Origin of the sequence: Streptomyces sp. NBC_00490 (genome assembly GCF_036013645.1) — a bacterium.
Lineage (GTDB): Bacteria > Actinomycetota > Actinomycetes > Streptomycetales > Streptomycetaceae > Streptomyces > Streptomyces canus_F.
Window position 1 is genome coordinate 2,385,508 of the sequence record NZ_CP107869.1, and the last position, 57,320, is coordinate 2,442,827.

Sequence of the window (57,320 nt, forward strand, 5' to 3'; positions counted from 1 at the left end):
CACCCGGGTGAGGGGCACCCGGGTGGTGTGCGGCCGGCGACCAGCCGACGGCCGGTCCGTGCCCCGGCTGGTGGGGCGGCGGCAGCGGAGAACCCACTGCGTGCTGCATCCGGTGCCACTCCGTCTCGTACAGGCAATTGGCGCTGGCAGCGGGGTACGAACCCCGCTCCTTACCGAACGGTACCGTCCCCGGCCGCCGTTTGGTGAACGGCCGGGGACGGCCCTAAGTGCCCGTGCCCGTAAGGCAAATCGGACGGATGGCGCCTGTGCGGACTACTCGCCCACCTCGCCGTACGCGGCGAGCAGCACGGCCGGATCGGGGCCCTCCAGGACGGTGGGCTTGCCCAGTCCGTCCAGGACGATGAAGCGCAGCAGGTCGCCGCGGGACTTCTTGTCGACCTTCATGTTCTCCAGCAGCTTGGGCCACTGGTCGTAGCGGTAGTGCAGCGGCAGGCCGACCGACTCCAGGACCGTGCGGTGACGGTCCGCCGTGGCGTCGTCCAACCGGCCCGCGACACGGCCGAGTTCGGCCGCGAAGTGCATGCCCACGGCGACGGCGGCGCCGTGCCGCCACTTGTACCGCTCGTTCTTCTCGATGGCGTGGGCCAGCGTGTGGCCGTAGTTGAGGATCTCCCGCAGTCCCGACTCCTTCAGGTCCGCGGAGACGACCTCGGCCTTGACCCGGATGGCCCGCTCGATCAGCTCGGACGTGTGCGGGCCCGCCGGGGTGCGCGCGGCCTCGGGGTCGGACTCGATGAGGTCCAGGATCACCGGATCGGCGATGAACCCGGCCTTGATGATCTCCGCGAGTCCGGAGACGTAGTCGTTGACCGGCAGGGACTCCAGCGCGGCCAGGTCGCACAGCACACCGGCCGGCGGGTGGAAGGCACCGACGAGGTTCTTGCCCTCGGCGGTGTTGATGCCGGTCTTGCCGCCGACGGCCGCGTCCACCATCGCCAGGACTGTGGTGGGGATCGCGATCCAGCGCACGCCGCGCAGCCAGGTCGCGGCCACGAAACCGGCCAGGTCGGTGGTCGAGCCGCCGCCGACGCCCACGACGACGTCGGTGCGGGTGAAGCCGGACTGGCCCAGCGCCTTCCAGCAGTAGGCGGCGACCTCGGCGGTCTTGGCCTCCTCGGCGTTGGGCACCTGGATGGCGACCGTCTCGAAGCCCTGCTCGGCGAGGTCGGCCCGCAGCGCCTCACCGGTCTCGGCGAGCGCCTCGGGGTGGACGACCGCGACCCGCTTGGCCTTGGGACCGATCAACGAGCCGAGCTCGCCCAGGAGTTGACGGCCCACCAGGACCTCGTACGGCTCGCTGCCCGCGGTGCCGCCGACCTGGATCCGCGTCGCTGCCTCGCTCATGCTTCCTTCAACTCCAGTGCGTCCAGGGCGGCTTGGGTGACTTCTTCGGGCGTACGGCCGTCCGTGGCGACGACCGCCGTGGCGATCCCCTCGTACAGGTGCCGCCGGGCCTCCATCAGTTCGCGCCACTGCTTGCGCGGGTTGACCGCGAGCAGCGGGCGGGCGGCGTTGAGTCCGGTGCGCTTGACCGCCTCCTCGACGTCCATCGAGAGGTAGACGACCCGCTGCCCGGCCAGCAGCGCGCGGGTGTCCTCGTCGAGGATCGCGCCGCCGCCGAGGGCGAGGACGCCGTCGTGCTCGGTGAGCGCCCGACGCACGGCGGCCTTCTCGATCGCCCGGAAGACCGGCTCCCCCTCGTCGACGAAGATCTCGGCGATGGTCCGGCCCTGCTCGGCGACGATGTCCTCGTCCGTGTCCCGGTAACCGACACCCAGCCGCGCGGCCAGCAGCTGCCCGACGGTGGACTTGCCCACGCCCATCGGACCGACGAGCACCACCTGCGGACGGCTCATCGGATGGCCAGGTTCTCGAGGTACGACCGGACGTTCCGGCGGGTCTCGGGCACCGAGTCGCCACCGAACTTCTCCGCCACCGCGTCCGCGAGGACCAGGGCCACCATGGCCTCGGCGACGATGCCCGCGGCGGGCACCGCGGAGACGTCGGAGCGCTGGTGGTGGGCCTGGGCGGCCTCGCCGGTGGTGACGTCCACGGTCTGCAGGGCGCGCGGGACGGTCGCGATCGGCTTCATCGCGGCACGCACCCGCAGCAGCTCGCCCGTGCTCAGACCGCCCTCGGTGCCGCCGGAGCGGCCGGAGACGCGGCGGATACCCTCGGGCGTGTTGACGATCTCGTCGTGCGCCTTGGAGCCGGGCACCCGTGCCAGCTCGAAACCGTCACCGAGCTCGACGCCCTTGATGGCCTGGATACCCATCAGCGCACCTGCCAGACGGGCGTCCAGCTTGCGGTCCCAGTGCACATGCGAGCCGAGGCCCACCGGAACGCCGTAGGCCAGGATCTCGACCACACCGCCCAGGGTGTCGCCGTCCTTGTGGGCCTGGTCGACCTCGGCCACCATCGCCTTCGACGTGTCCGCGTCCAGGCAGCGCAGCGGATCGGCGTCCAGCTTCTCGACGTCGGCCGGGGTCGGGTACACACCCTGCGGGGCCTTCACGGAGCACAGCTCGACGACATGGCTGACGATCTCGATGCCGGCCGTCTCCTTGAGGTACGACCGGGCCACCGCGCCCAGCGCCACCCGCGCCGCGGTCTCGCGGGCGGAGGCACGCTCCAGGATCGGGCGGGCCTCGTCGAAGCCGTACTTCTGCATGCCGGCGAGGTCGGCGTGGCCGGGGCGCGGGCGGGTCAGCGGCGCGTTGCGCGCGAGTCCCGCCAGGATCTCCGGGTCGACGGGGTCGGGAGCCATGACCTGCTCCCACTTGGGCCACTCGGTGTTGCCCACCATGATCGCGACCGGGGAGCCGAGGGTGAGGCCGTGCCGGACGCCGCCGAGGAAGGTGACCTGGTCCTGCTCGAACTTCATCCGCGCGCCGCGTCCATAACCGAGGCGACGCCGGGCGAGGTGGTCCGCCACCATCTCCGTGGTGATCGGCACGCCGGCGGGAAGGCCCTCCAGCGTCGCGACGAGTGCGGGGCCGTGGGACTCCCCCGCGGTCAGCCAGCGCAACCTGCTCAACGGTGCTCCTCAGTGCTCGCGCCCTCGTACTGCCCTGCGTACACGCGTCCTCGCGTACGGCAATGGCGCGACCGGGTGCGCGGCCCCGGCCCGCCACCTTCGATCCTCCCATGTCCGGCACGCTCCTCCCGCCGCTGGTCCATCAGGCGGACGGATGCGCACCGCAACGGCTCAGACGGAACCGTTCCCCTGCCGGTTCTGCGGCGCGTAGGCCCCCAGGAAGTCGGCACCGCTCTGCTGGGCGGGCGCCGGCTGCGGCGGCGTCGGCGCCTGCTGGGGCGCGTACGCACCGAGGTAGTGGGCGCCGCTGCGCTGTCCGTACTGCGCCGCCGCGTGCACCGGCTGCCCGTTGCGCACGGCCCGCCGGTAGTCGATCTTGCGCTTGAGCTTGACGACCCAGGACACGACCACCGCGAGCACGACCAGGGCGATCACGGTGATCTGCACCCAGTCGGGCATGAACTTCAGTACGGCTTCGAATATCTCGCTCTTGCCGGATGCCAACTGCATGCCTGCGGACACGTCTGCACTCCCCTCCCGGTTCCGCCCCCTGCGGAACCCGGAGGATCCTAGCGGGCAGCCAGCGCGCGCTCGCCCGCTTTCCGCATGGCCGCCAGCGGGGCCCGGGCGCAGCCCGTCATCTGCTCGACCTGCAGCACCGCCTGGTGCACCAGCAGGTCGAGTCCGCTGACCACGGCCCCGCCGAACATGGACCAGCGGGCCGCGAGCTCGGTGGGCCACGGCTCGTACAGCACGTCGAAGAGGGTGGTGGGCCGCTCGGGTACGGCGGCGACGAGGGCGTCCGTCGTGCCGGCCGGGGTGGTGGCGATCACCAGGGGGCGGTGCAGCGCGTCGGCGGCGTCGGCCCAGTCCTCGGTACGCACCTCGACGTCGAGTCGCTCGCCCCACTGCCGCATCTCGGCGGCCCTGGCCTCGCTGCGGACGTAGACGACGACCTCACCGGCGCAGACCCGGGCCAGCGCGGCCAGCGCGGAGGACGCGGTGGCGCCCGCGCCGAGGATCGCGGCGGAGTCCACCTGCTCGATGCCGTGCTCGCGCAGGGCGGCGACGATCCCGGGGATGTCGGTGTTGTCGCCGACGCGGCGGCCGTCCTCGGTGAACACGAGGGTGTTGACCGCCTCGACCGAGGCGGCGGTCTCGCTGACCTCGTCGAGCAGCGGGATGACGGCCCGCTTGAGCGGCATGGTCAGCGACAGCCCGGCCCACTCCGGGCCCAGGTCCGCGACGAACCCGGGCAGCGCGGCCTCATCGACGTCGAAGCGGTCGTACGACCAGTCCGTGAGCCCCAGTTCCTCGTACGCGGCGCGGTGCAGCACCGGCGAGAGGGAATGGCCGATGGGCGAACCGAGCACGGCGGCCCGGCGGGTGTCAGTGGCCCGAGCTGTCATTGAACCTGTCCTTGAGCCTCGCGAATCCGCCCTGCGGCGTCTGCGGATTCGGTCCGTTTCCCGACGTCGGCCCCCAGTCGAACAATTATCCGAAAATCGCCACCCGGCGTCCGGAAACCCGCTGTCTGGCGACCTGTGCGGATCGTATCGTCCCTCGCGTCTTGATCCTTTGTCAGTGAGGACACCCCCACCACCATGAGACATGTTCTGAGAGCAGTCGTCGCGATCTGCGCCGCCCTGGGCCTCTCCCTGGCGTTCACGGGCTCGGCTCAGGCGGCGAGCAACCCGGTCACCGTCTGCGGTTCGGGCTACTACGTCCAGTCGTCCCACGAGTTGGGCCTGTACCTGGAGACCGGCGGGCCGCAGGCGATCGTGTACCTGCTCTACAACTCCTCGACCGGTTACAACTGCGCGGTCACCGTCGTCACCGGCGAGCAGATCGGCAACCCCGTCAACGTCGGCATCCGCGCCGAGGGCGGCACCTGGCTCAGGGACCCCGGCAACTACAACTCCTACGCCGGTCCCGTGCGCGTGAAGGCCGCGGGCAAGTGCGTGCAGTACATGGGGTCGACCCGCTGGTGGAGCTCTTCGTCTCCGTACACCGACACGTACACGAGCCCGCTGGGCTGGTGCGGCTGACGGATCGGCCGAACGGCTGGGCCCCGGTGCGGACGTCCGTCCCGGGGCCCAGCCGTCGTTCAGTCCTTGTTCCTCGACGCGTTGAACTGGTCGCGCAGCCTCTCGTGCTCCGCGAGCGTCTTGGTGAACTTGCTGGTCTTGCCGTCCAGCGAGATGAAGTAGTACCAGCCCTGCTTCGTCGGGTTGAGCGCTCCCTTGAGCGCCTCCGCACCGGGGTTGTCGATGGGCCCGGGGGGCAGTCCCTTGACGTAGTACGTGTTGTAAGGGTTGTTGTACTGCTTCAGCTCGGCGATCGTCAGGTCGATCTTGCTCTGGTTCTTGATGTAGTTGTACGTGGAGTCGAACTCCAGGGAGCCGTACGTCTGCGGGTTCCCGGGCTTGAGCCGGTTGTAGACGACCTCGGCCATCTTGCGGAAGTCGTCGTGGCTGGTGCCCTCGGCCTGCGCGAGACTCGCCACGGTGAGCAGCTCCCAGGGACCGTCGAGGCCCAGGCCCTCGGCCTTCTTCTCCAGGCCGAGCTCCTCGTACGTGTCGTTCGCCCGGGAGACCATCTCCTTGAGGACGGTCTCCGGCTTCTGCCCCTTGCTGGCCGCGTAGGCGGACGGATAGAGGAACCCTTCGAGCGGGTCCTTCAGTTCGGAGTGGCCCAGCGCCCAGTCGGGCAGCCCGAACTCCTTGTACTTCTGCTTCGCGACCTTCGCCGTGGTGCCCTTGTCGAGGTCGAGGCGCTTGTCGATCGCCTCGTAGACCTTCGCATTGCGCTGGCCTTCGGTGACGATCAGGTTGTTCTTGCTCTTGGGGTCGAGCATCAGCGCTACGGCGCTATCGGCGGACATCTCCTTGTTCAGGAGGTAGGAGCCGGCCTGGATGCTTCCCGAGTTGTCGTTCTGGGTGAACGCGGACACGAAAGCGTCCACGCTCTTCACGACGCCGGCCTTCTCAAGGAGCCGCCCGATGTCCGCGCCGTTGGCACCCTTCGGGACGGTGACGGCCACCGTCGCACTCGTCCCGTCGCCCGCGAAGTCCGGAGCCGAGGAGAAACGATCCTTGTAGAACTGGTAGCCGAAGTATCCGACTCCACCGATCCCGCCGCCGAACACCAGCAGGACCACCAGGCACGCGCAGCCGCTGCGTCGTTTCTTCGGTTTCTTGCCGCCGCGGCCCCTGCGGTCGCCGCGTCCGCCCTGGTCGTCGGTGTCCTCGGCATCGTCCTCGTCGTCACCGCCGCCCGCGAAGAAGGCGTGTTCGCCCTGGTCGGGGCCGGGGTCCCAGTCCGCCCGCTGCGGTTCCGGCTCGGTGCGGCGGCTCGGCGGCTCCGGCGGCGGGTAGGCGTCGGGCGTGCCGTAGTAGTCCGGCTGCTCCCCGGTGCCGTACGCGGCGGCCTGCTGACCGTAGGGGTCCGACGGGTCCGTGTACTGGACGTGCGTGTGCGTCCCGGTGCCCCAGCCGTTGTTGTCGTACTGCTGCTGGTGCTGTTGGGGCTGCTGGGGCGCGTACTGCTGCTGGTCGTAGTTCTGGTTCGGGTCGTACTGCTGCTGGTCGTACTGCTGCGGGTACTGCTGCTGCGCCTGACCGTGATCGCCCTGCTGGCCGGTGCCCCAGTCGCCGTACTCCGACTGCTGCTGCGGCTGCTGCGGATAGTGCTGCGGCTGGCCGCCGTAGGCAGCTTGATGGCCGGCGTGGCCCTGCTGCCCTTCCCATCCGCCGTCCCCGTAGTACGGGTCCTGCGGATGCCACGGTTCGGAGCCTTCCTGGCCCCGGCCATACTCAGTCATCGATCCCCTAGAGCCGCGAGGCGGCGGTCGCGCGGCGTGTAGCCCGGCATCAGTTCCGCCTCTCTCTGTGCGGCCTCTGTTCGAACAGCGCCGCAGTCGCGCGGAACGTTACCGTATCGCGATCAGATGACCACTTCGACGCTCTCTCCGGGTGCTTTACCTGACACCCGTTCGGATTCGAGCGCCTGCTGGAGGATGATCACAGCGGCGGCCTGGTCGATGACGGAGCGGCCCTTCTTGGATTTCACACCCGAGGCGCGCAGTCCCTGGCTGGCCGTCACCGTGGTCATCCGCTCGTCCAGCAGCCTCACCGGTATCGGCGCGATGCCCTTGGCGAGCTCCTGGGCGAAGGCCCTGACCTTCACCGCGGCCGGGCCCTCGCCCCCCTTGAGGGAGCGAGGGAATCCGACGACGACCTCGATCGGCTCGTACTCCTCGACGATCTGCTTCAGCCGTCGATGAGCGGCCGGGACGTCCCGGCCGGGGACCGTCTCCACCGGGGTGGCGAGGATCCCGTCGGGGTCGCACGAGGCGACCCCGATCCGGGCGTCCCCGACGTCGATGGCGAGCCGGCGGCCTCTGCGCATCGTCACTTCGCGGTGTCCGTGACCAGACGCTCGACGGCCTCGACGGCCTCGCCGATCGCGGCCGGGTTCTGGCCGCCGCCCTGGGCGACGTCCGGCTTGCCGCCACCGCCGCCACCGAGGGTCTTGGCGGCCGCGCGGACCAGCTCGCCGGCCTTGAGGCCACGCTCACGGGCGGCCTCGTTGGTGGCGATGACCGTGAGCGGCTTGCCGTTGACCGTGGTGAACAGCGCCACGACCGCGGCCCGGCCGCCCTGGATGCGGCCGCGTACGTCGAGGACCAGCTTGCGCAGGTCGTCGGCGGTGGTGCCGTCCGGGACCTGGCCGGTGACGAGGGCGATGCCGCGGACGTCCTTGGCGGACTCGGCGAGACCGCCCGCGGCCTGCAGGACCTTCTCGGCGCGGAACTTCTCGATCTCCTTCTCGGCGTCCTTCAGCTTGCCGAGCATGGCGGAGACCTTCTCCGGGAGCTCCTCCGGGCGGCCCTTGATCAGCTCCTGGAGCTGGGCGACGACCGTGTGCTCACGGGCGAGGAAGTTGTAGGCGTCGACGCCGACGAGGGCCTCGATACGGCGCACACCCGAGCCGATCGACGACTCGCCGAGCAGCTTGACCAGGCCGAGCTGCGAGGTGTTGTGCACATGGGTGCCGCCGCACAGCTCCTTGGAGAAGTCGCCGATGGTCACGACGCGGACGCGCTCGCCGTACTTCTCGCCGAACTCGGCGATGGCGCCCTGCTTCTTGGCCTCGTCGAGGCTCAGGATCTCGGCGTGTACGTCGAGGTCGCGGGCGAGCACCTCGTTGATCTTCTGCTCGACGTCGGTCATGACGGCCGTGGGAACGGCGGACGGGGAGCCGAAGTCGAAGCGGAAGCGGCCGGGCTGGTTCTCGGAACCGGCCTGGGCGGCCGTCGGGCCGAGCGCGTCACGCAGGGCCTGGTGGGTGAGGTGGGTGGCCGAGTGGGCGCGGGCGATGGCCGTACGGCGGCGGGAGTCGATCGAGGCGTGGGCCTTGGCACCGACGGTGACCTCGCCGAACTGCACGACGCCCTTGTGGACGTAGACGCCCGGGACCGGCTTCTGGCAGTCGCGGATCTCGATGACGGCACCGGAGTCGACCTTGATCCTGCCGGTGTCGCCGATCTGGCCGCCGCCCTCGGCGTAGAACGGGGTGCGGTCCAGGACGATCTCGACCTCGTCGCCCTCGGTGGCGGCCGGGGAGGAGGTGCCGTCGACGAGGATGCCGACGATCGTGGACTCGCCGTCGGTGTCCGCGTAGCCGATGAACTCGGTCTCGCCGACCTTGTCCGCGATCTCGCGGTAGGCACCGGCGCCGGCGTGGCCGGTCTTCTTGGCCTGCGCGTCGGCCTTGGCGCGCTCCCGCTGCTCCTTCATCAGGCGCCGGAAGCCGTCCTCGTCCACGGACAGCCCCTGCTCGGCGGCCATCTCCAGGGTGAGGTCGATCGGGAAGCCCCAGGTGTCGTGGAGCAGGAACGCCTTGTCGCCGGACAGGACCGTGCCACCGGACTGCTTGGTCTCGGTGACGGCGGTGTCGAGGATGTTCGTGCCGCCCTTGAGGGCCTTGAGGAACGCGTTCTCCTCGGCGACGGCGACCTTCTCGATCCGCTCGCGGTCGGTGACGAGCTCGGGGTACTGCTGGCCCATCATGGCGATCACGGTGTCGATCAGGTCGAGCACGACCGGACCGGTGGCGCCGAGCAGGCGCATGTTGCGGATGGCGCGGCGCATGATGCGGCGCAGGACGTAACCGCGGCCCTCGTTGCCGGGGGTCACACCGTCGCCGATGAGCATCACGGACGTCCGCATGTGGTCGGTGACCACGCGCAGGGAGACGTCCGACGCGTGGGCGTCGCCGTACGCGACACCCGTCAGCTCGGTGGCCTTCTTGATGACGGCCATGGAGGTGTCGATCTCGTACATGTTCTGCACGCCCTGCAGAATCATCGCGAGCCGCTCGAGGCCGAGGCCCGTGTCGATGTTCTTGCTGGGGAGCTCGCCGAGGATCTCGAAGTTGTCCTTGCCGATGCCCTCGCCGCGCTCGTACTGCATGAAGACGAGGTTCCAGATCTCCACGTACCGCTCGTCGTTGACGGCGGGGCCGCCCTCGACGCCGAACTCGGGGCCGCGGTCGTAGTTGATCTCGGAACAGGGGCCACAGGGTCCGGGGACGCCCATGGACCAGTAGTTGTCCTTCATGCCGAGGCGCTGGATGCGCTCCTTGGGCACGCCGATGATCTCGTTCCAGATGCGCTCGGCCTCGTCGTCGTCCTTGTAGACGGTGATCCAGAGCTTCTCCGGCTCCAGGCCGTAACCACCCTTGTCCTGGGGGCTGGTGAGCAGCTCCCAGGCGTACTTGATGGCGCCTTCCTTGAAGTAGTCGCCGAAGGAGAAGTTGCCGCACATCTGGAAGAACGTGCCGTGCCGGGTGGTCTTGCCGACTTCTTCGATGTCGGGCGTGCGCACGCACTTCTGCACGCTGGTCGCGCGCGCCCACGGCGGCTTGACCTCACCGAGGAAGTAGGGCTTGAAGGGGACCATGCCGGCGGGGACCAGGAGCAGAGTCGGGTCGTCCGCGATGAGCGACGCCGAAGGGACGACGGTGTGACCGCGCTCCTCGTAGAAGCTCAGCCAGCGGCGGCGGATCTCGGCCGACTCCATCAGTGGTCCTCGTTTCGGTTGTACGGGTACGTCCGGTACGTCGATCCCTCGACGTACTTCGGGTTGTTGCGGTTCTCGATGGCGGTGTACCGCCGGGGTGCGGGGAGTTCGGGGTCGACCGGGGCGTTCAGCCCCAGTGCGTCGCCCAGTTCTTCCTCCCGCTGGGCCATGTTGTCGCGCACGTCGAGCGCGAAGCCCACCGCGCGGTCCTTGATGCGGTGACCGGCTTCGAGCGCCTTGTTGGCCGCGGTCGCGGCGAGGCTCTCGGGGGTCAGCTGCCTCAGCTTGCGGTTGACCTTGGTGGTGGCCCACACACCGGCGGCGACGCCCGTGCTGAACCAGAACGTACGGCGGAACATCGCTAGGTCTCAGTCCTTCTTCCGCTTGCTCCGTCGTGACGCCGGAACGGTGCGGCCCACGATCACGGTACGCCGGGGTGCCTTGGCGGGCACGTCGTCCTTGCGGCCGCTGATCGCTCTGCGCACGCCGTATCCGAAGGCCGCGACCTTGACCAGGGGGCCGCCGAAGGTGGAGGCGACGGTGGTGGACAACGCGGAGGCGTTGGAGGTGACCTCCTGGACGTCCGAGGCGATCGCGTCCACCCGGTCGATCTGGGTCTGCGCGGAGCGCACCGCCGAGGAGGCGTCCGCCAGGAGCGGGACGGCCTGGTCGGTCACGTCCGCCACCAGCTTGGTGGTCGCCCTGAGCGTCTGGGCCAGCCTCGCCAGCGCGACGGCGAGGAAGGACACCAGGATCGCCCAGAAGACGGCCACCAGGATCCCGGCCACCTCGCCACCGGACACCGCGCACCCGCTCCCTGTACGTGCCTGAACATCGAAAAAGTCGTGCAGTGAGCCTATCGCGCCGCGGGCGGGCCTCCGCACCGGATTACCGTGCGCGCGGGGCCGCGTCGCGCGGAGCGATTGTACGGACCGAACACGCTTCAGTACGCTCCGTGTTCCATGCGTGACGATCGGCTCTGCGACGGCAATCTCCCCCTCGAACTGGACGCGTTCGTGGGCCGCTCGGCCGAACTCGCCGCACTCTCGCTGGCTCTGGAGAGCTCGCGCCTGGTGACCCTGACCGGCCCGGGTGGCATCGGCAAGTCCCGGCTGGCGGCACGGGCGGCGCTGCGGGACGGGGCGTGGCGGGTCGATCTGGCGTCGGTGCGCGATCCGGAGTTCGTCGACTTCGCGGTCGTGGAAGCGCTGGGGCTGACCGACCACACCACCCGGCTGCCGCGCGAGATCCTGCTCGCGCACCTGGCGCGGCCGGGGCGTGAACTCCTGCTGGTTCTCGACGGGTTCGAGCACTTGGTGGACGTCTGCGCCGAGCTGGTGACCGATCTGCTGCACCGGGCGCCGGGGCTGAGGGTGCTCGCCGTGGGCCGCCGGCCGCTGTCGGTGGCGGGCGAGCGGGTGTTCGCGCTGGAGCCGCTCACCGAGGCCGAGGCCGTGGAGCTCTTCGTGGACCGGGCGGGCCGGCAGGGCGTGTCCGTCGCCGCCGATCCCGACGTACGGGAACTGTGCCGGCGCCTCGACGGCATCCCGCTCGCCGTGGAACTGGCCGCCGGGCGGCTGCGGGCGCTGTCCCCCGGTCAGCTGCTGGAGCGGCTCGACGACCGGTTCCGGCTGCTGACCGGCGGGGGGCGGGACACGCTGCCCCGGCATCGGACGCTGCGTACGGCGATCGGCTGGAGCCATGAGCTGTGCACGCCTCCGGAGCGGCTGCTGTGGTCCCGCCTGTCGGTGTTCGCGGGGCTGTTCGACCTGGAGGCCGTGGAGTACGTGTGCAGCGGCAACGGGCTGGCAGAGCAGGACGTTCTCGACGTGCTGACGGAGCTGCTCGCGCAGTCCGTGGTCGGTCGCGAGGAGACCGCGACGGGCGTGCGCTACCGGATGCTGGACACGGTCCGGGTGTACGGCGCCGAGTGGCTGGAGGCGACCGGGGACGCGGACCGGCTGCGGCGACGGCACCGCGACTGGTATCTGGGCCTGGCGACCTGGTGCGAGCTGGACTGGTTCTCCCCGCGGCAGGCCGAGGTGGCCGCCCGTGTCGACGCGGAGCTGCCGAATCTGCGCAGCGCCCTGGAGCACTGCCTCGGCGACCCGGAGGAGGCGCATCTGGGCCAGTACCTGGCGGGCTCGCTCTGGTTCTTCTGGGTCGGCTGCGGACGGCTGTCGGAGGGCCGGCACTGGCTGGAGCAGGCCGTGCGGCTGGAGTCCGACAACGAACTGCCTCGGCTCAAGGCCCTGTGGGTGCTCGGCTACGTCGCGATCCTCCAGGGCGACACGGTGCCGGCGCTGGCCGCGCTCCATGAGTGCCGGGAGGAGGCGGAGCGGTCCGCGAACCCGACGGCGGTGGCGTACGCCGAGCACCGCACCGGCTGCCTGGCCCTGGTCAGCGACGACATGGCCCGCGCGGAGACGCTGCTGCGCTCGGCGCTGGAGCGTTACCAGGAGATCGGCGAGCTCAACAGCAACGTCCTGATGGGCCAGGTCGAGCTGGCGATGACGCGCGCGTTCCAGGGCGACCTGCCGGAGGCGGTACGGCTGTGCCAGGACGTCCGCCGGGTCTGCGAGGACCACGGCGAGGGCTGGACCAGGTCGTACGCGCTGTATGTGCTGGCGTACGCGGCCTGGAGCGAGGGCGATCTGGCGGCGGCCCGCACGCTGCTGACCGACTGCCTGGGCGCCGCCCACGCCTTCCACGATCTGCTCGGCTCGGTGCTGACGCTCGAACTGCTGGCGCTGGTCACGGCGGCCCAGGGTGATACAGCGGAGGCCGCGGTGCTGCAGGGCGCCGCCGCCTCGATGTGGCCCTCGGTGGGTCTGCCGCTGTTCGGCTCCGCCTACTACAACGCGCCGCACGAGCTGTGCGAGGCGACGGCCCGCGAGGACCTGGGCGACGAGCCGTACGCGGAGTTCCTGCGGACCGGGGGCCGGCTCGGCCGGGACGCGGCCGTGGCCCGGGCGCTGGGGCGCAGTCCGCGGGCGTTGCCCGTACCGCGCGGACCGGCACGGCACGCTCAGGGCGGCGTCGCCATGCAGGAACCCGCCGCCTCGCCCACCCGCAAGGGTGGGGAGACGACGGGCTGAGGTGATGCGTGTCCTACGTCCGGCTGGTGATCAGCGGGCGTAGTACTCGACGACGAGCTGCTCGTCGCAGATCACCGGGATCTCCTTGCGGTTCGGCTCGCGGTCCAGGCGGAACGCCAGGGCGCCGAGGTTCACCTGGAGGTAGCGCGGGGTCTCACCGTCGGGGGCGAACCCACCGGCGCGGGCGACCTCGAACAGCGTCTTGCTGCGGCTGCGCTCGCGGACCATCACGACGTCGTCGGGACGGACGCGGAACGACGGCTTGTCGACCTTGCCGCCGTTGACCTCGATGTGACCGTGGACGACCATCTGGCGGGCCTGGTAGATCGTGCGGGCGATGCCCGAACGCAGGACCAGCGCGTCGAGACGGCGCTCGAGCTCGATGATCAGGGCCTCGCCGGTCTTGCCCTGCACCTTGGAGGCACGCTCGTAGGCGCGGACGAGCTGACGCTCGGACACGTCGTACTGCGCACGCAGACGCTGCTTCTCGAGCAGACGGACCTTGTAGTCCGAGTTCTGCTTGCGGCCACGGCCGTGCTCACCCGGGGGGTAGGGGCGCGCCTCGAAGTACTTGACGGCCTTCGGGGTCAGCGCGATGCCGAGGGCACGCGACTTCTTGACCTTGGGGCGGGACTGGTTCGCCACAATCTCTCATTTCTCAGTGTTCGGCTCGTCAGGGTTGAGGGAGGTCGCATCCGCAGCCGGGGAAACCCTCCGGGTCCGTTGCCGGGCCTGATGGGCAGCCGCTCCCCTGGTCTGGGCACATACGTGCAGCACGCGAGTGGCCCACCGACCGGTCCCGTCGTACGACGAGTGGTGGTGGGCTGCCCGCGACACCAATCGAACGGTGCGCGACGCTCCTGGAGCCGATCCGGGGACTGGGTCCTCTGACTGGCTCCGGCTGACTGTCCTGTTCTGACTGCACAGGACGCAGCACTCCGAGGGATTCTACAGGGCGCTCAGGACCGCTTGCGACCGAGGTGCGCTCTGGTCCACTCGACCGCGTCCGCGTACCGCGCCTCGGCGCCGTGCCGGGTCGGCGTGTAGTACTCGCGGTCCTTGAGGGCGTCCGGGGCGTACTGCTGCTCGGCGATGCCCTCGGGCAGGTCGTGCGGATACACATACCCCTGCGCGTGGCCGAGCTTGGCGGCGCCCTTGTAGTGCCCGTCACGCAGGTGGGGCGGCACGGATCCGGCCAGTCCCTTGCGTACGTCCTCCATGGCGGCGCCGATCGCCATGGTCGCGGCGTTGGACTTGGGGGCCAGCGCGAGGGCGATGGTGGCGTGGCTGAGGGTCAGCGCGGCCTCGGGGAAGCCGATCATGGCGACGGCTTGGGCGGCGGCGACCGCGATCGGCAGGGCTTGGGGATCGGCCAGGCCGATGTCCTCGCTCGCGGAGATCATCAGGCGGCGGGCGATGAAGCGGGGGTCCTCGCCGGCCTCGATCATGCGGGCCAGATAGTGCAGCGCCGCGTCCACGTCGGAGCCCCTGATGGACTTGATGAGGGCGCTGGCCACGTCGTAGTGCTGGTCGCCGTCGCGGTCGTACTTCACGGCCGCGCGGTCGACCGTCTCCTCGAGCGTGGTGAGGGAGACCTCCGCCTCGCCCTTGTCGAGCGCGGCCCCGGCGGCGGCCTCCAGGGCGGTCAGGGCCCGGCGGGCGTCGCCGCCGGCGATCCGCAGGAGGTGGTCCTCGGTGTCCTCGGGGAGGGCGACGGCGTCCTTGAGGCCGCGGTCGTCGCCGAGCGCCCTGCGCAGAAGCCCGCGCAGATCGTCGTCCGTGAGGGGTTCGAGGGTCAGCAGGAGCGAGCGGGACAGCAGCGGGGAGATCACCGAGAAGTACGGGTTCTCGGTGGTCGCCGCGATCAGGGTGACCCAGCGGTTCTCGACGGCCGGGAGGAGGGAATCCTGCTGTGCCTTGCTGAAACGGTGGATCTCGTCGAGGAAGAGGACGGTCTCCTTGCCGTACCCGCCGGTGGCACGGCGGGCTCCCTCGATGACCGCGCGGACCTCCTTGACGCCCGCGGTGATCGCCGACAGTTCGACGAAGCGCTTGTTGGTGGCCTTGGAGACGACGTAGGCCAGGGTCGTCTTGCCGGTGCCGGGCGGACCCCACAGGATCACCGAGGACGGGCCCGCCGGGCCGCCCGTGGCCTCGCCGACCAGGCGGCGCAGGGGCGAGCCGGGCTTCAGCAGATGCTGCTGGCCCACCACCTCGTCGAGGGTGCGCGGGCGCATCCGCACCGCCAGGGGGCTCCCGGCGGGGTCCTTCTCCTGGCGCTCTTCGGCGGCTGCGGTGAACAGGTCGGGCTCCACGTCAAGAACCCTAATTCACCGCACTGACAATCCGGCCGGCGCCTGTGCGGCGGCCGGTCAGCTGGTCCAGAAGTCCCACCAGCGCGTCAGGATCAGCATGCCGATGATCCCGATGTGCAGGACCGGCAGCACCCAGGTGAACTCGCCGAAGAAGCTCTTCAGCCAGCGCGGGGCGGGCAGGAAGCCGTTGCGCACGTTGAACGAGGTCACGTACCAGAACATGATGATCGTCGCGACCCAGGCCAGGGAGCACCACAGGCACAGCGCGTTGATCCGGTACAGCGACTGGAACATCAGCCAGGCGCAGAAGGAGACGCCGAAGAGGGTGCCGGCGTTGAAGGTCAGCCAGTACCAGCGCGGGAAGCGGGCGCGGGCCAGCAGGCTCATGCCGACGCCGATGACGATGCCGTAGGTGACGAGGCCGAGCACCGGGTTGGGGAACCCGAAGGCGGCGGCCTGCTTCGACTCCATCACGCTGCCGCAGGAGACGACGGGGTTCAGACTGCAGCCCGGGGTGAAGGTCGTGCCCGCGACCTTGGCCTCGAGCAGCTTGAACTTGTCGATCGTGATGACCCACGCGGCGAGCAGGCCGGCCGCGCCGGTGAGCAGCAGCATGATGGCGAAGGCACGACTGCCACCCACCAGCCGTGGCTCGGCGGCGGTCCGCTCGGGCTCGGTGGAGACGTCTTTGACTGTGGTCTTGCTCATCACGCCGATTCCGTCTGCTTGAGAGTTGGACCTTCTTCGGGCAGGGGCCATTGTGCCGTACACGGGCCCGTGTCCACCGTTCGGTGGACATAAGGAAGTACGTCTGGCCGCCCCTGAGCGTTCGGTTCCGGCCGAGGTTCGAGGGCATGACACAGCACACGCGGGGCCGAAGGCCCGCGTGCGTGGCGCTCATATGTCGGAATCGCCCGGCAGGACGAATCGGTACCCGCCGGGTTGACGGCCCACCAGAAAGGTGCCGGGTCCCCTGCAAGGACCCGGCACCTCAGCACGCCGTATCAGCCGAGCCGTGCTTCCAGCTCGGCCACGATCTCGTTCACGCCGATCGCCGTCTGCTCGCCGGACTCCATGTCCTTGAGCTGGACGACACCCTCGGCGAGGTCGCGTTCGCCGGCGACGACCGTGTAGCGGGCGCCGCTGCGGTTGGCGTTCTTCATGGCGCCCTTGAGGCCCTTGGCCCCGTAGGAGAAGTCGGCCGCGATGCCCACCTTGCGCAGCTCGGTGACCTTCGCGAAGAGGATCCGACGGGCCTCCTCGCCCAGCGGGACCGCGAAGACACTGGTCGTGGAGGGAAGTTCGAGTTCGACGCCCTCCGCCTCCAGCGCCAGCACCGTGCGGTCGACGCCCAGCGCCCAGCCCACCGACGGCAGCGCGGGGCCGCCGATCATCTCGGACAGGCCGTCGTAGCGACCGCCGCCGCCCACCGCGGACTGGGAGCCCAGGCCGTCGTGGACGAACTCGAAGGTCGTACGGGTGTAGTAGTCCAGGCCGCGCACCAGCCTGGGGTCGTCCTCGAAGGCGACGCCCGCCGCGGTGATCAGTTCGCGGACCTCCTCGTGGTACGCCTTGCAGGCGTCGCAGAGGTAGTCACGCAGGAGCGGGGCGTCGCCGAGCTGCTTCTGGACCGCTTCGCGCTTGTCGTCCAGGACGCGCAGCGGGTTGATCTCCGCGCGGCGCAGGGTCTCCTCGTCGAGGTCGAGCCCCCGGAGGAAGGTCTGCAGCGCCTCCCGGTACACCGGACGGCACTCCTTGTCGCCCAGGCTGTTCAGGAGGATGCGGAAGTCGCGCAGCCCCAGCGAGCGGTACGCCTGGTCGGCCAGGATGATCAGCTCGGCGTCCAGCGCCGGGTCCTCGGCACCGATCGCCTCGGCGCCCACCTGGGAGAAGTGGCGGTAACGGCCCTTCTGCGGGCGCTCGTAGCGGTAGTACGAGCCCGAGTACCAGAGCTTGACGGGGAGGTTGCCCGCCTTGTGGAGGTTGGCCTCCAGCGCCGCGCGCAGCACGGAGGCGGTGCCCTCGGGGCGCAGGGCGAGCCTGTCGCCGCCCTTGGTCTCGAAGGCGTACATCTCCTTGGTCACGATGTCGGTGGACTCACCGACACCGCGCGCGAACAGCTCGACGCTCTCGAAGCCGGGTGTCTCGATGTAGCCGTAGCCGGAGTTGCGCAGCGGAGCCGCGATCGCCTCGCGCACCGCGAGGAACTTCGCGCTGTCCGGCGGGATGAGGTCGTACGTGCCCTTGGGGGCCTTGAAGGTGCTCACGGAAAGTCTCGTCACATTCCTCGTCGGGGAGCGTCGGCATGCGCTCCCGGGCCGGCGGCGGCCACCTGCCGCAGATACGGGTTGGTGGCACGCTCACGGCCGATGGTCGTGTGCTCGTTGTGGCCGGGCAGCACCACGGTCGAGTCGTCGAGAGGCAGGACCACGCGGGCCAGGGACTCGAGCATGTCGTCCATGGAGCCACCGGGGAAATCGGTGCGTCCGATGGAGCCGGCGAACAGCAGGTCGCCCGAGAAGAGAAGCGGAGGAATGTCCGCCGCCTCGGGCATGCCGAAGGTCACCGACCCCCTGGTATGGCCGGGCGCGTGCGCCACGGTGAGCTCCAGTCCCGCCAGTTCCAGCTTCACGCCGTCGGTCAGTTCCCTGACGTCGTCCGGCTCCCCCACGGTCAGCTCGCCCATGAGCGGCATCCCGATGGAGCGGCCGAGCGCCTTCTCCGGGTCGCTCATCATGAACCGGTCCTCGGGGTGGATCCACGCGGGTACGTCGTGCGCGCCGCAGACCGGGACGACCGAGGCCACATGGTCGATGTGGCCATGGGTGAGGACGACGGCGACGGGCTTGAGCCGATGCTTCTTCAGTGCCTCTTCGACTCCCTGGGCGGCCTGATGGCCCGGGTCGATGATCACGCACTCCTCACCGGCGGCGGGGGCGACGAGATAACAGTTCGTCCCCCAGGCCCCGGCGGGGAACCCGGCAATGAGCACGATCGTCCTTCGTTGTGTCGATAAGGGTGGGCTTGAAAAGCGGCTGCGCCTGTGGTCAGAGCCTACCGGCGCTGCCGTTTCCTCAGCGAACCCATATACGGTACGGGGCACACGCACGCGGTCGGCTCACTAGACGCAGGCGTCCCAGCAGGCGTACGAGACGCATGAGGAGAGAACCCGGTGGTCACCCAGGAACAGCGGAAGCGGCAGCTCGCCCGGGAGAAGTTCTTGCGGCAGCAGCAGCGGCGCACGGCCGCGCGGCGCAAGGCCCGCATGCGCAACTCCGTGATCGCGTCGGTGCTCGGCGTGATCCTGGTGGGCAGTCTGGCGCTCTATACGTCGGACGTCCTCAAGGGAGACGACGACAAGTCCGACGCCGCCGCGGCCACGCCGTCGCCGACGCCCAGCGCGATCGCCGACCCGTGCAAGAAGCCCGCGGAGGGCAAGGTCAAGACGGCGACCTGGAAGAAGGAGCCGTCGCTGACGATCGACAAGTCGGCGAAGTACACGATGAAGCTGGCGACGACGTGCGGTGACATAGACATCGCGCTCAAGACGAAGGCGGCCCCGCACACCGTCAACTCGTTCGACTTCCTCGCGGCCAAGGGCTACTTCGACCACACCAAGTGCCACCGGCTCACCACCAACGGCATCTACGTGCTCCAGTGCGGCGACCCGACGGGCAGCGGCAGCGGTGGTCCCGGCTACACGATCCCGGACGAGAACCTGAAGGACAAAAGCCTCAAGAACAACATCTACCCGGCGGGCACCATCGCGATGGCGAACACCGGCAAGGCGCACACCGGAGGCAGCCAGTTCTTCCTCGTCTACCAGGACAGTCAGCTGCCGCCGAGCTACACGCCGTTCGGGACCGTCTCCGAGTCCGGTATGACGGTCCTGAAGAAGATCGCGGCCGCGGGTGAGAGCACCGGAGCGGGTGACGGCGCTCCCAACGCAACGGTCGTGATCAACAAGGCGACTGTCACCAAATCCTGACCCCCAACAGCCAAATTTCGGTCGCGCGGGATGCGGACAGGCAACCCGCCGGTCGCCTATGTTGGCCGTGACGAAACTGTGGACGATGCCCGGGGGTGCTGAAGCCCCATGCAGGCATCATGTGGAGGAGGCGCTGTGAGCAGCGACCCGTGGGGCCGCGTCGACGAGACGGGGACCGTGTACGTGCGTACGGCCGACGGCGAGCAGGTCGTCGGTTCCTGGCAGGCCGGCTCCCCTGAGGAGGCGCTGGCCTACTTCGAGCGCAAGTACGAGGGCCTGGTTGTCGAGATCGGCCTCCTCGAGAAGCGAGTGAAGACCACCGATCTGTCGGCGAAGGACGCGCAGGTCGCCATCGACCACATCCGCGAGCAGGTGGACGCGCACCACGCGGTCGGTGATCTGGACGCCCTCAAGGTGCGTCTGGACAAGCTCGTGGAGACGGTCGAGAAGCGCCGCGAGGAGCGCAAGCAGCAGCGCGCCAAGCAGTCCGACGAGGCCCGTCACTCCAAGGAGGCGCTGGTCGTCGAGGCGGAGGAGCTGGCCCAGTCCGACCAGTGGCGGGCGGCCGGTGAGCGGCTGCGGGCCCTGGTGGACACCTGGAAGGGTCTGCCGCGGCTGGACCGCAAGTCCGACGACGAGCTGTGGCACCGCTTCTCGCACGCCCGGTCGGCGTTCTCCAAGCGTCGCAAGGCCCACTTCGCCTCGCTCGACGCACAGCGCGAGGAGGCCCGCAAGACCAAGGAACGGCTGGTCTCCGAGGCCGAGGCGCTGTCCGGCTCCACCGACTGGGGTCCGACGGCCGCCCGCTACCGCGAGCTGATGGCGGAGTGGAAGGCCGCGGGCCGGGCCCAGCGCGAGCACGAGGACGACCTGTGGAACCGCTTCCGCGGCGCCCAGGACGTCTTCTTCGCCGCTCGCAGCTCGGTCTTCGCCGAGCGTGACGCCGAGCAGACGGAGAACCTGAAGCTCAAGGAGGAGCTGGCCGGGGAGGCCGAGAAGATCCTCCCGGTCACCGACCTCAAGGCGGCGCGGTCCGCGTTCCGCCAGATCAACGAGCGCTGGGAGGCCATCGGCCACGTCCCGCGCGACGCGCGTCCCAAGGTCGAGGGCCGGATGCACGCCGTCGAGCGGGCCATCCAGGAGGCCGAGGAGACCGAGTGGCGCCGGACGAACCCGGAGGCACGCGCGCGTGCCGAGGGTCTCACCGGTCAGCTCCAGGACGCCGTGGCCAAGCTCCAGCGCCAGATCGAGCAGGCCCGCGCCCAGGGCAACAACGCCCGCGCCGACAAGCTCGAGCGTGAGCTGGAGGGCCGCCAGGCGCTTCTGGACCAGGCGCTGAAGGGCCTGCAGGAGTTCGGCGGCTGACAGCCGCGGTTCAGCTGCCGCTACGACGAGAAGGGCCCCGTACGTCGTGTACGGGGCCCTTCTCGTGCTCTGCCCTACGCCCGGGCGCGCGCCGACGTCACGCGGTAGACGTCGTAGACGCCCTCCACGCCGCGTACCGCCTTCAGGACGTGGCCGAGGTGCTTCGGGTCGCCCATCTCGAAGGTGAAGCGGGAGGTGGCGACGCGGTCGCGGGAGGTCTGGACGGCCGCGGAGAGGATGTTGACGTGCTGGTCGGACAGGACGCGGGTGACGTCGGAGAGGAGCCGGGAGCGGTCCAGGGCCTCGACCTGGATGGCGACCAGGAAGACCGAGGACTGGGTGGGCGCCCACTCGACCTCGAGGATGCGCTCGGGCTCGCGGGACAGTGACTCCACGTTCACACAGTCGCTGCGGTGAACCGATACGCCGCTACCGCGGGTGACGAAACCGATGATGGGGTCGCCGGGTACGGGGGTGCAGCAGCGGGCGAGCTTGACCCACACGTCGTCGACGCCCTTGACGACGACGCCCGGGTCGGTGCTGGTGCGGCGCTTGCGCCCGCGGCCGTGGGACGGTGGGACCGACTCGTCGATCTCCTCGGTGGCCGCCTCCTCGCCGCCGAGCGCGGAGACGAGTTTCTGCACGATGTTCTGCGCGGAGACATGCCCCTCGCCGATCGCCGCGTACAGCGCGGAGATGTCGGAGTACCGCATCTCGTGCGCGAGCGTGACCAGGGAGTCGCCGGTCAGGATGCGCTGGATCGGCAGGTTCTGCTTGCGCATCGCACGGACGATGGCGTCCTTGCCCTGCTCGATCGCCTCGTCGCGGCGCTCCTTGGAGAACCAGGCCCGGATCTTGTTGCGGGCCCGCGGGGACTTGACGAACCCGAGCCAGTCGCGGGACGGGCCCGCGCCGGCCGCCTTGGAGGTGAAGACCTCCACCAAGTCGCCGTTGTCCAGGGTGGATTCGAGCGGTACGAGACGGCCGTTGACCCTCGCCCCTATGGTGCGGTGGCCGACCTCGGTGTGGACCGCGTACGAGAAGTCCACGGGTGTCGCGCCGGCGGGCAGCGCTATCACGTCGCCCTTGGGGGTGAAGACGAAGACCTCGTTGCGCGACAGGTCGAAGCGCAGGGACTCCAGGAACTCTCCGGGGTCCTCGGTCTCCTTCTGCCAGTCGAGCAACTGGCGCAGCCACGCCATGTCGTTGAGGTGGTCGTCCTTGCCGGTGGTCCTCGGCTGGTCCGAACGCACCTTGGAGGTCCCGGCGACGGCCTCCTGCTTGTACTTCCAGTGCGCGGCGATGCCGTACTCGGCGCGGCGGTGCATGTCGAAGGTGCGGATCTGGAGCTCGACGGGCTTGCCGTTGGGGCCGATGACCGTGGTGTGCAGCGACTGGTACATGTTGAACTTGGGCATCGCGATGTAGTCCTTGAACCGCCCCGGAACCGGGTTCCAGCGGGCGTGGACGGTGCCCAGGGCCGCGTAGCAGTCCCTGACCGTGTCCACGAGGACGCGGATGCCCACCAGGTCGTAGATCTCCGCGAAGTCACGGCCGCGGACGATCATCTTCTGGTAGACGCTGTAGTAGTGCTTCGGACGGCCGGTGACGGTCGCCTTGATGCGGGCCGCGCGCAGATCCTGCTGCACCTCGTCGGTCACTATGGCGAGGTACTCGTCGCGCTTGGGGGCGCGCTCGGCGACGAGGCGGACGATCTCGTCGTACATCTTGGGGTAGAGGATCGCGAAGGCGAGGTCCTCCAGTTCCCACTTGATGGTGTTCATGCCCAGGCGGTGGGCGAGCGGCGCGTAGATCTCGAGGGTCTCGCGCGCCTTCTTCTCCTGCTTCTCGCGCTTGAGATAGCGCATGGTGCGCATGTTGTGCAGGCGGTCGGCGAGCTTGATGACCAGGACGCGCGGGTCCTTGGCCATGGCGACGACCATCTTGCGCACGGTCTCGGCCTGGGCGGCCTCGCCGAACTTGACCTTGTCCAGCTTGGTGACGCCGTCGACGAGCAGGGCGACCGAGTCGCCGAAGTCGCGGCGCAGCTGGTCCAGGCCGTACTCGGTGTCCTCGACGGTGTCGTGGAGGAGGCCCGCCATGAGGGTGGCGGGGTCCATGCCGAGCTCGGCGAGGATGGTGGTCACCGCGAGGGGGTGCGTGATGTACGGGTCGCCGCTCTTGCGCTTCTGGCCGCGGTGCCAGCGCTCGGCGACCTGGTAGGCGGTCTCGATCTTGCGGAGGGTCGCGGTCTCGATCTTCGGGTCGTTGCTGCGCACTATCCGCAGCAGCGGCTCCAGGACCGGGTTGTACGGGTTGGAGCGCTGGACGCCGAGGCGGGCGAGACGGGCGCGGACGCGGTTGGAGGAGCCGGAGCGGGCGGGCTGGCCGGCCGGCGGGCGGACCGCGGCGGGCGTGGACGCGGGCGCGGGGCGCTCGGGCGCGGCCGGCTTGGGGCGCGGCTGCTCGGCCGACTTGTCGACGGGCGCGGACTGGGCGTGCTCGACCGAGCCCTGCGCGGCGTTCTTCGCGCTCGGCGCGGGCGTGGCCGCGGCGCCTGCCGAAGGCTCGGGCTTGGCGGCGGTCAGTGGCTGGGCCTCGTCTGGCAAGAGGACTCCTCGTGCGCGATCCGGGTCCCCCGATCAGGCTCCGGAGACCCCATGGTAGCGATCCTGCGGCTCGGGATCGCCTTCAGGCCGATGTGAGGACCGTCTACCGGAGAAACGCGAGGGGCCGCCGCCGGCATTCCGGAGGGGTCCCGGAGCCCCGGTGGAGCGCGAAACGGCCGCCCCGGATCAACCGGGACGGCCGTTTCGTGAGACATGGAGCACTACGTGGGTCTCAGACCACCAGCAGCGCTTCCAGTGGAGCGCCCTCCAGGGCCGACTCCAGGCGGGGGCGGCCCGCGAGGAACCCGAGTTCCATCAGGACCGCGAGGCCCGCGACCTGGGCGCCGGCCCTGCGGATCAGCTGGATCGCGGCCTCGGCGGTGCCGCCGGTGGCCAGGACGTCGTCGACGATCAGGACGCGGTCGTCGGCCGACAGGTCCTCGGCGTGCACCTCGATCTCCGCGGAGCCGTACTCCAGGTCGTACGCCTGGCCGAGGGTGGCTCCGGGGAGCTTGCCCGCCTTGCGTACGGGGATGAAGCCGAGGCCCGCTCGGACGGCCACCGGGGCGCCGAGGATGAAGCCACGGGCCTCCAGGCCGACGACCTTGGTCGCGCCGGTGCGCCCGGCGATCTCCGCGAGTGCGTCCGTCAGCGCGGTGAAGGCCGCCGGGTCCGCCAGGAGCGGGGTGATGTCCTTGAACATCACCCCCGGCTCCGGGTAGTCGGCCACATCACGGATGCGGCTGAACAGCAGTTCCTTGATGTCGGTCATCGCCGCTTCCCCGAGGGTCGGCCGCGGCCCCGGGTGCGCGAGGCGGGCTGGGTGCGCGGGCCGACGACCGCGTGGGCGTCCTCCGGCTCGTCACCGTACGCGCCCTCGCCGCGGGCCTCCGCCTGCTCCCCCTCGGCGCCGGCCTGGGCGCGCTTGGCCAGGACCCGCTTCCGGAGGGACTTCATCTGCGGCTCGAGCTCCTTGAGGTCCGCCACGAGCGGCGTCGCGATGAAGATCGAGGAGTACGCGCCGGCGGCGAGGCCGACGAACAGCGACAGCGAGATGTCGTTGAGCGTGCCCGCGCCGAGGAAACCGCCACCGATGAACAGCAGGCCCGCCACCGGCAGCAGCGCGACCACCGTGGTGTTGATGGAGCGGACCAGGGTGCCGTTGATCGACCGGTTGGCGACGTCGCTGTACGTCCAGCGGGTCTGCTTGGTGATGTCCTTCGTCTGCTCCTTGAGGGAGTCGAAGACGACCACCGTGTCGTAGAGCGAGTAACCGAGGATGGTCAGCAGACCGATCACCGTGCCCGGCGTGACCTCGAAGCCGACGAGGGCGTAGATGCCGACGGTGATGGTGATGTCGTGGATCAGTGCGACGAGCGCCGCGATGGCCATGCGCCACTCGAAGGCGATCGCCAGATAGATCACCACCAGGACCATGAAGATCGCCAGACCCTGCCAGGCCTTGTTCGCGATCTGGTCGCCCCAGCTGGGACCGACGAGGTCGGCGGCGATCTTCTCCGGGTCGACCTTGAAGTCCGACGCGAGCTTGTTCTTGATCTCGTCGGACTGCGTGGTGTCCATGCCGGCGATCTGGATGCGCAGCGTGCCGTTGCCCAGCTTCTGCACGACGGCGTCGTGGCCGGAGGCCTCTTCCGCGTACTCCTGGGCCTGGGAGACCGAGATGCTGGTCTTCTCGGTGGTGAAGACGGCGCCGCCCTGGAAGTCGATGCCCATGTTCAGGCCGCGCACCGCCAGGCCGACGATGGCCGTGATGGTGATCAGGATCGAGATGCCGTACCAGAGCTTGCGGTGGCCGACGAAGTCGTAACTGATCTCGCCACGGTGCAGTCGGGCGCCGAGGTTGCCGAGTTTCGACATGCTCACGCCTCCTTCGTCTCAACGGGGGCGGGACGGCGGGTGCGGCGCAGTGGCGCCTTGGCACCCAGGCTCTTCGGGTCGAGGCCGGACCACTTGTTGCCGCTCGCGAAGAACGGACGGCGGGCCAGCAGCGTCATCAGCGGCTTGGTGAAGAAGAAGACCACGACGACGTCGAGGACGGTGGTCAGACCCAGCGTGAACGCGAAGCCCTGGACCTTGCCGACGGTGACGATGAACAGCACCGCCGCGGCGAGGAACGACACGAAGTCGGAGACCAGGATGGTGCGCCGGGCACGCGGCCAGGCCCGCTCGACGGCGGGGCGCAGGGAGCGGCCCTCACGGATCTCGTCACGGATGCGTTCGAAGTACACGATGAACGAGTCCGCGGTGATACCGATGGCGACGATGGCACCGCACACGGCCGGCAGGTTCAGCGCGAACCCGATGGCCGGGCCGAGCAGCGCCATGAGCACATAGGTGAGGACGCCGGAGACGAGCAGCGAGGCGATCGCGACCAGCGACAGACCGCGGTAGTAGAACACCAGGTACACGATGACCAGCGCGAGGCCGATCGCACCGGCGAGCAGACCGGCGTGCAGCTGGTCGGTGCCGAGGGCGGCGGTCACCGTGGTCACGCTCTGCTCCTTGAAGGAGAGCGGGAGCGCGCCGTACGACAGCATGTTGGCGAGGCTCTGGGCCTCCTCCTGCGTGAAGCTGCCGGAGATCTGGGCCTGGCCGCCGGTGATGGACTGGCTGACGGTCGGGCTGGAGACGACCTGGCCGTCGAGGACGATGCCGAACTCGTTCTGCGGCTGGGTGTTCTGGGCGAGCTGGCCGGTGATGTCGGCGAACTTCTTGGCGCCGCTCTTGTTGAAGTCCATCGTGACCTGCCAGCCGGCGGCGGTCTGCGTGTCGTAGACGGCCTTGGCCTCGTCGACCTCGGTGCCGGCCACGGCGGCCGGGCCGAGCAGGTACTTGTACCAGACGCCCCCGATCTCGCCGCAGCCCACGGTCGCGTCCTCGGGCTTCACGCCGTCGCCGGCCTTGTTGCGCTGCGTCTGCTTGGAGCAGTCGAGCGTGGTGTACGCCGCCTGGAGCTTGGCTTCGGCGGCGGTGGGGGCGCTCGGGGAGGCGGACGGGCTCGCGGGGGCAGAGGGCGAGCCGGAGGCGGAACCCGACGGGGTCGGGTCGGCCTTCAGCGCGTCGGAGGCGGCGCGGCCCTGCGTGGTGGCGGAGGCCGACGGGGAGTTCGACGAGGTCGCCTTCTCACCCGTGGTGGCCGACTCGCTCGTGGAGGGGCTCGGCGAGGCGCTGGAGGAACCGCCGGCGGACGCGCTCGGCGAGGGCGTCGCGGCGGCGGCGCCGGTGGCATCCTGGGCCAGCACCGGACGGAAGTACAGCTTCGCGGTGGTGCCGACCTGGTCCCGGGCTTCCTTGGAGTTGGTGCCCTTGGGGATGTTCACGATGATGTTGCGGTCGCCCTGGGTCTGCACCTCCGCCTCGGAGACTCCCAGGCCATTGACACGGCGGTTCATGATGTCGACCGCGGTGTCCATGTTGGCCTTGTTGATCGCGGACCCTTGGTCGGCCTTCGCCTCCAGCGTGATGCTGGTACCGCCGGCGAGGTCGATGCCGAGACGCGGCGTGGTGTGACCGGAGAGGAACATCCCTCCGGTGAGCGCCACGATGGCGATCAGGATGAGGGCCAGCGAGCGCCCTGGCTTGCTCTGGGCACTCGAGCTCCGGCCCCTCTTGGGTGCTGCCACCTTCTCGTACTCCCTCTCGGGCCGCCTCGCGCCGGGTCATCGGGCGGGCGGCCATGACATGGTGTCGGGATCCCCTGCGAGCTGCGTACGTCCGAGGGCGCGCAGGCCTGGCCCGCGCGCCCAGAGGTACGGCTACTTCGCGTCGGAGTCGCCGTCGGTCTTCTTCGGCACGTCGTCCGTCTTCGCCTCGGCGGCCTCGGCGGCCGGCTCGGCCTCGTCGGCGGGCTCGTCCTTCTTCTCGAGGTCGACGGACTTGTCGTCGTCGGAGGCGGCGGCAGCTTCGTCGGCGGTCTCGTCGGCCCCGGTGAGGGAGGAGGCGTCGTCGGGGACGACGTCGGTCTTCAGGTCGTGCTCGACACCGTGGACGATCCGGTTGTACTCGTCGTCCGTCAGGACGGCACCGATCGCGTTCTTCGCGAAGAGGAGCTCCACGCCCGGCCCCGCGTCGACGAGGATCGTGTCGTCGTTGACTTCCTTGACCGTGGCGTACATGCCCCCGATGGTGCGGATGCCACTGCCGGGCTGCATCTGGTTCCGCATGTCGGCGGCCGCTTGCTGCTTCTTCTTCGCCGACCGGGTCATCAGGAACATGGCCCCGATGAGCACGACGAACGGGAGGAGGGTCACGAGACTCACGGGTCGGTACTTCCTTCACGTGACCGCGATGGTGAGCGGCCTGATGGTTGGGGGTGTGCGCGCCGCCGACTAAGGCGGCATCGGCGGAGTCTAAGCGAGTCCGCGTGCAGGGAACAACGCTCAGCATGGCACCCGGGTTCCTGGCCCGGCCAATCCCGCACCGTCACAAAGACATCACGTCCCGAACAGGTCCTGTTGTCCGTTTCCGGTGGCCGCGGAGCGAGGCGGCGTGAGGCCCAGGTGCGCCCATGCGGCGGGAGTGGCGACGCGACCACGCGGTGTGCGGGCCAGCAGACCCTCCCGGACGAGGAAGGGCTCGGCGACCTCCTCGACGGTCTCGCGCTCCTCCCCCACCGCGACCGCGAGGGTGGACAGGCCGACGGGGCCGCCGCCGAACAGCTTGAGCAGGGCCTCCAGGACTCCGCGGTCCAGGCGGTCGAGGCCGCGGGCGTCGACCTCGTAGACCTTCAGCGCGGCCCCCGCGATGTCACGTGTGATGAACCCGTCCGCTTTGACCTGGGCGTAGTCGCGCACCCGGCGCAGCAGACGGTTGGCGATACGGGGCGTGCCGCGGGAGCGGCCGGCGATCTCGGCGGCGCCGTCGGTGTCGATCTCGACGTCGAGGAGGTTCGCGGAGCGGTGGATGACGCGCTCCAGTTCGGCGGGCTCGTAGAACTCCATGTGCGCGGTGAAGCCGAAGCGGTCGCGCAGCGGGGGCGGCAGCAGGCCCGCGCGCGTGGTGGCGCCGACCAGGGTGAACGGGGGCAGTTCGAGGGGGATGGCGGTGGCGCCCGGGCCCTTGCCGACGATCACGTCGACGCGGAAGTCCTCCATCGCCATGTACAGCATCTCCTCGGCGGGCCGGGACATGCGGTGGATCTCGTCGAGGAAGAGGACCTCGCCCTCCTGGAGCGAGGAGAGGATCGCGGCCAGGTCGCCGGCGTGCTGGATGGCGGGGCCCGAGGTGATGCGGATGGGGGCGCCCATCTCGGCCGCGATGATCATCGAGAGGGTGGTCTTGCCCAGGCCGGGGGCGCCGGAGAGCAGGACGTGGTCGGCGGTGGCGCCCCGCGCGCGTGCGGCGCGCAGGACGAGGTCGAGCTGCTCGCGGACCTTCTCCTGGCCGATGAACTCGCCCAGGTCCTTGGGGCGCAGGGCGGCCTCGACGGCCTGGTCCTCGCGGTCGGCGACAGAGTCCACCAGCCGCTCGGGGGCGGTCGCGTCGGTGGTGTCGTCCCAGTTCACTGACGTTCTCCTAGCGGGCGCGGTTCAGGGTCTGCAGGGCGGCCTTCAGCAGTTGGCCCACCTGCGGGGTGCCGTCGGCGGCCTCGGCCTGGGGGGCCACGGCGGACACGGCCTCGTCGGCCTCGCGGGTCGCGTAGCCGAGGCCGATCAGGGCCGCGTGCAGCTGGTCGCGCCAGCCCTGGGTGACCGGGGAGCCGACGGCGGGGGCGCCGATGGGCTCGCCCAGGCGGTCCTTCAGCTCCAGGAGCAGCTTCTGGGCGCCCTTCTTGCCGATGCCGGGGACGGCGATCAGCGCCTTCTCGTCGCCTGTGGCCACCGCCCTGCGCAGGGTGTCGGGGGCGTGTACGGCCAGCATCGCCTGGGCCAGGCGGGGGCCGACGCCGCTCGCGGTCTGGAGCAGTTCGAAGACCTGGCGTTCGTCGTCGTCCACGAAGCCGTAGAGGGTCAGCGAGTCCTCCCGTACGACGAGGGAGGTGGCGAGCTTGGCCGGCTTGCCCAGGCGGAGCGTGGACAGGGTGTTGGGCGTGCACTGCACGGCCATGCCGACACCGCCGACCTCGACGACGGCGGCGTCGGGGGCGAGTGCGGCGATCGTGCCGCTCACGAAGGCGATCATGCCGTACGGCCTTTCGTTGCGTTGGCTGCGTGCAGGGCGACCGCCTGCTGGAGCCTGTTCTGTGCGGGGGCGCGCCAGATGTGGCAGATGGCGAGGGCGAGGGCGTCGGCGGCGTCGGCGGGCTTGGGCGGTGCGTCGAGCCGGAGCAGGCGGGTGACCATGGCGCCGACCTGGGCCTTGTCGGCGCGGCCGCTGCCGGTGACGGCGGCCTTGACCTCGCTGGGGGTGTGCAGGGCGACGGGGATGCCGCGGCGGGCGGCGCAGAGCATGGCGACGGCGCTGGCCTGGGCGGTGCCCATCACGGTCCGTACGTTGTGCTGGCTGAACACCCGCTCCACGGCGACGAGTTCGGGCCGGTGCTCGTCGAGCCACTGCTCGATGCCCTGCTCGATGGCGACGAGGCGCTGCCCCAACTCGGCGTCGGCGGGCGTGCGTACGACGCCGACGCCGACCATGGTGAGCGGTCGGCCCGCGACCCCCTCGACGACACCGACACCGCACCGCGTCAGTCCGGGGTCCACCCCGAGTACACGCACCGCGCCCCTCCCCTCTTCGCGGCTGAACCGCCGCCGCTCTCGCGGACGTGGCTGAGCGCCGTCGGGGTTCCTCACTTGATGGTTGCGGCCCGCGGACGGCGATCTTTGACTCTCGTCAGGCTATCCGCTGCCACCGACAATGGCGGCGGGCCGGTGGGACGTGTCCCACCGGCCCGCCGAAACGGCTCAACTCGCGGCAGCGCTACGCGTCGACCTTCTCCATGACCTCGTCGCTGACGTCGAAGTTGGCGAAGACGTTCTGCACGTCGTCGCTGTCCTCGAGGGCGTCGATCAGCTTGAAGATCTTGCGGGCGCCTTCCTCGTCGAGCTCGACCTGCATGGTCGGGACGAAGTTGGCGTCGGCGGAGTCGTAGTCGATCCCGGCGTCCTGGAGGGCGGTACGGACCGCGACCAGGTCGGTGGCCTCGGAGAGGATCTCGAAGGACTCACCGAGGTCGTTGACTTCCTCGGCACCCGCGTCCAGGACGGCTCCCAGGACGTCGTCCTCGGTCAGCTCGCCCTTGGGGACGATCACGACGCCCTTGCGGTTGAAGAGGTAGGAGACAGAGCCCGGGTCGGCCATCGAACCGCCGTTGCGGGTCATGGCGACCCGCACGTCGGAGGCGGCGCGGTTGCGGTTGTCGGTGAGGCACTCGATGAGCACCGCGACACCGTTCGGACCGTAGCCCTCGTACATGATCGTCTCGTAGTCGGCGCCACCGGCCTCGAGACCGGCGCCGCGCTTGACCGCGGAGTCGATGTTCTTGTTCGGGACCGAGCTCTTCTTGGCCTTCTGGATGGCGTCGAAGAGCGTCGGGTTGCCGGACACGTCGGCGCCACCCGTGCGGGCCGCGACCTCGATGTTCTTGATCATCTTCGCGAAGAGCTTGCCGCGCTTGGCGTCGATCACGGCCTTCTTGTGCTTCGTCGTAGCCCATTTAGAGTGGCCGGACATCTGCCTGTCTCCTTCGCGTAACCCAACTCTTTACGAACGCCAGAGATCCTACTAGGACCCCGGCGTCCGGTTCGCGCGCACCATGTCGACGAACAGGGCGTGCACGCGGTGGTCGCCGGTCAGCTCCGGGTGGAACGACGTGGCGAGCGCGTTGCCCTGGCGGACCGCGACGATGTGGCCGTCGTGCTCGGCGAGCACCTCGGTCTCGGCGCCCACGGACTCGACCCAGGGGGCGCGGATGAAGACGCCCTCCACAGCATCGCCCTCGACGCCCTCGACGTCGACCGTCGCTTCGAAGGACTCGTTCTGCCGCCCGAAGGCGTTGCGGCGCACGATCATGTCGATGCCGCCGATCGTCTCCTGGCCCGAGCGCGGGTCGAGGATCTTGTCGGCCAGCATGATCATGCCCGCGCAGGTGCCGTAGACAGGCATTCCGGCACGCACGCGCGCGCGGAGCGGCTCCATCACGCCGAACAGGACGGCCAGTTTGGAGATGGTCGTGGACTCCCCGCCGGGGATGACCAGGCCGTCGATCTCGGCGAGTTCCTCGGGGCGCCTGACCGGCCTGGCCACGGCGTCCGCCGCGGCCAGGGCGATGAGGTGCTCCCGTACGTCGCCCTGGAGAGCCAGGACGCCGATGACCGGTGCTTCGTTCGACATGGAGTGCTTACCAGCCGCGGTTGGCGTAGCGCTCGGACTCGGGGAGGGTGTCGCAGTTGATGCCGACCATGGCCTCGCCCAGGTTGCGGGAGGCGTCCGCGATGATCTTCGGGTCGTCGTAGAAGGTGGTGGCCTTCACGATGGCGGCGGCGCGCTTGGCCGGGTCGCCGGACTTGAAGATGCCGGAGCCGACGAAGACACCCTCGGCGCCGAGCTGGCGCATCAGGGCGGCGTCGGCGGGGGTGGCGACGCCACCGGCGGAGAACAGGACCACCGGGAGCTTGCCGAGCTCGGAGACTTCCTTGACGAGCTCGTACGGGGCGCGCAGCTCCTTGGCGGCGGCGTACAGCTCGTTGTTGTCGTAGCCGCGCAGACGGGCGATCTCGTTCTTGATCTGGCGCAGGTGACGGACGGCCTCGACGACGTTGCCGGTGCCGGCCTCGCCCTTGGAGCGGATCATGGCCGCGCCCTCGGCGATACGGCGCAGGGCCTCACCGAGGTTGGTGGCGCCACAGACGAAGGGGGTCGTGAAGGCCCACTTGTCGGAGTGGTTGACCTCGTCGGCCGGGGTGAGGACCTCGGACTCGTCGATGTAGTCGACGCCGAGCGACTGCAGGACCTGGGCCTCGACGAAGTGGCCGATGCGGGACTTGGCCATCACGGGGATGGAGACCGCCTCGATGATCTCCTCGATCATGGTGGGGTCCGACATCCGGGCCACGCCGCCGTCCTTGCGGATGTCGGCGGGGACCCGCTCCAGGGCCATGACGGCCACGGCGCCGGCGTCCTCGGCGATCTTCGCCTGCTCGGCGTTGACCACGTCCATGATCACGCCGCCCTTGAGCTGCTCGGCCATGCCGCGCTTCACACGGGCGGTGCCGGTCTCGGGGGCCTGGTTCTCGGTGAGGGACACGGATTGACCTCGCTGATGTGAAAAGAGGATTTCTGCAGTACCGAGGAAACGTGAAGCGAGCAGTCCACAGCAAGGGCCAATGGGGAGGCGGTGGATCGTTTTCCGAGCGGGCGCGGCTACGCGGCCCGGTCCACCAGGGCCACAGGAGGCTCGTCGTCCATCTCGAACGCCAGCGGGAACGGGGCGTGACCCGCCAGCCGGAACCAGCGGACCTTGCGGTGGCGGCGCAGGGCACGGGCGGCCCGTACGGAGTCGTTGTGGAAGCGCCGGGCCATCGGCACCCGGCGCACCGCCTCGGTCAGCTCCCGGACGGCCTCCACTCCCCCGGGCGCCTCCCGCACCGTCTCCACCTGCGGCGTCTCCGCGAAGACGGCTCGCAGGGCCTGGGTCAGCTCGCTCTCGGCGACCTCCCGTTGCTCCTCCTCGGCCTGGCGCGCGGCGTGCGCCGCCTCGTAGAGCACGATCGAGGCGGCCGGGTCGAGGACACCGGAGGTCGCCAGCTCCTGGGCCACCGAGGCGCGCCGCAGCAGCTGCGCGTCCAGCGCGGCCCGGGAGGCGTCGATCCGGGCGTGCAGCCGGTCCAGTCGTCCTGCGGTCCAGCTCAAGTAGAGGCCGATCGCGATCAGGGCGACGAGGGTCCAGATGAGGGTTGGGGTCACGGGCGCAAAGGTTACCGACGTACGGCCCCGGTCCTACGCGCCCCTCAGTCCCGCGCCAGCCCGAACCGCGACAACAGGCTCGTGGTGCGGTCGTCGTCGGCCGCCGCCACCGCGGCCGCGCCCGCCGTCACCGTCTCGTACACCGAAAGGATGTCCGCGCCGACCGTCGACCAGTCGAACCGCCGTACGTGGGCGCTCCCGCGCTCCCGCAGTTCGGCCCGCCGCTGCGGATCGGCCAGCAGCCGCAGCGCCGCGTCGGCCAGTGCGTCGGCGTCCTCGTTGGCGAAGAGTTCACCCGCCGCGCCCTGGTCGAGCACCTGGGCGAAGGCGTCCAGGTCCGAGGCGAGGACCGGGGCACCGGCCGACATCGCCTCGACCAGGATGATCCCGAAGCTCTCGCCGCCGGTGTTGGGGGCGACGTACAGGTCGACGCTGCGCAGGAAGCGCGCCTTGTCCTCGTCGCTGACCATGCCGAGGAACTCCACGCGCGAGCGGAGTTCGGCGGGCAGGTTCTCCACGGCCTCCTTCTCGTCGCCGCGCCCGGCCACCAGGAGCCGGGTCTGCGGGCGCTCGGCGAGGATCTTCGGCAGGGCCTTCATCAGCACCGGCAGACCCTTGCGGGGCTCGTCGATGCGGCCGACGAAGCCGAGGGTGTCGCCCTGCCACTCGGGGTTGGGCTCGGCCTTGGCGAAGAAGTCGACGTCGACACCGTTCGGGATGACGACCGCGTCCCCGCCGAGGTGCTCCACCAGCGTGCGGCGGGCGTACTCGCTCACCGCGATGCGCGCGCTGATCTTCTCCAGGGCGGCCTGGAGGATGGAGTACGCGGCGATCATCGCCTTGGAACGCGGGTTCGAGGTGTGGAAGGTCGCGACGAGCGGGCCCTGCGCCGCCCAGCAGGCCAGCAGGCCCAGCGAGGGCGAGGACGGCTCGTGGATGTGGACGACGTCGAACTCGCCGTCGTGCAGCCAGCGGCGTACCCGCGCGGCGCTGAGGAAGCCGAAGTTCAGCCGGGCCACCGAGCCGTTGTACGGCACCGGCACCGCGCGGCCCGCCGAGACGACGTAGGGCGGCAGCGGGGTGTCGTCGTCGGCCGGGGCCAGGACGGACACGTCGTGGCCGAGGCGGATGAAGTACTCGGCGAGATCACGGATGTGGAACTGGACGCCGCCCGGCACGTCCCAGGAGTACGGGCAGACGATGCCGATCCTCACGAGGGCCCCTTACTGGGGTCGAGATCCTTGAGCCACAAGCGCTGCAGCATGTGCCAGTCCTCCGGATGGTCGGCGATCCCCGAGGCGAAGGCATCGGCCAGCGCCTGTGCCATGACAGACGTCTTCTCAGCGCGGGTACCTGTCTCGGGCACCTCGACCGGGGGGTGCACCCTGCCCCGCATGACGGGAGAGTCGTCGTACCAGAGCGTCACCGGCAGCAGCAGCGCGCCGGTCTGCTGGGCGAGGAGCGCCGGGCCCGCGGGGATCCGGGTCGCCTCGCCGAAGAACTGGACCTCGACGCCGGAGGAGGACAGGTCGCGCTCGGCGACCAGACAGACCAGGCCGCCGTCGCGCAGCCGCCGGGCCAGGGTGCCGAAGGCGGTGCCGCCGCTGTGCGGCAGGACCTCCATGCCGAGGCCCTCGCGATAGGCGACGAACCGGTCGTACAGCGTCTCCGGCTTGAGCCGTTCCGCGACGGTGGTGAACGGCGTCTCCAGCTGAGTGGTGACCCAGGCGCCGGCGAGGTCCCAGTTGGCCATGTGCGGGAGCGCCAGGACGACACCCCGGCCGGAGGCGAGGCCCTCGGTCAGGTGGTGCAGGTCCTTGGGGTCGAAGCCGCCCCTGATGCGCTCCTTGCTCCAGGCGGGCAGCCGGAAGGACTCCATCCAGTAGCGCAGGTACGAGCGCATGCCCGCGCGGGACAGCTCGGCGAGGCGCTCAGGGGTCGCGTCGGGCACCACGCGCGCGTAGTTGCTCTCCAGCCGCCGCACGCCCTTGCCGCGCTGCTTCCAGGCGAGATCGGCGATGGTCCGGCCGAGGCGTGCGGCGACCGGCTCGGGGAGTTTCTTCACCGCTCCCCAGCCGAGGCCGTACAGCGCGTCGATGAGCCGGTCCTGGGCACTCACTTCGCCGCCTCGCTCCCCTGGGTCTCCTGCGGGGTGGCCGCGTCCGCCTCCGCCGCCTCGCGGCGGACCGTGACCACGCGCTGGATCAGCGTGACGAGGCTGCCGACGGCGACGATCCACAGGGCGACCGGCAGCAGGTACTGGATGCCCGGCACACCGAACGCGTGTAGACCCGCGAGACCGGCCGCGACCAGCGAGATCACCAGTCGCTCGGCCCGCTCGACGAGACCGTTGACGGCGACCGGCAGCCCGATCGACTCGCCCCGGGCCTTGGTGTACGACACCACCTGGCCGCTCGCCAGGCAGAAGATCGAGACCGCGCACAGGACGAGGTCGTCACCGCCACCGGCGTACCAGAGGATGAAGCCGCCGAAGATCGCGCCGTCGGCGACCCGGTCGAGCGTGGAGTCCAGGAAGGCGCCCCAGCGGCTGGAACGGCCGAGCTGGCGGGCCATGTTGCCGTCGACCAGGTCCGAGAACACGAACAGCGTGATCACGACCGTGCCCCAGAAGAACTCGCCCATGGGGTAGAAGACCAGCGCCCCCGCGACCACCCCCGCGGTGCCGAGCAGCGTCACCGTGTCAGGGCTGACGCCCCTTCTGATGAGAAATGAGGCGAACGGCGTGAGGACACGCGTGAAGAATGCACGCGCGTACTTGTTCAGCATGGCCTTCCCGAGGGTCGGTGTGGCCGCGCGGCCCCTGCTGGCCACCGGCTGGCCCATCGTAGCCACGCGCGCGCATGTGCGAACGCCGGGCACTGTCGCCCCGTGTCACGGCCGCATGGCATACGGGTAACGGCAGGATCGCGTCCGCCGTATGGACGCACCGTGAGCGGAGTGGAAAGCTCGAAGAACCGCGGGCGTCACCGGAGCCGCCATCGCTGGGGGCACCTCCCGGACGAAGTCCGGAGGAGGATCCGCAGCGCCCACAGTGACCTCACCGTGCACGGGAGGCAAGGCCATGGGCGACAAGGCGAACGCAAACCCCGGAGCCGCCGGCAGGGCGACAGCGGCCGACCACCCCGCGTCCGTACGGAATGTGGTGCTGGTCGGCCACTCCGGATCGGGCAAGACCACATTGGTGGAAGCTCTCGCGCTGACGGCGGGGGCGGTGAACAGGGCGGGTCGCGTGGAGGACGGCGGCACCGTCTCCGACTACGACGAGATCGAACACCGGCAGAACCGTTCGGTGCAGCTCTCCCTGGTGCCCGTCCCATGGGACGGCATCAAGGTCAATCTCCTCGACACCCCCGGATACGCCGACTTCGTCGGGGAACTGAGGGCCGGTCTGCGAGCGGCGGACGCGGCCCTTTTCGTCGTCTCGGCCTCCGACGGCGTGGACGGCTCGACCCGCATGGTGTGGGAGGAGTGCGCGGCCGTCGGCATGCCGCGCGCGCTCGTGATCACCCACCTGGAGTCCGCGCGGGCGGACTTCGAGGCGATGACACGCACCTGTGCGGAGGCGTTCGGCGGGGACGACCCCGACGCCGTGCTCCCCCTGTACCTGCCGCTGCACGGCCCGCAGGGGCCGGACGGGCACGCGCCCGTGACCGGTCTGATCGGCCTGCTGTCGCAGAAGCTGTTCGACTACTCCTCCGGTGAGCGCAAGGAGTCCGAGCCGGGCGAGGACCAGCTGCCGCAGATCGAGGAGGCCCGCAACCGGCTGATCGAGGGGATCATCGCCGAGAGCGAGGACGAGACCCTCATGGACCGCTACCTCGGCGGTGAAGAGGTCGACGTCAAGACACTGATCGAGGACCTGGAGCGGGCCGTCGCGCGCGGTGTCTTCTTCCCTGTCCTCGCCGCCGCCCCCGCGGCCGGGGGCGCCAAGCAGGGGCTCGGCACGGTCGAGGTGCTGGAGCTCATCACCAGGGGCTTCCCGACGCCCTTCGAACACCCCACGCCCGGCGTCACCACCATCGACGGCACACCGCGCGAGGTGAAGGCCTGCGACACGGACGGCCCGCTGGTCGCGGAGGTCGTCAAGACGTCCTCCGACCCCTACGTCGGCCGGGTCTCCCTCGTCCGCATCTTCTCCGGCACCCTGCGCCCCGACGAGACGGTGCACGTCTCCGGCCACGGTCTGGCCGACCGCGGGCACGAGGACCACGACGTCGACGAACGCGTCGGGGCCCTGTCCACCCCGTTCGGCAAACAGCAGCGCCCGGTGACGCACGCCATCGCCGGCGACCTGGTGTGCGTGGCCAAGCTGAGCCGCGCGGAGACCGGCGACACCCTCTCGGCCAAGGACGACCCGCTCCTGATGGAGCCCTGGGAGATGCCCGACCCGCTGCTGCCGCTCGCCATCGAGGCACACAGCAAGGCCGACGAGGACAAGCTCTCGCAGGGCCTGAGCCGGCTGGTCGCCGAGGACCCGACCATGCGGCTCGAACAGAACCAGGACACCCACCAGGTGGTCCTGTGGTGCCTGGGCGAGGCACACGCCGACGTGGCGCTGGAGCGGCTGCGCAGCCGGTACGGCGTCCAGGTCGACGTCGTACCGCACAAGGTCTCCCTCCGGGAGACGTTCGCCGACAAGTCGGCGGGCCGCGGCCGGCATGTCAAGCAGTCCGGCGGACACGGGCAGTTCGCCATCTGCGCGATCGAGGTGGAGCCGCTGCCGGGCGGCTCGGGCATCGAGTTCGTGGACAAGGTCGTCGGCGGCGCGGTGCCCCGGCAGTTCATCCCCTCCGTCGAGAAGGGCGTGCGGGCCCAGGCAGCCAGGGGCATCGCGGCCGGCCACGCGCTCGTCGACGTACGGATCACGCTGGTCGACGGCAAGGCGCACTCGGTGGACTCCTCCGACGCCGCGTTCCAGACGGCCGGCGCGCTGGCGCTGCGGGAGGCGGCGGCGGACGCGAGGATCCACCTCCTCGAACCGGTGGCCGAGGTGAGCGTTCTGGTCGGCGACGACTACGTGGGCGCCGTGATGAGCGACCTGTCCGGGCGGCGCGGCCGGGTTCTCGGCACCGAGCAGACCAGCGGGAACCGCACCGTCGTCAGGGCCGAGGTGCCGGAGATCGAGATCGGACGCTACGCCGTCGACCTGCGCTCCCTGTCGCACGGCACGGCACGCTTCAACCGCTCCTACGCACGGCACGAACCCATGCCGCCGCAGATCGCCGAGAGGATTCGCGAAGAGGCGCGCGCCTCCTAGGAGTTGGCGCGGGACACACGACAAGTGGCTTTCCTGGAACGCTCCCCTCCGGGTCGGCGGGCGGCTTCGGCCGTCCGCCGACGAATGTCGGTGGCGGCGGATACGCTGAAGGCGGTGATCAAGTCGGGCCCGCATACCGGGACGGCCTGATCAACAGGTGTGCGGAGCAAGGAAGTCGGGAAGGCCGCAGGAGCGACCAGGCGGCGATCGGGGGCGGGCATGACGGTGGGAACCGGCTACGAGAGCGTCTTCGGACCACAGGTTCCTCGCTCGGGCGACGAGAGCCAGACAGCCACGTTCGCCCTCGCCTCAGCGGCGTACCGGGACAATCCGGTCGAGGAGATCGTCAAGGCCAACAACGAATGGCACGAGACCACGATCAAGGAGGGGCAGCGGTGGACCGGCGGCCTCTTCAAGCCCAACCTCGGTGAGGCGTTCTCCCGGGCCGTGATCGAGCGCATGATCGGCCCGGGACGCAAGCCCCTCATCCAGTCCTTCGGCACCGAACCGCAGGTCGTCGTCGACCACTGTCTCGCGGCCTACCGCCTGCGCCGGGAACGGGACAAAAAGCTGTCCGCCGTCATGGTGCTGTGCGGTGTGCTGTTCCTGCCCGGGCTCCTGGTCTGGCTGCTGGTCTTCACGATCCGCACCGGCATCGACAAGAACACCAACAAGAAGGCCTCCGCCCTCGCCACCGCCCTGCTCGTCGGCGTCGGCGCGCTCGCCGTCCTCTTCCTGGTCAAGATGCCGTTCACGGGCTTCTGGGGCTGGTACGCACGCGCGTGCGTGGTCCTTCCCGTCATCGGCTGGTTCTGGGCCAAGCAGATCTGCGATCGCTCGACGAGGGACCTGCGGGGCCGCTGGGACGGACTGATCGCGGGCAGCAGTGTCGGCGCCCAGGTCCCCGAAGCGGTGCCGAGCAGCCCCGGTGAGACCCAGGCCGAGCAACTGCGCCAGTCGCTGGCCAGGTTGAGCACCGAGCAGCAGTCCAACTCCGTCTTCTACGCCGGCCCCAAGGGCATCCTGGGCATGGGCACGCGCTGGGCCAGCTGGCAGCTCGCCGAGGACCTGACACCGGCCGACCCGGGCCGCGAGATCCACCCGTTCCGCAGCTGGGACGTCATCCGCGCCATCCACAAGCAGCTGGGCATGCTGGAGCGGAACACGATCAACACCGGCGGCTTCCCGAAGGCCTCCATACGCCACTGGATCGTCACGCCGATCGGGGAGAACGCCAAGGCGGTGGCCCGGACCGAGCAGTCCACGGACATCGAGGCGTTCCAGCACCGCGCCCACTCCATACAGGACATCTGCAACAAGCAGCAGTTCGGCAGCGGGGACCGGCACTACCTCGGGGTGCAGTGGACGCTGTGGGACGGCCAGTTGATCATCACGATGATGATCACCGTCACCGTGCTGCACCAGACGCTGCGCATCGAGGTGACCGGACACGCCCTGGGCCCGGTCAACCCGCTGTTCATGGGCAAGCCCGAGGACCCGACGAGGAACGTCCAGAGGTCGTTCCGGCCGTGGGAGACCCGCACGGTGAAGCTCCCGCTGGTCCCCACCAACGAGGTGGTACGCCTCGCCGTCCGCGCCCCGCTCTCCTGGTACCCGCCGCTGCTGAACTGGCTCGGCGGGACGATCGTCCTGCCCGAGCCGTTCGGTCTGCGGCACGTCTGGGCCGACAAGCCGTGGCGCCACCGCTTCATGGCCGACGACGCGATGCGCGCCGCGACGCCCGTGCTGCGCGTGGTGCACGCGGCGGCGATCAAGGTCCTGGAGGACAACGGCGTGGACACGGAGAAGTTCGGCAACCGGTCGGCGTTCCTCAGCACCGCGGTGCAGGACCCGTCACCGAGGAAGGCCGACCTGTACGACGCGTAGCCGCTTACGAGGGCCAGGCCTCCGCCAGCATCTTCCGGGTGTCGGCGAGCAGCTGCGGCAGCACCCGCGTGTGCCCGACGACCGGCATGAAGTTCGTGTCGCCGCCCCAGCGCGGGACGATGTGCTGGTGGAGGTGGGCGGCGATACCGGCGCCGGCCACCGTGCCCTGGTTCATCCCGATGTTGAAACCGTGGGCGCCGGACGCGGTGCGCAGCGCGGTCATCGCCTGCTTGGTGAGAGCGGCGAGCTCGATGGTCTCCGGCTCGGTCAGGTCCGTGTAGTCGGCGACATGCCGGTAGGGCACGACCATCAGATGGCCACCGTTGTACGGATACAGATTCAGCACGGCGTACACCTGCTCACCGCGCCGGACGATCAGACCGTCCTCGTCGGACTTGGCCGGAATGGAGCAGAAGGGACATCCGTCGTCGGCGCCTGGGCCGGTCGGCTTGTTCTCACCCTGGATGTAGGCCATCCGATGGGGCGTCCACAGACGCTGGAACGCGTCCTGGGTCCCCACTCCCCACTGCTGCTCCGGCTCACTCGTCATGCAGGGAAGCATATGGCTTCGCCCGTTCGCGGCGTGTCGCCGGGGTTGCGGCGAAACCCTCCGGGGCCGAGCTGGGCCGGTGGCTGATGGCAGGCCCAAGACCCGCTGGGAGCGGCGCACCGAGGTCCCTCTCGCCGTGGCATCACTGGTGCTCCTCGCCTCGTACGTGATCCAGGTCCTGGCGCATGATCTGCCGGACTACCGGCGAACCCTGTGTCTCGCCGCGACGCCGGCCGCGTGAGTGCTGTTCGCCGCCGACACGCCGTGCGCCGGCGGTCCAGCGGACAGCGACTGCGCTTCGTGCGGACGCACTGGCTGGACACCGTCGTGCCGGCGCTGCCCCTTCTCCGCCCCCTGCGGGTCGTGAAGGTCCACGAGGCCGTTCAGCGACGGCACGGCCGGCCCCGGCTCGCCCCGCACGCGCGCGTGATCGTGTTCGCGTGGCAGGACGACGAGAGGCCCCCGGGAAGCTGAGCCTCCCGGGGGCCTCTTGAGGGTCTTCGTCGACCCTGCGAGGGATCAGACCTGGACCCGCTCCTCGACGACCTTCGCGATCTTCGCGATGGCCTCGTCGAACGGGATGCCGTTCTCCTGGGAGCCGTCGCGGTAGCGGAAGGAGACCGAGCCGCCCGCCATGTCCTCGTCGCCCGCGATGACCATGAAGGGCACCTTCTGCTTCTGGGCGTTCCTGATCTTCTTCTGCATCCGGTCGGAGGAGGAGTCCACCTCGACCCGCAGACCCTGCTTCTTCGCCGCGGCGGCGAACTTCTCCAGGTACTCCACGTGCGCGTCCCCGATCGGGATGCCGGTCGCCTGGACCGGGGCCAGCCACGCCGGGAAGGCGCCCGCGTAGTGCTCCAGGAGGACAGCGAAGAACCGCTCGATGGAGCCGAACAGCGCGCGGTGGATCATGACCGGGCGCTGCTTGGAGCCGTCGGGGCCCGTGTACTCCAGGTCGAAGCGCTCCGGCAGGTTGAAGTCGAGCTGGATCGTCGACATCTGCCAGGTCCGGCCGATCGCGTCCTTGGTCTGGACGGAGATCTTCGGACCGTAGAACGCGGCGCCGCCCGGGTCCGGGACCAGCGGGAGGCCCTGCTTCTCGGCGACCTGGCGGAGGGTCTCCGTGGCCTCTTCCCAGACCTCGTCGGTGCCGACGAACTTCTCCGGGTCCTTGGTGGACAGCTCCAGGTAGAAGTCGGTCAGACCGTAGTCCCGCAGCAGGCCGAGGACGAAGGTGAGCGTCTTGTCGAGCTCCTCCGACATCTGCTCACGGGTGCAGTAGATGTGCGCGTCGTCCTGCGTGAAGCCACGCGCGCGGGTGAGTCCGTGCACGACCCCGGACTTCTCGTACCGGTACACGGTCCCGAACTCGAAGAGGCGCAGCGGCAGTTCACGGTACGAGCGGCCGCGCGCGTCGAAGATCAGGTTGTGCATCGGGCAGTTCATGGGCTTCAGGTAGTAGTCCACGCCCTCGTCGAGCTGCATGGGCGGGTACATGCCGTCGGCGTACCAGTCCAGGTGCCCGGACTGCTCGAAGAGCTTCCCCTTCGTCGCGTGCGGGGTGTAGACGAACTCGTAGCCCTCCTCCTCGTGGCGGCGGCGCGAGTAGTCCTCCATGACCCGGCGGATGATGCCGCCCTTGGGGTGGAAGACGGCGAGGCCGGAGCCGATCTGCTCCGGGATGGAGAACAGGTCGAGTTCGGAACCGAGCTTGCGGTGGTCGCGCTTCTCGGCCTCGGCGAGGAAGTCGAGGTGGGCCTTCAGCTCGTCCTTGGAGGGCCAGGCGGTGCCGTAGATGCGCTGGAGCATCGGGTTCTTCTCGCTGCCGCGCCAGTAGGCGGCCGCGTTGCGCATCAGCTTGAACGCCGGGATGTTCCGGGTGGTGGGCAGGTGGGGACCGCGGCAGAGGTCCTTCCAGCACAGGTCGCCGGTCTTGGCGTCGAGGTTGTCGTAGATCGTCAGCTCACCGGCGCCGACCTCGACGTCCGCGCCGTCGTCGGAGGAGGCCGAGCCCTTGAGACCGATCAGCTCCAGCTTGTACGGCTCGGCGGCCAGTTCCTCGCGGGCGTCCTCGTCGGTCACCACACGGCGGGAGAAGCGCTGCCCCCGCTTCTGGATCTCCTGCATCTTCTTCTCGATGGCCTTGAGATCCTCGGGCGTGAACGGCTTCTCGACGTCGAAGTCGTAGTAGAAGCCGTCCTTGACCGGCGGGCCGATGCCCAGCTTGGCCTCGGGGAAGAGCTCCTGCACGGCCTGCGCCATGACGTGGGCGGTGGAGTGGCGCAGGATGTCGAGACCGTCCTTGGAGGAGATCTCGACGCCCTCGACCTCGTCGCCCTCGGCGACGACGTACGCGAGGTCCTTCAGCTCACCGGCCACGCGCGCGGCGATGATCGAGCGCTCGCCGGCGAAGAGCTCGGCGGCCGTAGTGCCCGTCGTCACCGTGCGCTCTTCCCGCTCGGAATCGCGTTGGATGATCACACGGACGTCTGACACCGGTCTCTCCTGACTGAAGGTGGATGCGGGCGCCGTACCGTGAGCGCGCGCAATAGGGGATCGTACCGACCCCGGACCCGCCTCCGCGAAATCAGTCCCCTGCGGGGGCCTCCCCGCAGGCCTCCTCGAAGAAGTCGAGATTCTCCTGGAGGGACTTCATCAGCCGGTCCCGCTCCGCCTCGTCCACCTGCACGGGCGCGACCCCGGAGGCTCCGGTGAGCCGGCGGAACCCGCCCCGGCTCTCCAGCCGGCCGTGCACCCGCACCGGCAGCCCGACGAGGTGCGCGTGCCCCGCGATCCGGTACGCCTCCTCGTCCAGGGTGAGCCGGATGTGCGGCACCTCGGCGCCCGCGATCACCCTGAGCCGTACGCTGCCGTCCCCGCGCGGCCCCGACCGGCGCATCCGCACCACCGCGCCGGTGATCCGCACCGGCACGGACGGCTCCTCGCGGAGATAGCGGGCCCCGGCCTCGCGCAGCACCGGCAGGTCGCCGGGCGAGAACTCGACGGGCTCGACCCCCGCGGCGCAGCCCGCCGGCACCCCGGCGGCCGGTGCCCACTCGACGGCGATGCGCGCGCCCTCGGTCCCGCGCACGAGGGCGATCAGCGCCTCGGTGAGCTCGCGGCTGACGCCCGCCTCGACGGCGCCGTCGAAGGCGTCCATGCCACCGGTGGCGCGCTGGTAGTCGATGGCCTCGCGGGCGGCGTACAGGGCCTGGTGGAGGCGTACGGCCAGGGGGCGCCCGTTGCCCACGGGCACGAAGGCGGTGAGGCCGCCGCCGGTCGCCGTACCGACGAGCACGCTCTCCATGAGCGTGGCGGCGGCGCGGCGGTGGCGGGCGCCGTAGTACCCGGCACGCGCGCGGGTGGCGAGCGCGCCGGCGAGCAGCATCTGGCGGGCGGCGGCGCGCAGTTGTTCCTCCACCGTCCAGGGCGCGGTGCCGCCCGGTCCGGTCGGCGCGTCCCGCCACCAGCGGATCTCGTCGCTGGGGACGGCGAGGCCGACGAGGACTTCGCGGGCGGAGGGCGTGCCGCTGCGGGCGAGGGCGACGAGCGCCTCGCCGAGCAGGTCGTCGCTGTCGGGGAAGGCGCGGCTCTCGGGCACCAGCAGGCTGGTCCCGCCGGTGCCCTGACCGGGCGGGGTCCAGCGGCCGTAGCGTCCGGGGGCGCCGCCGCGGCGCTGCCAGCCGTGGCGGTGCAGCAGGGCGGCGAGGACGGCGGGGTCGACCTCGTCGGGCTCGGGGGCGCGGTCCCAGGCGGCGTCGGCCGGGTGCGGCCGCACGGGCCGCAGTGCCTCCTCCAGGGGGCGGTGGGTCATGGTCTGCCTCCCGTGCCGACCCGCGTCATGATCTCGCACAGCGCCCGGTCGTCGAAGATGCGTGAGGTCGGTATCCGCACGGTGGTGCGGGTGCGGCCGGTGATCGGGTGGCCGGCCAGGTTGACCCAGTAGCAGCAGTGCCGGAGGTCGAGCCGGTCGTGGCTGGCGCGCAGCCAGTCGTCCTGGGATCTCGGCACGAGCATGACGACAAGGATCTTGTGCACCGAGACGGGGGTGCGCGCGAGCTTGCGCAGATGGTCGTTGTCGAGCGTGAAGGAGAAGAACCGTCCCGGGGGGTTCGGCGCGACCTGGTACGTGCACTTGAGCTGCACCTTGATGGTGACCTCGTCGTCGACGGTGTGCCCGGGCGAGCCATGGCTGACGTGCCAGTCGATCCCGTTGTCCGGGAAGGGCTGCGACAACGAGCAGCCGGCCGCCGCGGCGACGGCGTGCAGATAGCCCACCTGCAAGGTTTCCATGCAGGCGGTGGTGGCGAGTGTGCCGCGAAGGGGGCCCGTGCGCTCGGGCAGCAGCCCGCCCCGCTCGGGCTGCGCTATCGCCATGACCAACAGCCTTCCACGTTCGGTGAATCCGCACCGCGGGTCGCTGAACTGCAAGGACCCGTATTCCTGTTGTGTCCTTCCGGCGTACGGCGCAAACAGCCCGGGTATCACCAAACAGGCAGAAGACGGTGCGTCAGCTGCCGTGGGTGAACGAGGGGTTGAGTGGAATGACGTGCTGGTACGAAGGGCCCCTGGCCGCCTTCGACACGGAGACCACGGGTGTCGACGTCGAGACCGACCGGATCGTGTCGGCCGCCGTCGTCGTCCAGGACGCCCCGGGGACCCGGCCGCGGGTGACCCGGTGGCTGGTGAACCCGGGTGTTCCGGTGCCGGAGGCGGCGACGGAGGTGCATGGACTGACGGACGACCATCTGCAGCGCAACGGCCGCTGGCCGGCGCCGGTGATGTACGAGATAGCGGAACACCTGACCGAACAGGCCGCCGCGGGCCGCCCGCTGGTGGTCATGAACGCGCCGTTCGATCTGACCATCCTGGACCGGGAGTTGCGTCGCCATCGGGCTTCGTCGCTGGACCGCTGGTTCGAGTCGTCGCGGCTGCTGGTGCTGGACCCGAGGGTCCTCGACAAACATCTGGACCGCTACCGCAAGGGCCGTCGCACGCTGACGGACCTGTGCGCGCACTACGAGGTCACGCTGGACGGCGCGCACGACGCGGGCGCGGACGCGCTGGCCGCGCTGGATGTCGTGCGGGCCGTGGGGCGCCGTTTCGCGGCCCGGCTCGAGCGGCTGAGCGCGGGCGAGCTGCACGCGCTCCAGACCGGGTGGCACGCGGCGCAGGCACGAGGGCTGCAGGCGTGGTTCGCGCGCAGTGGGACCCCGGAGGTGGTGGACACGGCGTGGCCGCTGCGTCCGGAGCTGCCCGCGGCGGCCGCCTGAGCAGGGCCTCGACACAAAGAAGCCGGTCCGCGTGACGCGGACCGGCTTTCTCCCGGTGGGCGATACTGGGTTCGAACCAGTGACCTCTTCGGTGTGAACGAAGCGCTCTCCCACTGAGCTAATCGCCCGGGAACGGACTGAACAATACAGGTCCCCGCGCCCTTCCTTCAAACCGCTTCCAAGTACGCGGCCAGGCCCCGTTGTCCGGCCCGCATCATCAGCCAGTGGTTGGCGCGGAACACCGGCCGTCCGGGCACGGCTAGGCGCCTCAAAAGCGGCTTGTTCACGTCGACGACCTGCTCGTAGCGGGCGAGGCTGCGCGCCTCGTCCCCGTCGATCGTCCAGCGCGCCCATCCCTCCAGGTCCCCGGTCATGGCGATCTCCAGCACTCCGGCCGCCCGGTCGCGCCGCACCTCTCGCGCGGTGAAGACCAGGTCATAGGGCAGGGTGGCCCGGATCGTGATGACGCCGGTGGTGTCGTCGAGACGGTCGACCCCGCGGACCTGGGGCCACCAGCGGGGGTAGTCCTCGGCCTGTTCCAGGGCGTCGTAGACGGTGGCGGGCGGCGCGCTCAGGTCCCACTGCGTACGGAAGCGGTAATGGGTCCAGTCCATGCACAGAGTCTGCCCGCACGGATCTGAGTACGGTCTGAGTACGCGCACTCATGTCCTCCGAGGTGATGCGGACCACACTCCAAGGCATGACGCACATTCCGCCCCCGGCCGAGGAGCTGCGGCTCCTCGATGCCGAACTGTGGCAACTCGACCGCCGCCGGGCCCAGTTGCTGGCCCGCCGGGCGTGGCTCATCGCCGCGCTGCAGCCGCGGCCGACGACGCGGCCGGCCGCCGTGGCCTCGCCTCGCCCGGAGACCAGCGCGCCCGGCGTGCAGAACCTCCTCCTGCTGCTGGGCGGTGTCCTGCTCACGATCGCCGCGATGGTGTTCACGCTGGTCAGCTGGGGCCACCTGGGGATCGCCGGCCGCGGTCTGGTGCTCGGCGCGCTCACGCTGGCCGCGCTCGCCGCTCCGCTGCCCCTGGTGAAGCGCGGGCTGCGCTCGACGGCCGAGGCGGTGGCGGGCCTGGGTCTGGCGCTGACGGTGCTCGACGCGTACGCCCTGTACGAGGTCGCCCTGCCCGGGACGGGCGGCGCGGGCTACACCGCGGCCGCGTCGGCGCTGCTGGCGGGGCTCTGGCTGGCGTACGGCCTGCTGCCGCGGGCGGCGGAGCTGCGTCTGCCCCTCCCTGCCGCGCTGGCCGCGGCCCAACTCCCGCTGTTCTTCTGGGCGGTCTCGTCCTCCGCGGGCGCCCACGGCATCGTGGCCGCGCTGCTGGTGACGGCCGCGTTCGACACAGGTGTCGCACTCCGGGTGACGACCAGGTCCGTACGGGTCGTCGCCGCCGTCGGCGGGTACGGCCTGGGCTCCTCGGGCGCACTGACGGCCGGCTGGTTGTCCTGGACGGCCACCGGTCCGAGCGCCGCCGCCCGTGCGGCGGCGCTCATCCTCCTCGCGGCGGCGATCGCCCTGGGCGCGGCCTGGCGCGGCGGCCTGGGCAAGGGCCACGCCGTCGGCCTCGCCGTGACCTCGGGTCTCCTCGCGGTCGCCGCGCTGGGCGGCGCGGTCCGCCCCGCGGTGCCGGACGCGTGGACGGTTCCGGTGCAGCTCGCCTGCGGGATCGCCCTGTTGGCGGCCGTGCGGACCGGGCGGCTGCCGGAGGCGGTACGCGAGGGACTGGCCTGGTCCTCCGCCGTCGTGCAGGGGCTCGCGGTGCTGTGGGCGCTGCCGCTCGTGGCGATCACCCTGCTGGGGCCGGTCGCCTGGACGTTCCGGGCCTGGTCCGGGGCGCCGGCGACCATGCGTGAGGCGGTGACGGTGGACGTGCCCTGGCCGCCGGACATGGCGGCGGCACCGCTCGTCCTGGTGGCCGTCGCGGCGGTGCTCGCCCTGGCGTTCAGGAACACCGACCGGCACGCCCGAGCCCTGACCGGCGCGCTGGTGCTCACCTGGGCCGCGGCCCTGACGGTTCCGGCGGTCCTCGAACTCCCCTACACGACCGGACTGTTGGCGCTCGGCGCCCTGACGGCGGTCGCGCTCGCCGCCCCGTACGGGCAGCCGACGGCGACGATCCTCGCCCTCGCCACCTCCGCCGACCTCGCCTTCACCGCGCTGGCCTCACAGACGGCGACCCTCACCGCGCTCGGCGCCCTCACCGCCTTCTTCGCGGCGGTCTCCTGGCGGCTCACGTCCGTCACGGCCCCGGCCGCCCTCGCGTACGCCACCGCGCTGGCCTGCGCGACGGGAGCGGCCGCGGACTGGCCGCCGCAGCACACCGCGCTGCTGGTCCTGGTGGTCCCGGTGGCCGCGGCCCTGATCGCGCCGCGCGTGACCGAGCGGATCCCCCTCGAGGTGGCGGGTGCCGTCGCCGGACTGCTCGCCATCGGACTCGCCGCGACCGACCTGCCGATGCTCGCCCTGGTACTTGCCCTGTGCGCGGTGATCGCAGCGGGCACGGCGATCCGCCCGGACCGCCGCCCTGTGGGCTACGCGGCCGCCGTCCTGTTCGTCCTGGCGACCTGGGTACGTCTGGCGGCCTGGGAGGTCGACATGCCCGAGGCGTACACGATCCCGGTGACCGTCCCGGCGCTGGTCGTCGGCTTCCTGCGGCTGCGCCGCGACCCCCTGACCTCGTCCTGGACGGCCTTCGGCCCCGGCCTCGCCGCCACGCTCCTGCCGAGCCTCGCAGCGGCCTGGACCGACCCGCACTGGACCCGCCCCCTCCTGCTGGGCCTGGCCGCCCTCTCCCTGACCCTGCTGGGCGCCGGCCACAACCTCCGCGCACCCCTCCTGCTGGGCGGCACGGTCCTGGCCCTGGACGCGCTGCACGAACTCGCCCCGTACATCGTCCAGGTGACCGACGCCCTCCCCCGCTGGGTACTTCCCGCCCTCGCCGGCCTCCTGCTGCTGGCACTGGGAGCGACGTACGAGCAGCGCATCAGGAACGTCCGCAGGGCGCGGGAGATCCTGGGGCGGATGAACTAGCCCCGGGGCGTGGGGAACTGCGCGACCAGCCGCAACGGTCGCGCAGTTCCCCACGCCCTCAACCCCTACGAAGGCATCTTGTCTCCGAGCAGCGCCAGGTTCTCGATGGCCGCGAGCCCGTACAAGGCGGTGTCGTTCGTGGACACCCAAGCCGCCTCACTGCCCGGCACCAACGCCACCGGCCCGCTCAGCTTCTCCGTCTTCCAGGGCGCCGACTCCTTGTACCCGTCGGAGTTGTAGAACTTGTCCCACGCCCGCTTGGCGAGCTTCTCGTCCCCGGTCTGCACGGCCGCGTACGCGTCGAGCCGCGAGTGCCCCTGGAACAGCAGCAGCGAGCCGAAGTTGGACCCGTACCGCGCCGCCTGCTCGGCCTTGGTGGCGTTGAAGTAGCGGCAGTAGTCGTAGTACGCCTCGTTGAACTTCGGGATGTCGACGAGGTCGATGAGCTCGGCACACAGCTCGTTGAGCCCGAAGACCGCGGAGAGGTGCGAGACCCCGACCACGGGTGCCGAGGCGACCGCGAACTTACCGGTGTCGAGGTCGTAGAGCCCGGTCCCCTGGACGAACCCGTTCGGCTGGGCGGCGATCGTCTCCATGGTCGACAGCACGCGCGCCTTGGCCTTCTCCCACTTCGGGCCCTTGCGCTCCCACTCGGTCAGCCACGCCGACACGAGCCCGCTCCAGTCCGTGCCGAAGCCGATCGACAGCGCGTGCCGGTCGGGGGTGTACGGCTCGGTGCGGATCTTGCGGATCGGGTCGAGGACGAGGAAGGTCTCGTCGGAGTCGACGTTGGCGTGCATGAGGTCGCCGACGCGCTCGTCCGCGGTGAGGAAGTAGTAGTAGCGGCGGTACGTCGTGTTGGCGATGCGCTGCTGCTTGGCGCTGTCGGCGTAGTGCTGCACGCCGTGCCGGGTGCCGAGCCCGGCCCACTTGCCCAGGTGGTAGACGTCGACCTCTCCGGTGTGGCGGGTCATCGCCTCGGCGAACCGGAAGATGTCCGCGCGGCCCGAGCGGATGTACGCGAACCAGAGCCAGAGGTCCGGCGACAGCTCGGAGTTGTCCCAGGCGTAGCCGCCGACGTCGTACCGCCACTGGTGGCGCACCGTGTCGTAGGTGTGCATGATGTCGCCGTAGTCCCAGAAGCCGTACCAACGGCGCTGCTCCACCTGGTCCTTGTAGTAGGTGAAGAGGAAGTCGAGGTGGTCCTCGATCTTCGCCTTGGCGGGCGTGGAGCGGTCGGGCTCGGAGTACAGGCCCGGGCCGAAGACCTTGGCCTTGATGAGCTGCTTGGGCGGCGCGGCGAGCTGCGGCAGCACCCGTACGGCCTCGACCTGTTCGGCGAGTTCTGCCGGGGCCGGCGTCGTCTCGTTGGCCCAGAACAACAGCTCCGACGTACGCGCGATGCCGTACGGCGTGCCGAACTCGGGCTCGTAGTCCTCGTACGTGATGTTGAGGCCTTCGAGCTGCTCGGCGAAGGTGTCCTGGCCCATGCCGTCGTGGTAGAAGCGCAGGTCCATCGGCTGTGCCTCGGGCGACCAGAGCCAGAGGGTGACCTCGGCCTCGTCGGTCTGGGCGTCGCGGATGTCGAGCTGGGCGGGGAACTTCTCCCAGAAGTCCCGCAGGCCGAAGGAGAGTCCGCCGCTCGCGCCACCGACGTAGCCGAAGCCTGATGCCCGCTTGCCGCCGCCGGCCCCGATCCAGCCGTGGCCCTTCTTGGTGCGCTTGCGCAGGGTGAAGCCGTCGGCGGAGAGCTGGGAGAGGGTGTAGTCGCCCCACTCGGGGATGTACTGGAGGCGGGTGGTGACCCGCTGGTCCCAGGTGGCCGGGTCGGGCAGCTTCTCGCCCGCGTACTGCGCCGCCTGCACGGCCGCGCCCGGGTCCCGGCGCAGCCCGGTGATGCCCTTGACGGCCTCGCGCAGCAGACCGGTGCCGTCACCGCCGATGCGGATGTGACGGTCGTAGGACTGGTCGCGCATCGGCACGGTGAAGCGGACGCCGATGCCGCGGATGAAGTCACCACTGGCCTTGCCCGGCTCCTGGGTGCCGTCGAAGGTGATGGTGTGCACCATGCGGAAGGAGTCGGCGCCGGCGTAGAAGTACAGACGGATGGAGAACGGCAGCCAGCTCCGGCTGCCCTTGCGGTGCTTGCCGTCGATGCGGACGACCGCGCGGACCGGTCCGTCCTGCTCGACGGTGACCTCGGAGATGGCGCCGTCGAAGCGCTCGGTCCTGACCGCGCCCTGGTCCTCGTCCTCGATCTCGGGCTGGCGGATCAGCACGAGCTTGCCGTTCTTGGCGATCTCGGTGGAGCCGCGGGTGACCGACTTGATCAGGGTGGCGCCGGACTTGCCGATCTTCGCGGCGATGACGCCGGTGGAGACGGTGATGGTGCCGCCGCTCTTGTCGACGGTGACCTTCTTGTCCGGTACGGCGGCCTCACCGGCGGCGAGGGTGAGCTTGCCGTTGCCCGAACTCACGGCGTGGGCGGTCCACTTGAGGGATCCGTCCGGCCAGTAGGCGATCGGCCAGGACTGCACGGGTACGGACGTGCCGTCCGCGTCCGTCAGCGCGAAGGTCTGGTCCTCCTGGTAAGTGCCCTTGGGCCAGGGCACGCCGAGGGTGGAGCCGGGCGCGGCACCCAGCCCGCCGTCCTCCAGCCAGTCCAGGGTCACGGGACTGTCGTCGGCCTCCGCGGCTCTTGGCGCGGCCTGCGCGTCCTTGGCTCCTAGGGCCCAGCTGAACTGTGCGGCGGCGCCGGCCACGGCGGCCGCCTTGAGGATGGACCTGCGGGGGATGGGAGACATAGGGGTCCTGCCTTTCCTTCCGTGCGGGAAGCTTTATCCGTGCAGCTGGTCAGGGGCATGACAGAGAGAGGTACGACGCCCGGGGCGTCGGCCTGGTGCGCGGGCGCCGCCCGTCAGCGACGCCGGTAGCGCTCCTCGACGGCGACGGCCGCCGCCGCGACGGCCCCGAGGACCGGGACCGCCAGCGGTGCGATGAACATGGCGGACAGAGCGACGACGCCCAGCCCGCAGACGATCAGGAAGGACCCGGCGGGGTCGAGCACGGTCCGCCGTACGGCGTCCGCGAGCAGCAGCCGCCAGGCGTCACCGGGCGTCCAGTGCGCCGCCGCCCGCAGCAGGGCCACGGTGAGCCCGATCAGCGCGAAGATGCCGACGGCCCCGACGAGCGGCCCGCCGGGCAGACCGGCCCGCGCGGCCAGCACGTCCACCCAGACCGCGGCGGCCACCGCCCACCCGGCGAGCCCGACGGCCCACCCGCCGCGCAGGGCCGTACGGAAGTCCACGACGAACTCCCGCCAGCCACCGGCCTCGTGCGTCGTACGACGCCGCAGATGCCGTGCGCCGGCGGCGAAGGCCGCGGGATAGGTGACGACCCCGAGACAGGCCACGGCGATCCACACCCCGGTGAGCAGCGACTCCGCGAAGACCGCGAACCGCTCGCCGAACATGGACTCCCTGCGCCGGGAGCGGGCCTTCGCTCGTGCTTCCGCCATGGTGACCGCCTCAGCCCTTTCCGCTCACTTCAGTCCGGACGTCGCCATACCGTCGATGAGATACCGCTGGAAGGCCATGAAGAAGGCGATGACCGGCACCAGCGCCACCAGCGACATCGCGATCATGCTGCCGTAGTTGGAGATGCCCTCCTGATCGCGGAACATCATCAGGCCGAGCGAGACGGTGTACTTGTCCGGGGTGTTGAGGTAGATCAGCGGCCCCATGAAGTCGTTCCAGGCGTTGATGAAGGTGAAGATCGCGCTGGTGATGAGGGCGGGGCGGCACAGCGGCAGCACGATGGACCAGTAGGTCCGCAGATGCCCGCAGCCGTCGAGCTTGGCGGCCTCGTCCAGTTCCTTGGGGAGGCCCCGCATGAACTGCACCATCAGGAAGACGAAGAACGCCTCCGTGGCCAGGAACTTGCCCGCCACGAGCGGCACCAGGGTGTCGGTGAGCTCGAGCTTGCGGAACATCACGTACTGCGGGATGAGCAGGACGTGATACGGCAGCAGCAGCGTGCCGATCATCATCGTGAACAGCAGGTTCCGCCCGGCGAACCGGATCTTGGCGAAGGCGTACGCGGTCAGCGAGCTGGACAGCACGACACCGGCCACGGCGAGCCCCGCGTACATCAGCGAGTTCGTGAAGAACGTGCTGATGGAGATGCCGGAGATACCGTCGGCGAGCCCGGAGAAGTTCTCCCAGACCGGCTTGACGGGCAGCAGGTCGATGCTGGCGATGATGTCCTTGCTCGGCTTGAACGAGGCACCGAGCACCCAGATCACCGGGTACAGGACGACTGCGAGGACGGCGAGCGAGCCCACGTGCCAGGCGATCGAACCGGTGCGCTTGCGCTCGTCGGCGGTGCGCACGACAGGGGTGCTGACACTGGTCACTTGGCGGCCTCCTCGTAGTGCACCCACTTCTTCTGCGACCAGAACAGGACCGCCGTGACCAGCGCCACCGCGACCACCAGCGTCCAGGCCATCGCGGAGGCGAAGCCCATCTGGGCCTCCTTGAAGCCCTTCTGGTAGAGGTAACAGGTGTAGACGAGGGTGGCGTCGGCCGGCCCGCACTGGGTGTTGGAGACCACGTAGGCGGACCCGAACACCTGGAACGCGTGGATGGACTCCAGCAGCACGTTGAAGAACAGCACCGGTGAGATCATCGGCAGCGTGATGTTCCAGAACCGCCGCAGGGGTCCGGCCCCGTCCATCTCGGCGGCCTCGTACAGCTCCTGCGGAACCTGCTTGAGACCGGCCAGGAAGATGACCATCGGCGCGCCGAACTGCCAGATGCTCAGCGCCACCAGCGCGTAGAGGACGTAGTCCGGGTTGCCGATCCAGCCCCCCACGTCCATGCCGAAGACCTTCTGCGTACGGTCCACGATCGCGTCGTCCGAGAACAGCGCCCGCCACACGAAGCCGACGGAGACGCTGGCGCCGATGAGCGAGGGCATGTAGAAGGCGGCCCGGTACAGCCCCTGCCCGCGCCGCTTCTGCGCGAGCAGCAGCGCGACACCGAGCGCGAGCAGCAGCTTCAGCGGGGTGGCCACGACGACGTACTTCAGCGTGACCTCGACCGACTTCTGCCAGCGCGGGTCCTGGAACATGGTCGTGAAGTTGTCGAAGCCCACCCACTGCGGTGGAGTGAAGAGGTTGTAGCGGGTGAACGCGTAGTACAGCGACGCGATCATCGGCCCCGCCGTGAGCACCAGGAATCCCGCGATCCACGGCGACATGAAGAGATAGCCGACGAGGTTCTCGCGGCGCCGCCCGCGCCGCCCGGCGGCAGGAGCGGCGGACCGCTTCTTCGCCGGGCGCGCGGGCGCTTCCTTGACGAGCGTCATGGTGGTACGTCCCCTCAGCCCGCGAACGCGGCCTTGGCCTCGCTGAACAGCGCCTTGGCGGCGTCGGCCGGCTTGGTCTTGCCCTGGGAGACCTCGCCGCCGATGCGCAGGAAGGCCGCCTCGATGACATCCGCGCCGGACGGGTGCGGGGTGATCTTCCCCAGCACACCGGCCTTGGCGACCTCTTCCTCGTACGCCTTCACGCCCTTGTTCTGGGCGTCAGTGGGCTGGAACGCGTCGTACTGCTCGGTCGTGGAGAGGATGCCGCGGTCGTAACCCATGATCTTGCCGACCTCGGGGTCGTGGACCATGAAGGAGATGAACTGCGCGGCCTCCTTGGGGTGCTTCGTCCCGGAGAAGGCACTGAGCATCAGCGAACCGAGGTACTGGCCGGTCTGCTTGCCGTCCGTGGTGGGGATCGGCGCGAGCCCGTAGTCCGACTCGCCCTCACCCTCGTAACGGATGGAGAAGTTGTCCCAGGTGAACTCAGACGCGGCGAGGCCGGCCGACAGACCCGACTTCGGGTAGACCTGCTCGATCTTCTTGGGGTCGGCGACGAGTCCGGACTTCACGCGCTTGTAGCCGTCGGTCCACCACTGCGTCAGATCGTCCTCGGTGAAGCCGAGATCGGAGTCGGTGAAGAACGCCTTGCCGTTCTGGCGCAGATACAGGTCGTAGAGGTACATGATGCCGAAGTAGCCCGTGTCACCGGCGATCTTCAGCTTGTCCTGGATCGTCTGGAGGGCGTCGAAGTACTCGTCCCAGGTCCAGCCCATCTTCGCCTCGACACCGGCCTTCTTGAAGGCCTTGAGGTCGATGACCAGCGCCATGGTGTTGGCGCCGACGGGGACACCGAGCTGCTTGGCGTCGACCTGACCGTTCGCCAGAACGCCGTTGCGGAAGTTCTCCAGGTCCAGATTCCCGGCGTCCGCCTGCGCCTTGAGGTCCAGAAGAATGCCGCGCTTGTCGTACTTGCGCAGGAAGCCGACAGCATTCTGGAATACGTCCGGCGGATTCCCGCCGGAGGCCTGCGTCTGGAACTTCTCCCAGAACGCGGCGTAGTCGGTGAATTCAGGCTTGATCTTGATCTTCGGGTTCTTCTTCTCGAAGACCGCGATCGCCTTCTTCATCGCGATGGTGCGCGGCTCGCCACCCCACCATGCGTAACGGAGTGTCACCGTCCCGTCTCCGGAACCGCTGTCACCGCCACATGCGGTCGTTGCTCCCAGCCCGATGGTGGCGGCCGAGGCCCCGGCCACCTTCAGGATCGTACGCCTCTCAACATTCTTGCTGGTTCCCATGGTTGGGCCCCCTCCCCGCAGCGTCATTGCCGCCTGCATGAATCGTTTCAAGTAAGCGCTTGCTGGCACAAGCTACGAGGGGCCCAGGAATGCGTCAATGATTCGGACAGGATTTTCTTGCGGGGCCGCCGGGCGAGTTGACGGCGCATCGGAGCCGAGTGATCCCACCGGGGCGGCGAAGTCGCAGGTAGGACGCGGGCATTCGATGGATCGAACGCGAACTGGCCTGTCGCACCCGGACGTTGCCCGGCCGAAACTCGTCGGCGACACGGAGGGCCCGGAACGACGTCGGCCCGCCTGCACTGAAGCAGACGGGCCGACGGTCCGGGTGGGCGATACTGGGTTCGAACCAGTGACCTCTTCGGTGTGAACGAAGCGCTCTCCCACTGAGCTAATCGCCCGGACGCAGGAAGAACATTACCCCATGTCAGGGGGTGCCTCCGCACCCCCCGCAGGGCCGCCGATCACTGGTTCTTGATGTTCCACGGCATCTCGAAGCCGAACTTGTAGAGGTAGACCGCGCCGATCGCGGCCACGATCACCAGGCCGATCGACGTCAGGATGATGTTGCGCCGGCGCACCTTGGGATCGAGCGCCTTCTGGGCCGCCTCGGTCACCTTGCGCTTGGTCCAGCGCAGCACGAGCTGGGCCCAGACGAACTCGGTCGCCCAGATCGCCATGCCGCCGAAGATCACGACCCAGCCGGGTCCCGGCAGCGGAAGCATGATGATGCCCAGGACCACGACGGCCAGGCCGATGATGAAGATCCCGACCTGCCAGCTCAGGTGCAGCAGGCGGCGCGCCTTGACGAATTCCGGCGCTTTCGAGCCGAGCCCGTCCCCGCTCTGCGCCCCGCTCGTCTTCGACTCGTCCGCCGCCACGGCCACCTCGACCTGCTCGTCACTCCCCGTATTCATACGGCCAAACTTTACCCGAGGGAAACCGGTCACCGAAATGGTCGTACCTCGCGAACAGGGTCTCGGCCGGAAGAGTTACGTAAAGGCACGCAAAACACTCAGAGGGGTTTACAACGGCACCGTAGGTGGCATGTCGATTTCGCCGACGTGCGAATCCCCGAGCGCACACTGAGCGAAAGGCCCTGGCGCTTATGAACACCACGGTCAGCTGCGAGCTGCACCTGCGCCTCGTTGTGTCGAGCGAGTCCTCCCTGCCTGTCCCCGCAGGCCTGCGGTACGACACGGCCGACCCCTACGCCGTGCACGCCACCTTCCACACCGGAGCCGA

Annotated in this window: 53 protein-coding genes and 2 tRNA genes (2 of these 55 only partly in view); 11 read left to right on the forward strand and 44 right to left on the reverse strand. The window is 70.0% G+C overall.

What is annotated here, in order from left to right; genetic code table 11:
- From OG381_RS10730 to OG381_RS10755, 6 genes are all read right to left on the reverse strand, one after another.
- Nucleotides 1-109: the beginning of a Pro-rich N-terminal domain-containing protein gene (locus OG381_RS10730; RefSeq protein WP_327715890.1), read on the reverse strand. 737 nt of this gene lie to the left of the window's left edge; 109 of the gene's 846 nt are visible here — the first part of the coding sequence; the start codon lies at nt 107-109; the stop codon falls past the left edge of the window.
- Between the two features lie 164 nt (nt 110-273).
- On the reverse strand, nt 274-1,365 hold the full coding sequence (gene aroB / locus OG381_RS10735; RefSeq protein ID WP_327715891.1) for a 3-dehydroquinate synthase: 1,092 nt from the start codon (nt 1,363-1,365) through the stop codon (nt 274-276).
- Nucleotides 1,362-1,877: a shikimate kinase gene (locus OG381_RS10740; protein WP_327715892.1), complete on the reverse strand. Its 516-nt coding sequence runs from the start codon at nt 1,875-1,877 to the stop codon at nt 1,362-1,364. Before OG381_RS10740 ends, aroB begins: the two co-directional genes overlap by 4 nt.
- Entirely contained in the window at nt 1,874-3,058 is a 1,185-nt protein-coding gene (aroC, locus tag OG381_RS10745) for a chorismate synthase (RefSeq protein WP_327715893.1), read from the reverse strand. The genes OG381_RS10740 and aroC overlap by 4 nt, the downstream gene beginning before the upstream one ends.
- A gap of 171 nt (nt 3,059-3,229) precedes the next feature.
- Entirely contained in the window at nt 3,230-3,580 is a 351-nt protein-coding gene (locus OG381_RS10750; protein ID WP_327715894.1) for a hypothetical protein, read from the reverse strand.
- A 47-nt stretch (nt 3,581-3,627) separates the two neighbouring features.
- A complete protein-coding gene (locus OG381_RS10755) occupies nt 3,628-4,467 on the reverse strand; it encodes a shikimate dehydrogenase (RefSeq protein ID WP_327715895.1) in 840 nt (279 codons plus the stop codon).
- A gap of 195 nt (nt 4,468-4,662) precedes the next feature.
- On the opposite strand from OG381_RS10755, the gene OG381_RS10760 reads away from it, so the two are divergent.
- The gene (locus tag OG381_RS10760) at nt 4,663-5,106 is read left to right on the forward strand and encodes a serine/threonine protein kinase (RefSeq protein WP_327715896.1); all 444 of its coding nucleotides are present in this window, start codon (nt 4,663-4,665) and stop codon (nt 5,104-5,106) included.
- A 59-nt stretch (nt 5,107-5,165) separates the two neighbouring features.
- Here OG381_RS10760 and mltG read toward each other — a convergent pair whose 3' ends face one another.
- The 5 genes from mltG to OG381_RS10785 form a co-directional block, all read right to left on the reverse strand.
- The gene (gene mltG, locus OG381_RS10765) at nt 5,166-6,881 is read right to left on the reverse strand and encodes an endolytic transglycosylase MltG (RefSeq protein WP_327715897.1); all 1,716 of its coding nucleotides are present in this window, start codon (nt 6,879-6,881) and stop codon (nt 5,166-5,168) included.
- A 122-nt stretch (nt 6,882-7,003) separates the two neighbouring features.
- On the reverse strand, nt 7,004-7,468 hold the full coding sequence (ruvX, locus tag OG381_RS10770) for a Holliday junction resolvase RuvX (RefSeq protein ID WP_327722436.1): 465 nt from the start codon (nt 7,466-7,468) through the stop codon (nt 7,004-7,006).
- A 2-nt stretch (nt 7,469-7,470) separates the two neighbouring features.
- A complete protein-coding gene (gene alaS / locus OG381_RS10775) occupies nt 7,471-10,143 on the reverse strand; it encodes an alanine--tRNA ligase (RefSeq protein ID WP_327715898.1) in 2,673 nt (890 codons plus the stop codon).
- Entirely contained in the window at nt 10,143-10,502 is a 360-nt protein-coding gene (locus OG381_RS10780; protein WP_327715899.1) for a hypothetical protein, read from the reverse strand. The genes alaS and OG381_RS10780 overlap by 1 nt, the downstream gene beginning before the upstream one ends.
- Nucleotides 10,503-10,511: 9 nt before the next feature.
- The gene (locus OG381_RS10785) at nt 10,512-10,946 is read right to left on the reverse strand and encodes a DUF948 domain-containing protein (protein ID WP_046260067.1); all 435 of its coding nucleotides are present in this window, start codon (nt 10,944-10,946) and stop codon (nt 10,512-10,514) included.
- Between the two features lie 159 nt (nt 10,947-11,105).
- On the opposite strand from OG381_RS10785, the gene OG381_RS10790 reads away from it, so the two are divergent.
- Complete coding sequence (locus OG381_RS10790) at nt 11,106-13,241, forward strand: ATP-binding protein (RefSeq protein ID WP_327715900.1); 2,136 nt, start codon at nt 11,106-11,108, stop codon at nt 13,239-13,241.
- Between the two features lie 30 nt (nt 13,242-13,271).
- Here OG381_RS10790 and rpsD read toward each other — a convergent pair whose 3' ends face one another.
- The 5 genes from rpsD to OG381_RS10815 all read right to left on the reverse strand — a co-directional run bounded on the left by rpsD (nt 13,272) and on the right by OG381_RS10815 (nt 18,548).
- Entirely contained in the window at nt 13,272-13,886 is a 615-nt protein-coding gene (rpsD, locus tag OG381_RS10795) for a 30S ribosomal protein S4 (protein WP_266833177.1), read from the reverse strand.
- A 314-nt stretch (nt 13,887-14,200) separates the two neighbouring features.
- Nucleotides 14,201-15,556 (reverse strand): replication-associated recombination protein A, encoded by a 1,356-nt coding sequence (locus OG381_RS10800; RefSeq protein ID WP_327715901.1) that lies wholly within the window; start codon nt 15,554-15,556, stop codon nt 14,201-14,203.
- Nucleotides 15,557-15,613: 57 nt separating this feature from the next.
- On the reverse strand, nt 15,614-16,264 hold the full coding sequence (locus OG381_RS10805) for a vitamin K epoxide reductase family protein (protein ID WP_327715902.1): 651 nt from the start codon (nt 16,262-16,264) through the stop codon (nt 15,614-15,616).
- Between the two features lie 296 nt (nt 16,265-16,560).
- On the reverse strand, nt 16,561-17,823 hold the full coding sequence (hisS, locus tag OG381_RS10810; protein WP_327715903.1) for a histidine--tRNA ligase: 1,263 nt from the start codon (nt 17,821-17,823) through the stop codon (nt 16,561-16,563).
- An 11-nt stretch (nt 17,824-17,834) separates the two neighbouring features.
- A complete protein-coding gene (locus OG381_RS10815; RefSeq protein ID WP_327715904.1) occupies nt 17,835-18,548 on the reverse strand; it encodes an MBL fold metallo-hydrolase in 714 nt (237 codons plus the stop codon).
- 180 nt (nt 18,549-18,728) lie between these two features.
- On the opposite strand from OG381_RS10815, the gene OG381_RS10820 reads away from it, so the two are divergent.
- Nucleotides 18,729-19,544 (forward strand): peptidylprolyl isomerase, encoded by an 816-nt coding sequence (locus OG381_RS10820; protein ID WP_327715905.1) that lies wholly within the window; start codon nt 18,729-18,731, stop codon nt 19,542-19,544.
- Nucleotides 19,545-19,679: 135 nt separating this feature from the next.
- Nucleotides 19,680-20,909 (forward strand): DUF349 domain-containing protein, encoded by a 1,230-nt coding sequence (locus tag OG381_RS10825; RefSeq protein WP_307033244.1) that lies wholly within the window; start codon nt 19,680-19,682, stop codon nt 20,907-20,909.
- A gap of 74 nt (nt 20,910-20,983) precedes the next feature.
- Here the strand turns inward: OG381_RS10825 and OG381_RS10830 are convergent, their stop codons facing one another.
- The 15 genes from OG381_RS10830 to pgsA form a co-directional block, all read right to left on the reverse strand.
- Nucleotides 20,984-23,518 (reverse strand): RelA/SpoT family protein, encoded by a 2,535-nt coding sequence (locus OG381_RS10830; RefSeq protein ID WP_327715906.1) that lies wholly within the window; start codon nt 23,516-23,518, stop codon nt 20,984-20,986.
- A 232-nt stretch (nt 23,519-23,750) separates the two neighbouring features.
- Nucleotides 23,751-24,290, reverse strand: a complete 540-nt coding sequence (locus OG381_RS10835) for an adenine phosphoribosyltransferase (protein WP_327715907.1) — start codon at nt 24,288-24,290, stop codon at nt 23,751-23,753.
- A complete protein-coding gene (gene secF / locus OG381_RS10840) occupies nt 24,287-25,396 on the reverse strand; it encodes a protein translocase subunit SecF (protein ID WP_327715908.1) in 1,110 nt (369 codons plus the stop codon). Before secF ends, OG381_RS10835 begins: the two co-directional genes overlap by 4 nt.
- Nucleotides 25,397-25,398: 2 nt before the next feature.
- A complete protein-coding gene (gene secD / locus OG381_RS10845) occupies nt 25,399-27,162 on the reverse strand; it encodes a protein translocase subunit SecD (protein ID WP_327715909.1) in 1,764 nt (587 codons plus the stop codon).
- Nucleotides 27,163-27,294: 132 nt separating this feature from the next.
- The gene (yajC, locus tag OG381_RS10850) at nt 27,295-27,798 is read right to left on the reverse strand and encodes a preprotein translocase subunit YajC (RefSeq protein ID WP_327715910.1); all 504 of its coding nucleotides are present in this window, start codon (nt 27,796-27,798) and stop codon (nt 27,295-27,297) included.
- 174 nt (nt 27,799-27,972) lie between these two features.
- On the reverse strand, nt 27,973-29,043 hold the full coding sequence (gene ruvB, locus OG381_RS10855) for a Holliday junction branch migration DNA helicase RuvB (RefSeq protein ID WP_327715911.1): 1,071 nt from the start codon (nt 29,041-29,043) through the stop codon (nt 27,973-27,975).
- Nucleotides 29,044-29,053: 10 nt separating this feature from the next.
- Nucleotides 29,054-29,659: a Holliday junction branch migration protein RuvA gene (gene ruvA / locus OG381_RS10860; RefSeq protein WP_327715912.1), complete on the reverse strand. Its 606-nt coding sequence runs from the start codon at nt 29,657-29,659 to the stop codon at nt 29,054-29,056.
- Nucleotides 29,656-30,195, reverse strand: a complete 540-nt coding sequence (gene ruvC, locus OG381_RS10865; RefSeq protein WP_327715913.1) for a crossover junction endodeoxyribonuclease RuvC — start codon at nt 30,193-30,195, stop codon at nt 29,656-29,658. Before ruvC ends, ruvA begins: the two co-directional genes overlap by 4 nt.
- A gap of 202 nt (nt 30,196-30,397) precedes the next feature.
- A complete protein-coding gene (locus tag OG381_RS10870) occupies nt 30,398-31,150 on the reverse strand; it encodes a YebC/PmpR family DNA-binding transcriptional regulator (protein ID WP_266833215.1) in 753 nt (250 codons plus the stop codon).
- Nucleotides 31,151-31,201: 51 nt separating this feature from the next.
- Nucleotides 31,202-31,810 (reverse strand): pyridoxal 5'-phosphate synthase glutaminase subunit PdxT, encoded by a 609-nt coding sequence (gene pdxT, locus OG381_RS10875; RefSeq protein WP_327715914.1) that lies wholly within the window; start codon nt 31,808-31,810, stop codon nt 31,202-31,204.
- A 7-nt stretch (nt 31,811-31,817) separates the two neighbouring features.
- Entirely contained in the window at nt 31,818-32,723 is a 906-nt protein-coding gene (gene pdxS / locus OG381_RS10880) for a pyridoxal 5'-phosphate synthase lyase subunit PdxS (RefSeq protein WP_323185311.1), read from the reverse strand.
- Between the two features lie 116 nt (nt 32,724-32,839).
- Nucleotides 32,840-33,382: a hypothetical protein gene (locus tag OG381_RS10885; RefSeq protein WP_327715915.1), complete on the reverse strand. Its 543-nt coding sequence runs from the start codon at nt 33,380-33,382 to the stop codon at nt 32,840-32,842.
- A 44-nt stretch (nt 33,383-33,426) separates the two neighbouring features.
- Nucleotides 33,427-34,596, reverse strand: coding sequence for a glycosyltransferase family 4 protein (locus OG381_RS10890; protein ID WP_327715916.1), 1,170 nt, complete (start codon nt 34,594-34,596; stop codon nt 33,427-33,429).
- Nucleotides 34,593-35,501: a phosphatidylinositol mannoside acyltransferase gene (locus tag OG381_RS10895; RefSeq protein WP_327715917.1), complete on the reverse strand. Its 909-nt coding sequence runs from the start codon at nt 35,499-35,501 to the stop codon at nt 34,593-34,595. Before OG381_RS10895 ends, OG381_RS10890 begins: the two co-directional genes overlap by 4 nt.
- A complete protein-coding gene (gene pgsA, locus OG381_RS10900) occupies nt 35,498-36,226 on the reverse strand; it encodes a phosphatidylinositol phosphate synthase (protein ID WP_327722437.1) in 729 nt (242 codons plus the stop codon). Before pgsA ends, OG381_RS10895 begins: the two co-directional genes overlap by 4 nt.
- Nucleotides 36,227-36,464: 238 nt before the next feature.
- On the opposite strand from pgsA, the gene OG381_RS10905 reads away from it, so the two are divergent.
- Nucleotides 36,465-38,660, forward strand: coding sequence for an elongation factor G-like protein EF-G2 (locus tag OG381_RS10905; protein WP_327715918.1), 2,196 nt, complete (start codon nt 36,465-36,467; stop codon nt 38,658-38,660).
- A 219-nt stretch (nt 38,661-38,879) separates the two neighbouring features.
- A complete protein-coding gene (locus tag OG381_RS10910; protein WP_327715919.1) occupies nt 38,880-40,547 on the forward strand; it encodes a hypothetical protein in 1,668 nt (555 codons plus the stop codon).
- 4 nt (nt 40,548-40,551) lie between these two features.
- Here OG381_RS10910 and OG381_RS10915 read toward each other — a convergent pair whose 3' ends face one another.
- Entirely contained in the window at nt 40,552-41,109 is a 558-nt protein-coding gene (locus OG381_RS10915; protein ID WP_266833230.1) for an HIT family protein, read from the reverse strand.
- A gap of 67 nt (nt 41,110-41,176) precedes the next feature.
- On the opposite strand from OG381_RS10915, the gene OG381_RS10920 reads away from it, so the two are divergent.
- A complete protein-coding gene (locus tag OG381_RS10920) occupies nt 41,177-41,338 on the forward strand; it encodes a hypothetical protein (RefSeq protein WP_327715920.1) in 162 nt (53 codons plus the stop codon).
- Entirely contained in the window at nt 41,335-41,571 is a 237-nt protein-coding gene (locus OG381_RS10925; RefSeq protein WP_327715921.1) for a hypothetical protein, read from the forward strand. Before OG381_RS10920 ends, OG381_RS10925 begins: the two co-directional genes overlap by 4 nt.
- A gap of 45 nt (nt 41,572-41,616) precedes the next feature.
- Here the strand turns inward: OG381_RS10925 and thrS are convergent, their stop codons facing one another.
- The 3 genes from thrS to OG381_RS10940 all read right to left on the reverse strand — a co-directional run bounded on the left by thrS (nt 41,617) and on the right by OG381_RS10940 (nt 45,474).
- Complete coding sequence (thrS, locus tag OG381_RS10930; RefSeq protein ID WP_327715922.1) at nt 41,617-43,593, reverse strand: threonine--tRNA ligase; 1,977 nt, start codon at nt 43,591-43,593, stop codon at nt 41,617-41,619.
- 91 nt (nt 43,594-43,684) lie between these two features.
- On the reverse strand, nt 43,685-44,911 hold the full coding sequence (locus tag OG381_RS10935) for a hypothetical protein (protein ID WP_327715923.1): 1,227 nt from the start codon (nt 44,909-44,911) through the stop codon (nt 43,685-43,687).
- Nucleotides 44,908-45,474 carry a DUF4365 domain-containing protein gene (locus tag OG381_RS10940; protein ID WP_327715924.1) on the reverse strand — a complete coding sequence of 189 codons (567 nt, stop codon included), beginning with the start codon at nt 45,472-45,474 and terminating at the stop codon, nt 44,908-44,910. Before OG381_RS10940 ends, OG381_RS10935 begins: the two co-directional genes overlap by 4 nt.
- A gap of 167 nt (nt 45,475-45,641) precedes the next feature.
- Between OG381_RS10940 and OG381_RS10945 the strand changes: the two genes are divergently transcribed.
- Nucleotides 45,642-46,370, forward strand: coding sequence for a 3'-5' exonuclease (locus OG381_RS10945; RefSeq protein ID WP_327715925.1), 729 nt, complete (start codon nt 45,642-45,644; stop codon nt 46,368-46,370).
- A 56-nt stretch (nt 46,371-46,426) separates the two neighbouring features.
- Here OG381_RS10945 and OG381_RS10950 read toward each other — a convergent pair.
- Nucleotides 46,427-46,498 (reverse strand) — tRNA-Val (locus OG381_RS10950).
- Between the two features lie 39 nt (nt 46,499-46,537).
- Complete coding sequence (locus OG381_RS10955; RefSeq protein ID WP_327715926.1) at nt 46,538-46,984, reverse strand: SRPBCC family protein; 447 nt, start codon at nt 46,982-46,984, stop codon at nt 46,538-46,540.
- Between the two features lie 86 nt (nt 46,985-47,070).
- On the opposite strand from OG381_RS10955, the gene OG381_RS10960 reads away from it, so the two are divergent.
- Complete coding sequence (locus OG381_RS10960; protein WP_327715927.1) at nt 47,071-49,407, forward strand: SCO7613 C-terminal domain-containing membrane protein; 2,337 nt, start codon at nt 47,071-47,073, stop codon at nt 49,405-49,407.
- A gap of 65 nt (nt 49,408-49,472) precedes the next feature.
- Here OG381_RS10960 and OG381_RS10965 read toward each other — a convergent pair whose 3' ends face one another.
- The 7 genes from OG381_RS10965 to OG381_RS10995 form a co-directional block, all read right to left on the reverse strand.
- Nucleotides 49,473-52,211 (reverse strand): exo-rhamnogalacturonan lyase family protein, encoded by a 2,739-nt coding sequence (locus tag OG381_RS10965; protein ID WP_327715928.1) that lies wholly within the window; start codon nt 52,209-52,211, stop codon nt 49,473-49,475.
- 113 nt (nt 52,212-52,324) lie between these two features.
- Entirely contained in the window at nt 52,325-52,924 is a 600-nt protein-coding gene (locus OG381_RS10970; protein ID WP_327715929.1) for a hypothetical protein, read from the reverse strand.
- Nucleotides 52,925-52,948: 24 nt separating this feature from the next.
- On the reverse strand, nt 52,949-53,821 hold the full coding sequence (locus OG381_RS10975; protein ID WP_327715930.1) for a carbohydrate ABC transporter permease: 873 nt from the start codon (nt 53,819-53,821) through the stop codon (nt 52,949-52,951).
- The gene (locus OG381_RS10980; protein WP_327715931.1) at nt 53,818-54,774 is read right to left on the reverse strand and encodes a carbohydrate ABC transporter permease; all 957 of its coding nucleotides are present in this window, start codon (nt 54,772-54,774) and stop codon (nt 53,818-53,820) included. Before OG381_RS10980 ends, OG381_RS10975 begins: the two co-directional genes overlap by 4 nt.
- 14 nt (nt 54,775-54,788) lie before the next feature.
- Nucleotides 54,789-56,075, reverse strand: coding sequence for an ABC transporter substrate-binding protein (locus tag OG381_RS10985; RefSeq protein WP_327715932.1), 1,287 nt, complete (start codon nt 56,073-56,075; stop codon nt 54,789-54,791).
- Nucleotides 56,076-56,404: 329 nt separating this feature from the next.
- A tRNA-Val gene (locus OG381_RS10990) sits at nt 56,405-56,476 on the reverse strand.
- A 63-nt stretch (nt 56,477-56,539) separates the two neighbouring features.
- Nucleotides 56,540-56,992, reverse strand: a complete 453-nt coding sequence (locus OG381_RS10995; protein WP_327715933.1) for a TIGR02611 family protein — start codon at nt 56,990-56,992, stop codon at nt 56,540-56,542.
- 191 nt (nt 56,993-57,183) lie between these two features.
- Between OG381_RS10995 and OG381_RS11000 the strand changes: the two genes are divergently transcribed.
- Nucleotides 57,184-57,320, forward strand: partial view of an SsgA family sporulation/cell division regulator gene (locus tag OG381_RS11000; RefSeq protein ID WP_004002642.1) — the 5' portion only. The gene runs 277 nt beyond the window's last position; 137 of the gene's 414 nt are visible here — the first part of the coding sequence; it begins with the start codon at nt 57,184-57,186; its stop codon lies off the right edge, out of view.

Excerpts from the sequence above, each read along its gene's own strand:
- OG381_RS10960 (WP_327715927.1), top strand. The coding sequence starts at position 47,071 with ATGACGCACATTCCGCCCCCGGCCGAGGAGCTGCGGCTCCTCGATGCC.
- OG381_RS10910 (WP_327715919.1), top strand. The coding sequence starts at position 38,880 with ATGACGGTGGGAACCGGCTACGAGAGCGTCTTCGGACCACAGGTTCCT.
- pgsA (WP_327722437.1), bottom strand. The coding sequence starts at position 36,226 with ATGGGCCAGCCGGTGGCCAGCAGGGGCCGCGCGGCCACACCGACCCTC.
- OG381_RS10970 (WP_327715929.1), bottom strand. The coding sequence starts at position 52,924 with ATGGCGGAAGCACGAGCGAAGGCCCGCTCCCGGCGCAGGGAGTCCATG.
- OG381_RS10905 (WP_327715918.1), top strand. The coding sequence starts at position 36,465 with ATGGGCGACAAGGCGAACGCAAACCCCGGAGCCGCCGGCAGGGCGACA.
- OG381_RS10760 (WP_327715896.1), top strand. The coding sequence starts at position 4,663 with ATGAGACATGTTCTGAGAGCAGTCGTCGCGATCTGCGCCGCCCTGGGC.
- mltG (WP_327715897.1), bottom strand. The coding sequence starts at position 6,881 with ATGACTGAGTATGGCCGGGGCCAGGAAGGCTCCGAACCGTGGCATCCG.
- OG381_RS10790 (WP_327715900.1), top strand. The coding sequence starts at position 11,106 with ATGCGTGACGATCGGCTCTGCGACGGCAATCTCCCCCTCGAACTGGAC.
- OG381_RS10980 (WP_327715931.1), bottom strand. The coding sequence starts at position 54,774 with ATGACGCTCGTCAAGGAAGCGCCCGCGCGCCCGGCGAAGAAGCGGTCC.
- OG381_RS10870 (WP_266833215.1), bottom strand. The coding sequence starts at position 31,150 with ATGTCCGGCCACTCTAAATGGGCTACGACGAAGCACAAGAAGGCCGTG.
- OG381_RS10835 (WP_327715907.1), bottom strand. The coding sequence starts at position 24,290 with ATGACCGACATCAAGGAACTGCTGTTCAGCCGCATCCGTGATGTGGCC.
- secF (WP_327715908.1), bottom strand. The coding sequence starts at position 25,396 with ATGTCGAAACTCGGCAACCTCGGCGCCCGACTGCACCGTGGCGAGATC.
- OG381_RS10955 (WP_327715926.1), bottom strand. The coding sequence starts at position 46,984 with ATGGACTGGACCCATTACCGCTTCCGTACGCAGTGGGACCTGAGCGCG.
- ruvX (WP_327722436.1), bottom strand. The coding sequence starts at position 7,468 with ATGCGCAGAGGCCGCCGGCTCGCCATCGACGTCGGGGACGCCCGGATC.
- OG381_RS10935 (WP_327715923.1), bottom strand. The coding sequence starts at position 44,911 with ATGACCCACCGCCCCCTGGAGGAGGCACTGCGGCCCGTGCGGCCGCAC.
- OG381_RS10985 (WP_327715932.1), bottom strand. The coding sequence starts at position 56,075 with ATGGGAACCAGCAAGAATGTTGAGAGGCGTACGATCCTGAAGGTGGCC.
- alaS (WP_327715898.1), bottom strand. The coding sequence starts at position 10,143 with ATGGAGTCGGCCGAGATCCGCCGCCGCTGGCTGAGCTTCTACGAGGAG.
- ruvA (WP_327715912.1), bottom strand. The coding sequence starts at position 29,659 with ATGATCGCCTTCGTGAGCGGCACGATCGCCGCACTCGCCCCCGACGCC.
- OG381_RS10740 (WP_327715892.1), bottom strand. The coding sequence starts at position 1,877 with ATGAGCCGTCCGCAGGTGGTGCTCGTCGGTCCGATGGGCGTGGGCAAG.
- OG381_RS10995 (WP_327715933.1), bottom strand. The coding sequence starts at position 56,992 with ATGAATACGGGGAGTGACGAGCAGGTCGAGGTGGCCGTGGCGGCGGAC.
- OG381_RS10945 (WP_327715925.1), top strand. The coding sequence starts at position 45,642 with ATGACGTGCTGGTACGAAGGGCCCCTGGCCGCCTTCGACACGGAGACC.
- aroB (WP_327715891.1), bottom strand. The coding sequence starts at position 1,365 with ATGAGCGAGGCAGCGACGCGGATCCAGGTCGGCGGCACCGCGGGCAGC.
- pdxT (WP_327715914.1), bottom strand. The coding sequence starts at position 31,810 with ATGTCGAACGAAGCACCGGTCATCGGCGTCCTGGCTCTCCAGGGCGAC.
- OG381_RS10780 (WP_327715899.1), bottom strand. The coding sequence starts at position 10,502 with ATGTTCCGCCGTACGTTCTGGTTCAGCACGGGCGTCGCCGCCGGTGTG.
- OG381_RS10805 (WP_327715902.1), bottom strand. The coding sequence starts at position 16,264 with ATGAGCAAGACCACAGTCAAAGACGTCTCCACCGAGCCCGAGCGGACC.
- OG381_RS10755 (WP_327715895.1), bottom strand. The coding sequence starts at position 4,467 with ATGACAGCTCGGGCCACTGACACCCGCCGGGCCGCCGTGCTCGGTTCG.
- OG381_RS10915 (WP_266833230.1), bottom strand. The coding sequence starts at position 41,109 with ATGCTTCCCTGCATGACGAGTGAGCCGGAGCAGCAGTGGGGAGTGGGG.
- OG381_RS10940 (WP_327715924.1), bottom strand. The coding sequence starts at position 45,474 with ATGGCGATAGCGCAGCCCGAGCGGGGCGGGCTGCTGCCCGAGCGCACG.
- OG381_RS10965 (WP_327715928.1), bottom strand. The coding sequence starts at position 52,211 with ATGTCTCCCATCCCCCGCAGGTCCATCCTCAAGGCGGCCGCCGTGGCC.